General features: G+C 60.7%; 57 protein-coding genes and 3 pseudogenes (1 of these 60 cut by a window edge). 30 read left to right on the top strand and 30 right to left on the bottom strand.

Annotation, left to right across the window (positions count from 1 at the left end):
* Nucleotides 1–45 precede the first annotated feature (45 nt).
* The gene (locus tag R3175_RS08945; RefSeq protein ID WP_318943894.1) at nt 46–285 is read left to right on the top strand and encodes a TIGR02647 family protein; all 240 of its coding nucleotides are present in this window, start codon (nt 46–48) and stop codon (nt 283–285) included.
* A gap of 55 nt (nt 286–340) precedes the next feature.
* Here R3175_RS08945 and R3175_RS08940 read toward each other — a convergent pair whose 3' ends face one another.
* Nucleotides 341–2,986, bottom strand: a complete 2,646-nt coding sequence (locus R3175_RS08940) for a DUF6351 family protein (RefSeq protein ID WP_318943893.1) — start codon at nt 2,984–2,986, stop codon at nt 341–343.
* A 363-nt stretch (nt 2,987–3,349) separates the two neighbouring features.
* Between R3175_RS08940 and R3175_RS08935 the strand changes: the two genes are divergently transcribed.
* Both R3175_RS08935 and R3175_RS08930 read left to right on the top strand, forming a co-directional pair.
* On the top strand, nt 3,350–4,246 hold the full coding sequence (locus R3175_RS08935; protein ID WP_318943891.1) for a DUF4382 domain-containing protein: 897 nt from the start codon (nt 3,350–3,352) through the stop codon (nt 4,244–4,246).
* 228 nt (nt 4,247–4,474) lie between these two features.
* Entirely contained in the window at nt 4,475–5,635 is a 1,161-nt protein-coding gene (locus R3175_RS08930; RefSeq protein WP_318943889.1) for an ABC transporter substrate-binding protein, read from the top strand.
* Nucleotides 5,636–5,650: 15 nt separating this feature from the next.
* On the opposite strand, the gene R3175_RS08925 is transcribed toward R3175_RS08930, so the two are convergent.
* Nucleotides 5,651–6,412 carry an FCD domain-containing protein gene (locus R3175_RS08925; protein ID WP_318943887.1) on the bottom strand — a complete coding sequence of 254 codons (762 nt, stop codon included), beginning with the start codon at nt 6,410–6,412 and terminating at the stop codon, nt 5,651–5,653.
* Nucleotides 6,413–6,704: 292 nt separating this feature from the next.
* Here R3175_RS08925 and R3175_RS08920 point away from each other — a divergent pair, with 292 nt between their 5' ends.
* The 5 genes and pseudogenes from R3175_RS08920 (at nt 6,705) to R3175_RS08900 (ending at nt 10,311) form a co-directional block, all read left to right on the top strand.
* A complete protein-coding gene (locus tag R3175_RS08920) occupies nt 6,705–7,484 on the top strand; it encodes a (Fe-S)-binding protein (RefSeq protein WP_318943886.1) in 780 nt (259 codons plus the stop codon).
* Entirely contained in the window at nt 7,481–8,920 is a 1,440-nt protein-coding gene (locus R3175_RS08915; RefSeq protein ID WP_318943883.1) for a LutB/LldF family L-lactate oxidation iron-sulfur protein, read from the top strand. Before R3175_RS08920 ends, R3175_RS08915 begins: the two co-directional genes overlap by 4 nt.
* Nucleotides 8,917–9,579 carry a lactate utilization protein gene (locus R3175_RS08910; protein ID WP_318943881.1) on the top strand — a complete coding sequence of 221 codons (663 nt, stop codon included), beginning with the start codon at nt 8,917–8,919 and terminating at the stop codon, nt 9,577–9,579. Before R3175_RS08915 ends, R3175_RS08910 begins: the two co-directional genes overlap by 4 nt.
* Nucleotides 9,580–9,694: 115 nt before the next feature.
* Nucleotides 9,695–9,847, top strand: a pseudogene (locus R3175_RS18130) (glutathione S-transferase); the annotation flags it as partial.
* A gap of 212 nt (nt 9,848–10,059) precedes the next feature.
* Nucleotides 10,060–10,311, top strand: a complete 252-nt coding sequence (locus R3175_RS08900) for a glutathione S-transferase family protein (RefSeq protein WP_413231750.1) — start codon at nt 10,060–10,062, stop codon at nt 10,309–10,311.
* A gap of 19 nt (nt 10,312–10,330) precedes the next feature.
* Here the strand turns inward: R3175_RS08900 and R3175_RS08895 are convergent, their stop codons facing one another.
* Both R3175_RS08895 and R3175_RS08890 read right to left on the bottom strand, forming a co-directional pair.
* Nucleotides 10,331–11,548, bottom strand: coding sequence for an MFS transporter (locus R3175_RS08895; protein WP_318943878.1), 1,218 nt, complete (start codon nt 11,546–11,548; stop codon nt 10,331–10,333).
* 58 nt (nt 11,549–11,606) lie between these two features.
* On the bottom strand, nt 11,607–12,767 hold the full coding sequence (locus R3175_RS08890; RefSeq protein WP_318943877.1) for an aromatic ring-hydroxylating dioxygenase subunit alpha: 1,161 nt from the start codon (nt 12,765–12,767) through the stop codon (nt 11,607–11,609).
* 200 nt (nt 12,768–12,967) lie between these two features.
* Here R3175_RS08890 and R3175_RS08885 point away from each other — a divergent pair, with 200 nt between their 5' ends.
* A complete protein-coding gene (locus R3175_RS08885; protein ID WP_318943875.1) occupies nt 12,968–13,858 on the top strand; it encodes a LysR family transcriptional regulator in 891 nt (296 codons plus the stop codon).
* 33 nt (nt 13,859–13,891) lie between these two features.
* Here R3175_RS08885 and R3175_RS08880 read toward each other — a convergent pair whose 3' ends face one another.
* The 3 genes from R3175_RS08880 to R3175_RS08870 form a co-directional block, all read right to left on the bottom strand.
* The gene (locus R3175_RS08880; protein ID WP_318943874.1) at nt 13,892–14,665 is read right to left on the bottom strand and encodes an alanyl-tRNA editing protein; all 774 of its coding nucleotides are present in this window, start codon (nt 14,663–14,665) and stop codon (nt 13,892–13,894) included.
* A 386-nt stretch (nt 14,666–15,051) separates the two neighbouring features.
* Nucleotides 15,052–16,326 carry a diguanylate cyclase gene (locus R3175_RS08875; protein ID WP_318943872.1) on the bottom strand — a complete coding sequence of 425 codons (1,275 nt, stop codon included), beginning with the start codon at nt 16,324–16,326 and terminating at the stop codon, nt 15,052–15,054.
* 197 nt (nt 16,327–16,523) lie between these two features.
* The gene (locus R3175_RS08870; RefSeq protein WP_318943871.1) at nt 16,524–17,036 is read right to left on the bottom strand and encodes a DUF2244 domain-containing protein; all 513 of its coding nucleotides are present in this window, start codon (nt 17,034–17,036) and stop codon (nt 16,524–16,526) included.
* A gap of 232 nt (nt 17,037–17,268) precedes the next feature.
* Between R3175_RS08870 and R3175_RS08865 the strand changes: the two genes are divergently transcribed.
* Entirely contained in the window at nt 17,269–17,709 is a 441-nt protein-coding gene (locus tag R3175_RS08865; RefSeq protein ID WP_318943869.1) for a BLUF domain-containing protein, read from the top strand.
* Here the strand turns inward: R3175_RS08865 and R3175_RS08860 are convergent.
* The 6 genes from R3175_RS08860 to R3175_RS08835 form a co-directional block, all read right to left on the bottom strand.
* Nucleotides 17,698–19,077, bottom strand: a complete 1,380-nt coding sequence (locus R3175_RS08860) for a nicotinate phosphoribosyltransferase (RefSeq protein ID WP_318943867.1) — start codon at nt 19,075–19,077, stop codon at nt 17,698–17,700. The genes R3175_RS08865 and R3175_RS08860 overlap by 12 nt on opposite strands.
* On the bottom strand, nt 19,074–19,631 hold the full coding sequence (locus R3175_RS08855; RefSeq protein ID WP_318943866.1) for an isochorismatase family protein: 558 nt from the start codon (nt 19,629–19,631) through the stop codon (nt 19,074–19,076). Before R3175_RS08855 ends, R3175_RS08860 begins: the two co-directional genes overlap by 4 nt.
* A 385-nt stretch (nt 19,632–20,016) precedes the next feature.
* The gene (locus tag R3175_RS08850; RefSeq protein ID WP_318943865.1) at nt 20,017–20,739 is read right to left on the bottom strand and encodes a hypothetical protein; all 723 of its coding nucleotides are present in this window, start codon (nt 20,737–20,739) and stop codon (nt 20,017–20,019) included.
* Nucleotides 20,740–21,064: 325 nt separating this feature from the next.
* Nucleotides 21,065–22,426 (bottom strand): MBL fold metallo-hydrolase, encoded by a 1,362-nt coding sequence (locus R3175_RS08845; RefSeq protein WP_318943863.1) that lies wholly within the window; start codon nt 22,424–22,426, stop codon nt 21,065–21,067.
* Between the two features lie 97 nt (nt 22,427–22,523).
* Nucleotides 22,524–23,366, bottom strand: coding sequence for a hypothetical protein (locus tag R3175_RS08840; protein ID WP_318943861.1), 843 nt, complete (start codon nt 23,364–23,366; stop codon nt 22,524–22,526).
* 152 nt (nt 23,367–23,518) lie between these two features.
* Nucleotides 23,519–24,334, bottom strand: a complete 816-nt coding sequence (locus R3175_RS08835) for a DUF6160 family protein (RefSeq protein WP_318943859.1) — start codon at nt 24,332–24,334, stop codon at nt 23,519–23,521.
* Between R3175_RS08835 and R3175_RS08830 the strand changes: the two genes are divergently transcribed.
* The gene (locus R3175_RS08830; RefSeq protein WP_318943955.1) at nt 24,297–24,662 is read left to right on the top strand and encodes a hypothetical protein; all 366 of its coding nucleotides are present in this window, start codon (nt 24,297–24,299) and stop codon (nt 24,660–24,662) included. The two genes, R3175_RS08835 and R3175_RS08830, sit on opposite strands and share 38 nt — an antisense overlap.
* On the opposite strand, the gene R3175_RS08825 is transcribed toward R3175_RS08830, so the two are convergent.
* The 4 genes from R3175_RS08825 to R3175_RS08810 all read right to left on the bottom strand — a co-directional run bounded on the left by R3175_RS08825 (nt 24,625) and on the right by R3175_RS08810 (nt 26,825).
* Complete coding sequence (locus tag R3175_RS08825) at nt 24,625–25,266, bottom strand: hypothetical protein (RefSeq protein WP_318943857.1); 642 nt, start codon at nt 25,264–25,266, stop codon at nt 24,625–24,627. The two genes, R3175_RS08830 and R3175_RS08825, sit on opposite strands and share 38 nt — an antisense overlap.
* 57 nt (nt 25,267–25,323) lie before the next feature.
* Complete coding sequence (locus R3175_RS08820; protein ID WP_318943855.1) at nt 25,324–26,058, bottom strand: LrgB family protein; 735 nt, start codon at nt 26,056–26,058, stop codon at nt 25,324–25,326.
* Entirely contained in the window at nt 26,051–26,416 is a 366-nt protein-coding gene (locus R3175_RS08815; protein ID WP_318943854.1) for a CidA/LrgA family protein, read from the bottom strand. Before R3175_RS08815 ends, R3175_RS08820 begins: the two co-directional genes overlap by 8 nt.
* A 106-nt stretch (nt 26,417–26,522) precedes the next feature.
* Complete coding sequence (locus tag R3175_RS08810) at nt 26,523–26,825, bottom strand: antibiotic biosynthesis monooxygenase (protein ID WP_318943852.1); 303 nt, start codon at nt 26,823–26,825, stop codon at nt 26,523–26,525.
* A gap of 143 nt (nt 26,826–26,968) precedes the next feature.
* Between R3175_RS08810 and R3175_RS08805 the strand changes: the two genes are divergently transcribed.
* On the top strand, nt 26,969–27,847 hold the full coding sequence (locus R3175_RS08805; protein WP_318943851.1) for an alpha/beta hydrolase: 879 nt from the start codon (nt 26,969–26,971) through the stop codon (nt 27,845–27,847).
* A gap of 51 nt (nt 27,848–27,898) precedes the next feature.
* On the opposite strand, the gene R3175_RS08800 is transcribed toward R3175_RS08805, so the two are convergent.
* From R3175_RS08800 to R3175_RS08785, 4 genes are all read right to left on the bottom strand, one after another.
* Nucleotides 27,899–28,078, bottom strand: coding sequence for a hypothetical protein (locus R3175_RS08800; RefSeq protein ID WP_318943849.1), 180 nt, complete (start codon nt 28,076–28,078; stop codon nt 27,899–27,901).
* Nucleotides 28,079–28,109: 31 nt separating this feature from the next.
* Nucleotides 28,110–28,928 (bottom strand): hypothetical protein, encoded by an 819-nt coding sequence (locus R3175_RS08795; RefSeq protein ID WP_318943954.1) that lies wholly within the window; start codon nt 28,926–28,928, stop codon nt 28,110–28,112.
* Between the two features lie 215 nt (nt 28,929–29,143).
* The gene (locus tag R3175_RS08790) at nt 29,144–29,437 is read right to left on the bottom strand and encodes a YebG family protein (protein ID WP_318943847.1); all 294 of its coding nucleotides are present in this window, start codon (nt 29,435–29,437) and stop codon (nt 29,144–29,146) included.
* Between the two features lie 170 nt (nt 29,438–29,607).
* Nucleotides 29,608–30,615 carry an MBL fold metallo-hydrolase gene (locus R3175_RS08785; protein ID WP_318943845.1) on the bottom strand — a complete coding sequence of 336 codons (1,008 nt, stop codon included), beginning with the start codon at nt 30,613–30,615 and terminating at the stop codon, nt 29,608–29,610.
* Between the two features lie 191 nt (nt 30,616–30,806).
* On the opposite strand from R3175_RS08785, the gene R3175_RS08780 reads away from it, so the two are divergent.
* On the top strand, nt 30,807–31,505 hold the full coding sequence (locus R3175_RS08780) for a hypothetical protein (protein ID WP_318943843.1): 699 nt from the start codon (nt 30,807–30,809) through the stop codon (nt 31,503–31,505).
* Nucleotides 31,506–31,544: 39 nt separating this feature from the next.
* Here R3175_RS08780 and R3175_RS08775 read toward each other — a convergent pair whose 3' ends face one another.
* The 3 genes from R3175_RS08775 to R3175_RS08765 form a co-directional block, all read right to left on the bottom strand.
* Complete coding sequence (locus R3175_RS08775; protein ID WP_318943841.1) at nt 31,545–31,742, bottom strand: hypothetical protein; 198 nt, start codon at nt 31,740–31,742, stop codon at nt 31,545–31,547.
* A 32-nt stretch (nt 31,743–31,774) separates the two neighbouring features.
* Nucleotides 31,775–32,086, bottom strand: coding sequence for a hypothetical protein (locus R3175_RS08770; RefSeq protein ID WP_318943839.1), 312 nt, complete (start codon nt 32,084–32,086; stop codon nt 31,775–31,777).
* Nucleotides 32,087–32,213: 127 nt separating this feature from the next.
* Nucleotides 32,214–32,621 carry a VOC family protein gene (locus R3175_RS08765; RefSeq protein ID WP_318943836.1) on the bottom strand — a complete coding sequence of 136 codons (408 nt, stop codon included), beginning with the start codon at nt 32,619–32,621 and terminating at the stop codon, nt 32,214–32,216.
* A 243-nt stretch (nt 32,622–32,864) separates the two neighbouring features.
* Here R3175_RS08765 and R3175_RS08760 point away from each other — a divergent pair, with 243 nt between their 5' ends.
* Nucleotides 32,865–34,391: a hypothetical protein gene (locus tag R3175_RS08760; protein ID WP_318943834.1), complete on the top strand. Its 1,527-nt coding sequence runs from the start codon at nt 32,865–32,867 to the stop codon at nt 34,389–34,391.
* Nucleotides 34,392–34,535: 144 nt separating this feature from the next.
* Nucleotides 34,536–36,173, top strand: a complete 1,638-nt coding sequence (locus tag R3175_RS08755) for an FMN-binding glutamate synthase family protein (RefSeq protein ID WP_318943832.1) — start codon at nt 34,536–34,538, stop codon at nt 36,171–36,173.
* Between the two features lie 46 nt (nt 36,174–36,219).
* Here R3175_RS08755 and R3175_RS08750 read toward each other — a convergent pair whose 3' ends face one another.
* A complete protein-coding gene (locus R3175_RS08750) occupies nt 36,220–36,519 on the bottom strand; it encodes a hypothetical protein (protein WP_318943830.1) in 300 nt (99 codons plus the stop codon).
* A 671-nt stretch (nt 36,520–37,190) separates the two neighbouring features.
* Between R3175_RS08750 and R3175_RS08745 the strand changes: the two genes are divergently transcribed.
* Entirely contained in the window at nt 37,191–37,520 is a 330-nt protein-coding gene (locus R3175_RS08745) for a DUF2007 domain-containing protein (RefSeq protein ID WP_318943828.1), read from the top strand.
* Between the two features lie 33 nt (nt 37,521–37,553).
* On the top strand, nt 37,554–37,808 hold the full coding sequence (locus tag R3175_RS08740) for a hypothetical protein (protein WP_318943826.1): 255 nt from the start codon (nt 37,554–37,556) through the stop codon (nt 37,806–37,808).
* Here R3175_RS08740 and R3175_RS08735 read toward each other — a convergent pair.
* Nucleotides 37,770–38,228: a thioesterase family protein gene (locus tag R3175_RS08735; protein WP_318943824.1), complete on the bottom strand. Its 459-nt coding sequence runs from the start codon at nt 38,226–38,228 to the stop codon at nt 37,770–37,772. The two genes, R3175_RS08740 and R3175_RS08735, sit on opposite strands and share 39 nt — an antisense overlap.
* Nucleotides 38,228–39,367: an iron-containing alcohol dehydrogenase gene (locus R3175_RS08730; RefSeq protein WP_318943821.1), complete on the bottom strand. Its 1,140-nt coding sequence runs from the start codon at nt 39,365–39,367 to the stop codon at nt 38,228–38,230. The genes R3175_RS08735 and R3175_RS08730 overlap by 1 nt, the downstream gene beginning before the upstream one ends.
* 464 nt (nt 39,368–39,831) lie before the next feature.
* Between R3175_RS08730 and R3175_RS08725 the strand changes: the two genes are divergently transcribed.
* The 5 genes from R3175_RS08725 to R3175_RS08705 all read left to right on the top strand — a co-directional run bounded on the left by R3175_RS08725 (nt 39,832) and on the right by R3175_RS08705 (nt 43,032).
* Nucleotides 39,832–40,332: a CAP domain-containing protein gene (locus R3175_RS08725; RefSeq protein ID WP_318943819.1), complete on the top strand. Its 501-nt coding sequence runs from the start codon at nt 39,832–39,834 to the stop codon at nt 40,330–40,332.
* A 346-nt stretch (nt 40,333–40,678) separates the two neighbouring features.
* On the top strand, nt 40,679–41,038 hold the full coding sequence (locus tag R3175_RS08720) for a hypothetical protein (RefSeq protein ID WP_318943817.1): 360 nt from the start codon (nt 40,679–40,681) through the stop codon (nt 41,036–41,038).
* Nucleotides 41,039–41,155: 117 nt separating this feature from the next.
* Entirely contained in the window at nt 41,156–41,737 is a 582-nt protein-coding gene (locus R3175_RS08715) for a DJ-1/PfpI family protein (protein ID WP_318943815.1), read from the top strand.
* Nucleotides 41,738–41,828: 91 nt separating this feature from the next.
* Nucleotides 41,829–42,146 carry a ribbon-helix-helix domain-containing protein gene (locus R3175_RS08710; RefSeq protein ID WP_318943813.1) on the top strand — a complete coding sequence of 106 codons (318 nt, stop codon included), beginning with the start codon at nt 41,829–41,831 and terminating at the stop codon, nt 42,144–42,146.
* A gap of 85 nt (nt 42,147–42,231) precedes the next feature.
* The gene (locus tag R3175_RS08705; protein ID WP_318943811.1) at nt 42,232–43,032 is read left to right on the top strand and encodes a hypothetical protein; all 801 of its coding nucleotides are present in this window, start codon (nt 42,232–42,234) and stop codon (nt 43,030–43,032) included.
* A 31-nt stretch (nt 43,033–43,063) separates the two neighbouring features.
* On the opposite strand, the gene R3175_RS08700 is transcribed toward R3175_RS08705, so the two are convergent.
* Nucleotides 43,064–43,912: a hypothetical protein gene (locus tag R3175_RS08700; protein ID WP_318943809.1), complete on the bottom strand. Its 849-nt coding sequence runs from the start codon at nt 43,910–43,912 to the stop codon at nt 43,064–43,066.
* Between the two features lie 307 nt (nt 43,913–44,219).
* Between R3175_RS08700 and R3175_RS08695 the strand changes: the two genes are divergently transcribed.
* From R3175_RS08695 to R3175_RS08685, 3 genes are all read left to right on the top strand, one after another.
* Nucleotides 44,220–45,950: a chloride channel protein gene (locus tag R3175_RS08695; RefSeq protein ID WP_318943807.1), complete on the top strand. Its 1,731-nt coding sequence runs from the start codon at nt 44,220–44,222 to the stop codon at nt 45,948–45,950.
* Nucleotides 45,916–47,058: an ABC transporter substrate-binding protein gene (locus R3175_RS08690; RefSeq protein WP_318943805.1), complete on the top strand. Its 1,143-nt coding sequence runs from the start codon at nt 45,916–45,918 to the stop codon at nt 47,056–47,058. Before R3175_RS08695 ends, R3175_RS08690 begins: the two co-directional genes overlap by 35 nt.
* 219 nt (nt 47,059–47,277) lie before the next feature.
* A complete protein-coding gene (locus R3175_RS08685; protein WP_318943803.1) occupies nt 47,278–47,706 on the top strand; it encodes a PEP-CTERM sorting domain-containing protein in 429 nt (142 codons plus the stop codon).
* A 10-nt stretch (nt 47,707–47,716) separates the two neighbouring features.
* Here the strand turns inward: R3175_RS08685 and R3175_RS08680 are convergent, their stop codons facing one another.
* Nucleotides 47,717–47,980 carry a hypothetical protein gene (locus tag R3175_RS08680; RefSeq protein WP_318943801.1) on the bottom strand — a complete coding sequence of 88 codons (264 nt, stop codon included), beginning with the start codon at nt 47,978–47,980 and terminating at the stop codon, nt 47,717–47,719.
* Between the two features lie 48 nt (nt 47,981–48,028).
* Complete coding sequence (locus tag R3175_RS08675) at nt 48,029–48,958, bottom strand: glutathione S-transferase family protein (RefSeq protein ID WP_318943800.1); 930 nt, start codon at nt 48,956–48,958, stop codon at nt 48,029–48,031.
* 1,045 nt (nt 48,959–50,003) lie between these two features.
* Here R3175_RS08675 and R3175_RS18125 point away from each other — a divergent pair.
* The 5 genes and pseudogenes from R3175_RS18125 to R3175_RS18120 form a co-directional block, all read left to right on the top strand.
* Nucleotides 50,004–50,288, top strand: a pseudogene (locus R3175_RS18125) (methyl-accepting chemotaxis protein); the annotation flags it as partial.
* Between the two features lie 366 nt (nt 50,289–50,654).
* Nucleotides 50,655–51,020: a response regulator gene (locus R3175_RS08665; RefSeq protein WP_318943796.1), complete on the top strand. Its 366-nt coding sequence runs from the start codon at nt 50,655–50,657 to the stop codon at nt 51,018–51,020.
* Between the two features lie 22 nt (nt 51,021–51,042).
* Complete coding sequence (locus R3175_RS08660; RefSeq protein WP_318943793.1) at nt 51,043–52,893, top strand: chemotaxis protein CheA; 1,851 nt, start codon at nt 51,043–51,045, stop codon at nt 52,891–52,893.
* A 17-nt stretch (nt 52,894–52,910) separates the two neighbouring features.
* Nucleotides 52,911–53,417, top strand: a complete 507-nt coding sequence (locus tag R3175_RS08655) for a chemotaxis protein CheW (RefSeq protein ID WP_413231749.1) — start codon at nt 52,911–52,913, stop codon at nt 53,415–53,417.
* Nucleotides 53,404–54,689, top strand: a pseudogene (locus tag R3175_RS18120) (PAS domain-containing protein) (its annotated part continues 97 nt past the right edge of the window); the annotation flags it as partial. The gene R3175_RS08655 and the pseudogene R3175_RS18120, both read left to right, overlap by 14 nt.

Below are 54,689 nucleotides of genomic sequence, written 5' to 3'. Positions count from 1 at the left end.
GCTTGTACCACACTTCGGTATGTCCCCCCACTCTTAAGGATCCCCATGCCGTTTACGCCAGACCAGATTGCCGAACTCAACCTGTTGTCCCTGTTTGATTCGACTTCCTCCCAGGAAGGCATCAAGGTGCACCAGCATTCCGCCTCCCCCGAGGCCATAGCCGCCGCCGAGCGTCTCTACAGCAAGGGACTGATCACCCAGCACGATGGTGGCTACCTCACCAGCCTGGGGGTTGAGACTGTGGAACACACTCAAAAGCTGTTGTCGGTATTGTCCACCGCGTGATCACCTGGACGGCGGCCGGCAGGCGCCCGGACCGGGGCCGGCCCGGGCGTAAGGCTCAAAAGCTCAGGCCAAAGGCCGGCGAGGCCCACCCCTGCCGTGAGCTGGGCACGTCCTGCGGCAGCGGGCCACCGCCGTAGACCACCTCGTCTGCGGAGCCATAGTGCAGCCAGGTTTCAGTGGGCAAGGTGCCCGCCGGAGTCTGGCTGTAATCACACACCCCTTCAGGGAAGATGGCCGCCACTTCTTCGGCAAAGGCTTCAGGATCCGCAACCGTGGGGCTCTCGTAGTCGGCGGGATCCACCGGCCGCAGCCGGCACTTGTTGGTGAGCGTGCGGATATCGTCACCGGCCAGGGTGCGTGGCGTACCGAACCGGCTCTGCACAATCAGCGCTTGCTGATCCACCACCGCCGCTTCCAGGGGCGCCGTCAATTCAGTGGGTACGCCGGCTTCATTCAGGGCAGTCAGGTCGAGCCCGCACACCTGGCGCGAGACCGCGTCCACGATCAGGCCGGACTCCGCCGGTGGAGGCGGCAGCAGGGTGGGATCGAGCCCGGGGATGATCGGGTCCGGGTACAGCAGGTTGCCGGTCATCGGGATGATGGGTCCGTCGGGGTTGAACAGCGAGGACGTCTGCAGGCAACGATCCCGGGCCTGGGGCGGCTTGTGCGCCAGCACCTTGGCCTCCACGGGGCTGGCTGTCTCATCACCCTCGATGTTGGCCAGCCAGCGATCCATCACCACCAGGGCCTCGGTGCTGTAGACCGTGTCGCCGAACAGGGGCGCGGCGCCGTACCAGATCACGTGGTTGTCGACGTGGCCCTGGGTGGCCTCCAGCCGGGCCCGCATCTGCCAGGAATGGTAGGCATCGTGGGCGATGCCCGGGTCCGGTCCACGCAGGTCCATGATCGCCACGTTCCCCAGGTGCTCGGCGGTGTTGATGGCGCCGGTGCGGTAGGCGTTGCTCAGGGCTTGCGGGTCTGCCACCGTGCGGGTTTCCTGGAAATCGATGTCGACATTCAGCCCGCCGATTTCACGGTTGGCGGTCAGGAACTGATCGCCGGTAATCACTCCGTTCTGCAGTGACCGCAGGCCGTACTGAACGCCCACATTGTCCAGCGGAATACCGCCGAAACCCCGCGCCAGCAGCTGCTCGTTGGGAGACCAGTTCTCCACCGCGCGGGGGCCGAACTGGCTGATCATGTAGTCCAGCAGGCCACAGCGCAGGCCATCCGGCCGGGTGTCGGCGTCATAGACCTCGGCCCCGCCAGCCAGCCCCGGGCAGTCCGCCTGATCCGGATAGGCGGACGGGAAGAAGGCGGCGTCGGAGACCTGCGGATTCACCGGCAGATGGCCATAGAAGGCCGGCCATTGCACCGGCAGCAGTCCGGATTCGAACAGGCTGATCATGGGCTCGAAGAAGCCGTCCGCGGACTCCGGAGCTTCGGCGCCAAAGTGGTGGTTCAGCAGGTGGTAATCGGCGAACTGGGTGGCGGTGGTCCACACGTCCGGGTAGGAGCACTGCAGGATCAGCCCCTGGTAGATGCCCGGGTAGGCATTGGCAATGTGCTGCTGGGCAATGGCGCCGCCAGAGCAGCCGGTGCCGATGGTGTAGCGGATCTCGCCGTACTGTTCGACGATGCGCTCCTTGGCCATCATCAGCGATTCGGCCGCGGTCACCAGGTTGACGTTGTGGCCCAGGTTGGCCTGGGCGGTGGACAGGGTCATGAACCCCCGGCTCAGGGCCACAGTGATGCTGTCACCCAGCAGCAGCTCACCGCCGTCCGGGGCGGTGCCGGAGATGTCGCCGTTGGGCGGATGCCCCATGCCGTAGCTGACGCCCACGTTGCCGCCATGGTGAACGAGCACCTTGCCATTCCACTGCTCCTGGGGCGCGAGTGCGTTCCACTCCTGGCCGGGTTGGTACAGGGCCATGATCTGGTAGCGGTCGCGGTTCTGCACCCCGGTTTCCACCCGCACGATGAACGGCACCTCGTGGCCCTCATCGGTGGTCACCACGGCGATGTCTTCCTCCGCCGGCGGGTTTTCCGGGTCATAGGGGTAGAAGGCATCCGGCAGTCCGGGCTGGACGTTGTCCGGGTCATAGCTGGCCAGGTACGTCTGCAGCTTGTCCGCCGGCACGTACTTGAAGCGGTAATCCGGCGGCTGGTTGCACTGGTCGTCCACCGCCTGGGCATTGGTGCAGTTCCAGGGCTGTACCTGGGGGCCGGAGAACACCGGGCCGCCGTTGGGGTGGTTGGTGATCGTGGTCAGCAGGTACGAGTTGTCCGCCAGCCAGACCCGCAGTTCGTTGTCGCCCAGTGCCAGTCCACTCAGCAGTCCTTTCAACGTGTTTTGTCCGGTGGCCTGGAACTGCTGAGTCACCTCCCGGTCACCCAGCCAGACCGTGGCACCCTGAAGGTTGGCAGGATTGTCCGGCTCGATCTCTATCAGGGCATCGCCGCCACTGATCAGGTCTGCCCGGTTGGACAGAACCCGGATGACGCCTTCGCCTGCGAGGGGTTCCGGCTCGGGATCCGGCTTGGGCTGGCGGCCGGGCGGGGAAGCTGGGGGTGTCTGTTCGGGAGCGTTTTCGTTAACCCCGGCGACGACCGGGTCGGGAGAGGAGCTGGAGTCCGAGCCGCCACAGGCGGCCAGGCTTAGTGCCAGGCCCAAGGCTACCGCATTGCGCATTTGTAACATTTGATGTGTCCTTGTTTCATTTTGTTTTTGTTGTGGGCACTGATTAACACGATGGCAGGACGGGAAAGGTTCGCAATTAACGCAAAGGCCTGTTATGAAACCGATTAGCTTCCAAAAAGGCCAGAAGCATCAATGCCTTGTAGGGATGTTGGTGGGCGGGAGGGCAGCTGGAGGAGGGCGAGTTGGTACAAGCGTGTGGTTCGGTTACAGGAATGAACTCAATGCCAGGAATGGGCTTACATTGCTGTACGTTTATTAACCGTAAAAGTTGAACCCAAAGGTTAGCGTATTCGTCTGGTAGATAAGGCTGTCGTTTTCCGCGGCACTCCTGAAACCAAAGACAAATAGATTTGGAGTTGTACTATGAACCATTCCCTGAAGGCTTTCTCCGTAGCGGCTTTGGCAGCAGCACTTACCGCCTGTGGCGGCGGTAGTAGCAGCAGCGATGATGATTCCACCGGCAGCATGTCCCTGGATGTGACGGATGCCCCGACCGATCAGTTTGCCGAAGTCGTTATCGAGTTCACCGGTCTGACCCTGCAGCCCGCTGACGGCGAGGCCATCGAGTTCACCTTCGACGAGCCCAAGACCCTGGACCTGCTGACCCTGCAGGGCGGTGAGACCGCCCCGTTGCTGGAAAATGAGGAAGTGCCGGCCGGGGAATATTCCTGGATTCGCCTGACGCTCAATGTCGACAATTCTTATGTCACCGAAACCGGCGGCGCCGAGAAAACCCTGTTCATCCCATCCGGCGCAGAAACCGGCCTGAAACTGGTCAGCGGCTTCACCGTGGCCCAAGGCGGCTCGTCCAGCTTCACCATTGACTTCGATGCCCGTAAGTCCATCGTTGATCCCCAAGGGGCGGTGGCCGATTACTTCCTGAGGCCGGCCCTGCGCTTGGTGAACAACCTGGAGGTGGGTTCCATCGCCGGTACCGTGGATGAGTCCACGGTGATCCAGACCGAATGCGCGGACAGCTCCCAGTATACCGGCATGGTTTACGTCTACGAGGGTAGCGATGCCACGCCGGATGACCTGGGCAGTGCCAACGAACCCCTGGTAGCGGTGCCGGTTGCCTATGACGAGGAGTCGACCACCTACTCCTTCAAGGCAGCGTTCCTGCTGGAAGGTGACTACACCGCCAGTTACTCCTGCGATACCGACGACAACGAAGCCGACGAAGAGCTGACCTTTGTCGGCACCCAGAACGTCGCTGTCGTCGCCGACAGCGAAGCGACAGCCAACTTCCCGGCGGAATAAACCGCCTGCTGCCAGGACGGCCTGCCAGGCAGGCCGTCCTGGCGCCTCCTTCTCCTGTCTCAATAAACCCCAGGCTTGCCCTCCGTCGATACTGCCCCCGCAGCGCAAGTAATTCAGGAGCACTCTGGGACTATTCCCGTCAATCCGGTTATGCTTGAGTTGATCACCGGCCCAGTGATGGTTGCGCGTCGGTGGGAGAAGCGTTCCACGATTGATAAAGAGCACTGGATGCGAAAAGTCGCTGCACTGGTTTTGCTGGTTGTCTCCTGCTGGGGGCACGCCCAGGCCCTGTCCCCTGATGATTCCCGTCCTCCGCGCATCGGCGTGTTCCTGGTGGCGGACACACCCTTCTGGAACCGAGTTGCCCTATTTGCCCGGGCAGCGGGGGAGAGTCTCGGGGCGGAGATTGAGGTGTTCAATGCCGGTCTGGACCGGGTCCGGATGATGCGGCAGCTGGATTGGGCCGCAAGGGGCGTGCATGGCTCATTTGACGCCTTGGTGTTTCCCAACTTCTTGCAGACGGCGGTCTATATGCTTGAAGCCTGTGAGCGGGAACGCATCACTTGTGTACTGTTTAACAGCGATCTGGATGCCCAGGAAGGGGCCTTGCTGGGGCAGCCCGAGCGCCGGTTCCGCTATTGGACCGCCCACCTGGTGCCGGACGATGTCCAGGCCAGCGCCGCGATGACCCAGGCTCTGGTGGATCGCGCAGCGGCAACCCGCCCCGAGCGTCCGTTGTCGATGGTGGGGGTGAACGGATATCGGGCCGATGCCCCGGCTGTGGCCCGGGAGCAGGGCATGCGCCGGGTCATCGAGGCCCGCGATGACGTCCGGATACGTCAGGTGGTCTACACCGACTGGAGCGGCGAGGACGCCTACACCCGTACCCTCGGGCTGTATCACCGGTATCACGAGCTGGATTTCATCTGGTCCGCCAACTACCGCAGCACCACCGGTATTCTTCGGGCCCTGAAGATGGCCGGTGCCTCGCCCGGTTACGATGTCTTTGTCAATTCCTTTGGCCTCGGGGCGGAGATGTTCCGGCAATTGGCCGATGGCGAAATCGAGATCACCGCTGGTGGGCATTTTGTGGAGGGAGCCTGGGCCGTAATACTGGCGTTCGACGCACTGTTGACGCCGCAAAGCGAGGTGTCAGGGATCAAGCTGCATACGCCCCTGTTACTGGTGACCCAGGACAACCTCGATGACGTCCGGTTGGCGCTGGAGCGCCTGGAGAGTGAGCCAGAGCGGGTCTTTGATGTGGACTTTCGGCAGTTTTCCCGGCGTGGTCAGCCTGAACCCCGAGACTACCGGTTTTCGTTCGAGCCCATTCTCCGCGCGTTGATTGAGGGGGCAGGTGCGACCCTGGGCCCTGTCGGCACCCTTTGACCGCCTCCTGAGGTCTCAGGTCGCGCTCCGCGCCCGCCGCAATGCCCGTTCGGCTCGGGATTCCCGATCCGACAGTTCCCGTAGGCCCGCTTCCACGTAAACCAGGTGTTCATGGGACTTCAGCTGAGCCCCTTCGGCATCGCCGGCCAGGATGGCCTCCAGCAAGGCCTGGTGCTGCTGTAGCAGTTGGCGGCGCGACGTCTCTTTCTCGAACAGTTGGCTGAGGTTGCCAGCAATACTCTGTTGCAGCAGATTGAATAGCCCGCGAATGGTGTGTAGCAGCACCACGTTGTGGGCCGCCTCGGCAATGGCCAGGTGAAAGGCCGCGTCCGCTTTTGCCTCGGCCGCCGGGTCCGCCAGCTGGTGCGACGCTTTCAGGGCCCCGAAGGCGGATGTCAGCGACTCCCTGTCCGCCGGTGTCGCACGAAGGGCGGCGTAGTAGGCGGACTGGCCTTCCAGGGAGTGCCGGAATTCCAGCAGGTCGTGCTGGAACTCCGGATGGGAGTCGAGGAGACCCAGAAGTGGGTCGCTGAACGAGCTGCCCATGCGCTCGCTCACGAAGGTTCCCCCGCCCTGGCGACTGGAGAGTAGGCCCTTGGCCGCCAGTTTTTGGATGGCCTCCCTCAGGGAAGGGCGGGAGACGCCAAAGAGGTCGGCCAGCTCCCGCTCCGGGGGCAGTTTCTGGCCGGGCTTGAAGCTGCCCTCGAGAATCATGGCCTCCAGGCGCTGCATGATCACGTCGGACAGTCGTTGGGGGCTCACCCGATTGTTGCTCATGGTCGGTCCGTTCCTCTGGTAGTGGACGGTTGGCGGTGCGTTTCTTTGTTCACCATCTTAATTAAAACAAAGTGGTAATACCAATTATCTGGTGGTCGGAAGTGCTCCCCTGATGACAGGGATTCAGGCCGTTGATGAGTAATCTCCTGGCCGGTCAGTAATCAATTGGGGGTGTTAGACCATGGTCTTGGTGTTGAGGTTGGCCATTGACAGCCAATGCATCCGCTCATTAGGATTGATGGGTTCTTATGGTAAATTGGTAATACCAATTAATGTTGCCAGGTGGATCCCTATGAGCGATGTCGTCAAGCTTTACCCCGCCAAGCCCAGCAAGGTGTATTTCTACGCCACCTGTCTGGTTGACCTGTTCTACCCGGAAGCCGGCATGGCCGGTATCCAGTTGTTGGAACGGGAAGGCATCGAAGTCCTGTTCCCCGACGACCAGACCTGTTGCGGCCAGCCCGCCTTCAGTAACGGCTTCAACGACCAGGCCAGGGATGTGATCGTCTCTCAGCTGGACCTGTTTCCGGAGGATTACCCGATAGTGGTGCCGGCCGGCTCCTGCGGCGGCATGATCCGCAAGCACTATCCCGAGCTGTTTGCCGGTACCGCCTGGGAGGCACAGGCCCGGGCGCTGGCATCGCGGACCTGGGAACTGACCGACTTTTTGCTCAATGTCTGCCACATCCGCCTGCAGGACACCGGCGAGCCGGTGCGGGTCGCCATGCACACCTCCTGCTCGGCCCGTCGCGAGATGGGCGTGGCTGAGGTGGGGCCCAAACTGTTGGGGCAGCTACAGCAGGTGGAGCTGGTGGCGCAGGCCCGGCCGGCGGAATGCTGTGGCTTCGGGGGCACCTTCGCAGTGAAGCATCCCGAGGTGTCGGCGGCCATGGTGGCGGACAAGACCGACGCCCTGGAGGCGGCTGGCGCGGACACCTTTGTCACCACCGATTGCGGCTGCCTGATGAACATCGCCGGGTATGCCGAAAAACAGCAGCGGCCAATCCGTGGCCAGCACATCCTCAGCTTCCTGTGGCAACGCTCCCAACAGGCCGGGGAGGGCGAGGCATGACCGTGGGTGGCCATCAATCCGACGTTCGCCAGTTCCATCCCCGGGCCCGGGCCGCTCTGGACAACCCCCAGATCCGGGCCAACTTCCGTTCCGCCATGGACGGGTTGATGGGCAAGCGTCAGGCCGCGTTCGAGGGTTGGGACCTGGAGACCCTGCGGGACCTGGGGGCGTCGATTCGGTTGCGGGCACTGGCGAAGCTGCCGGAGCTGCTGGAAACACTGGAGGCGAACTGCACCCGCCAGGGTATTCAGGTGCACTGGGCGGAAACCGGCGATGAGGCCTGTGGCATCATCCGGGATCTGTGCAGGGCCCGGGGAGCCAGGCGCGTGATCAAGGGTAAGTCCATGGTCTCGGAGGAAATGGAACTCAATCAGTTCCTGGAGGCTGAAGGCATCGAGGCCCTGGAATCGGACCTGGGCGAATACCTTGTGCAGCTGGCACAGGAGACCCCATCCCACATCATCATGCCGGCGATCCACAAGAACACCGATGAGATTTCCGAGTTGATGCATGAGAAAACTGGCACTGACCGGTCGGGGGATGTGGCCTATCTTACCGCCAGTGCCCGTCGGCAACTGCGGGAAAAGTTCCAGCAGGCAGAGGTGGGAATCTCCGGGGTGAACTTTGCCGTTGCCGAGACCGGCACCCTGTGCCTGGTGGAGAACGAGGGCAATGGTCGCATGACCACCACGGTGCCGCCCTGTCACATTGCCGTCACTGGAATCGAGAAGGTGGTCGAACATCTGGAGGATGTGGCGCCCTTGCTCTCGCTGTTGACCCGGTCGGCCACCGGGCAACACATCACCACCTATGTGAACCTGATTTCCGGCCCGCGCCAGGCCGATGAGCTGGACGGCCCGGAGGAAGTGCACCTGGTACTAGTGGACGGCGGCCGGTCGGCCATTTACCAGGACCCGGAGCTGCTGGATACCCTGCGCTGCATCCGTTGCGGCGCCTGCATGAATCACTGCCCGGTGTACACCCGGGTGGGGGGGCACAGCTATGGCACCACCTATCCCGGGCCCATCGGCAAGATCCTGATGCCCCACCTGCTGGGGCTTGAGGCCACCCGCGATCTGCCGTCGGCCTCGTCCCTGTGCGGAGCCTGTGGTGAGGTGTGCCCGGTGCGCATCCCCATCCCCACGCTGTTGCAGCGATTGCGGAAGGAATCCGTCGATGGGGATCGACTGCGCCCGTCGGTGGTCAAGGGTCGCGGGGTCAAGCGAACCTGGTCGGAAGCGTTGGCGTGGCACGGCTTCCGGTGGTTTGCGGCGCATCCCGGCCGCTACCGGCTGCTGGGTTGGATGATGAGCCGCTTCCGGGGCCTGGCACCACGACGCCTGGGGGCCTGGACGCGTTACCGGAGCGCCCCCAAACCCGCGCCGCAAACCCTGCACGAACTGATGCGCCAACGAAGTCGGGAGGGCCGGTCATGAGCAGCGCACGAAGCACAATCCTGGCACGGCTGCGACAGGGACGGGCGGGACAGGACTGGTCGGCGCCAGACAGTGATTTCTCCGTCGTGGCCGAGCGGCGCTGGACCGCCGCCGAAAAGCTGGACCGGTTCGAAGCGCGGATGACGTCCGTCAACACCGAGGTGGTCCGGGTGCCGGAGTCCGACTGGGTGGAGTGCCTGAAAGGACGGCTGCAGGAAAAGTCCCTGGCCAACCTGCTGGTGGCCAGTGAACTCGCTCACGGGCGGGCGCTGGCTCGATCCTGGGAGGGCGGTGATCCGCAGCTGGTGGCCTACAACCGGCCCTTCGAGCAGTGGCCGGCCGGGCTGTTCAATCACGTCGAGGCTTCCCTGACGGGATGTCGCGGCGCAATAGCGGAGACCGGAACGCTGATTCTCTGGCCGACGCCCCAGGAACCCCGGCTGATGAGCCTGGTGCCTCCAGTCCACTTTGTCCTGCTCCATGCCAGCGAGCTCTACGCCACACTCTCCGAGGCGATGGCCGATCAGGACTGGGCCGGGCGGGGTATGCCCTCCAATGCGGTGCTGGTGTCCGGCCCGTCCAAGACAGCGGACATCGAACAGACACTGGCCTACGGTGTCCATGGACCGCGAGAGCTGGTGGTACTGGTGCTTCAGTGACGAAGTGTGGGTGCTTATTGGTCGGGACGGTTTATTCCTGCCCGGGCCCCCTCTATGCTGAGGGTGTGAGTCGTCATGCCGGCTCATCCCCGGCTCACAGCCCAAGGAGCGCCCCATGTACACTCTCTATGTTCTTCCCGGCGCCTGTTCTTTGGCGGTCCATGTGGTGTTGCGGGAACTGGCGCAGGATGTGACGCTGATCCATCGCGATTCCGTCCGCGACTATCGGGCCCTGAACCCCGTGGGGACGGTGCCCACCCTGGTCAGCGACAACCTGGTGCTGCGTGAGAGCGTGTCGATGATCCTTTACCTGCTGGAGAAACACCGGAGCGACCTGCTGCCCACGAACCAGGTCAAGCGGCGCCAGGCCCTGGAAGACCTGCTGTTCGCCAACGCCACCCTGCAACCGGCCTATGGCCGCCTGTACTTCCTCAACCGGCACGCCTTCGAGCCGTCCGCCCGGCAGGCCTTTGTGAGTGCCTGCAAACGGAGGTCAATGCCCTGTGGCAGGTGCTCGATGATCGCCTGGTCCGACAGCCCTTCCTGGCGGGGAACCAGTACGGCGTGGCGGATATCCTGCTGGCGGTCTACGCCCGCTGGGGCGATGAACTCGGGTTGGATATCCAGCTTGGGCCCCGGGTGGTGCGTCTGGTGGAGCGGGTCACCGCCCTGCCGTCGTTCCAGCAGGCTTTGCAGGCAGAGGCCCGGTTCCGGACGCCCGATGCGCGATAGCGTTGTCAGCAAAGGTCCGCTAACGCCGCGCGTTGGCTCGTAACCATGTCAGGGCGTGGCCGTGGGCCGATTCCTGTAACTTCATCGCCGCTGCCAGTCCCATCAGGCTGATGCCCAACGGAAGTAGCAGTGCCAGCCGGTAGTGGGGGAGTTCCAGCTGTCCATCACCGGCTATCTGAGCCGCCGCTTCCAGCAGGGCGCCAAAGCCGGCCTGCACCAGGGCGGCGAACAGAAACGCCCCCATATTGACCAGCGCGGTGGCGACGCCGACATGGCTCAGCGCGACCGATTCCCGGGTCGCCGAGAAAATGACCGCCACCTGGGCACCAGAGAGGCCAAGCAGCACGAATAAGGTCAGCGCACCCCAGCCCGGTCGCCAGTTGGCGCAGGCCATCGCGCCCCAGGCCACCACGGACAGCGCGGCCGCCGCCACGATGAGCGGTTTGCGGGCCTGCAGGCGGTCCGCCAGCCAGCCGGAACACAGCGAGCCCACGCCATAGATCGCCAGCGTGACGGTGGGATACCAGGCGGCCTGGGTGTGGGGGATGGCGAAACCGTCGGTCATCATCGGCACCGCCCAGAGGCCAACAAACGCATAGAGGGTACCGTTGGTGCCCCCGACGCACAGCAACAGTAGCCAGACCTGACGTTCTCCCATCACCTTGCCCATTCCCGGAAGACCGCTATTGGCGCTGTGATTGCGGCCTGGCAATTGGGTGGGCGGATGACGGCAGAACTGCACCAGCAGCAGGACCGCAATCAGGGCGACACCGGCGGTGGCCAGTATCAGCGTCCGCCAGGGGAGAGCGGTCAGCAGAAGGGCGGTAGGACCCTCGGCCGCTATGCTGCCCGCGGCGGCGAGCAACATGGTGACCCCCACCACCCGGGCATGCTGGTTGGCTGGAAAGCACACCGCGTTGTATCGCATCAACCCCGAGAATACCGCGGCCAGGCCCAATCCCATCAGTCCACAGCCGACGAGAAGGGCGGTCAGGTCCGTGGCCAGCGCAAACAGCACAGCGCCGACAATCGTGACCGTGCCGCCCAGCAGGGCGGTGCTTCGCACCCCCAGTCCATCTGCCAGGACACCGGCGGGAACCTGGGCCAGGGTGTACGCCCAGAAGTGCATGGACGCAACGAGCCCCAGCATCACCACCGACAGCCCGAGCTCCTGCTGGATGCTGCTGGCCATGGTGGCGGGGGCAAAGCGGAAGAAGAACCCGCAGACAAACAACATGACCAGGGGCAGCCATCCAGCCCACCGCAGCATCGGGGAGGCTATCGAACACGCCGGCTTAGGGCTCATAGCAGCCGATCCATTGTCCCATGCGCTGTTGCATCAGCTCAGCAAAATGGGCAACCACCGGCTCCACCGGCGTATAGTGGCCCCGCACCCCGTTATGCAGGCCCAGCAACTGGTACTCGGTGATCCGGTCGTCCTCCTCGATCACCTGGTCCAGGCGCTGGAAGTACAGCGGTGCAATCCGGTCAAAATCGTCCCGTTCCAGGGTCTCCTCGTGGAAGGCATATCCCACGTCCACCTGGGTCTGGGTGGCGGAAATGGGCGTTTTCTGGATCCACCACATCACTTCGGGCGCGGTGACGATGAAAAAGCCCGGTAACAGTACGCAGAAATGGGTGCCCGAACAGGCAGGCCCGCTCAGATCCTCCGGTGCCGGAAAGGCCAGGTGACGTTTCTCCGGTAACAGCCCGGGAGAGGCGCTGTGGCGGTGGAACACCCCGAACCAGTTGGCACTGTGCTCCACTGGGGTCACCGGCTGGCTGCCGATGGAGTGCTGGTGGACGAAGTTGGTGTGGAGGGTTTCCATGTCCACCTCCACATAGAGCTTCCAATTGGTGTTCAGCGAGTAGCTTTTCTCCTGCACGGTGACCATGCGCTCGGTCCGGTAGTGGCGGGCTACGTTGCTGGTGTAATTTCCCAGGAAGTCGGACAGTGACCCGGTGTGGTCCGGATCCAGGTGAATGAACACCAGACCATGACTGACTTCACACGGGAGCTGTTGCAGGTTCAGGGACTGCCGGGGGATGTCGTTCCGGGACAGCAGGCCACCCAGCCCGGGTGCCCGCTCCAGCTCACCCTGAGTGTTATAGGTCCATTGGTGAAAGGGGCAGGTCAGCTTATCCAGGGTGCCGCAGGCGGCCAGCGTCAGGGGCGCGCCCCGGTGCCGGCAGCTGTTCAGGAAGGCGCGAATCACGCCGTCCTGCCCTTTTATCACGATAACGTGCCGGTTCAGCAGGCGGCGGGTGATGAACCGTCCGGACTCTGGCAGGGTGGAGGCCAGGCAGGCAAAGTGCCATGCTGGGTAGTGGACTTCGCGCAGTTCGGCCTGAAACCACGCCTCGCTGGTGTAGGTCTCCGGCGCCAGCATTCTGGCCAGTTTGAGGGGGCGGGGGGTGGAGGTATCAATCGGAGTCGGTGATGTGAGCGCCGTCATTGCTGGGTCTCCTGCGCAAGGGGCGGCTCATTGGAGCCGCGGAATCGCTACTGAGAGACTACCGAGGGGTAAGCGCTGGAGTGAAACGAAGTTTTTTGCTGGCGGCTATCAAGCTTTTTGATGCCTCCGGCTTCAGGTGCAATACTTTGTCAGATAACATCCACGCAGTTTTCAGGATTGTCGAGGCATGGGAGGGGGCAGTGAAGTGGAGCTTGGAACAACTGCGCACATTTATTTGTGTGGCAGACGCGGGCGGTTTTTCCAAGGCTGGTGAGCGGCTTTTTCTGGCCCAGTCGACCATCAGTTGGCAAATCAAACAGCTGGAAAATCAGATCGGCACGCCGTTGCTGCGACGTGAACCCCGCGGGGTTTCCCTGACCGATAAAGGGATGGCGTTCTACCAGCGTGCCCGGGCCGTCATCGAGGCCAATGAGGCGGCGGAGTCCTGGCTGGCCTCCGGGGCCGGCGAACCAACGGTGATTCGGGTAGCCACCACCGAATGCTATGCCGACTGCTGGTTGCCGGACCTGATGCGCAAATGGAAGCAGCGATGCCCGGCGGTGCAGGTGGTCGTGGAGTGCGGGTTCAGCACCGACATCTGGGAGCGATTCCGTCTTGGCGAGATCGATATCGCCCTGGCGCAGCATTGCCCCCAGGATATTGAGGGAGAACGGGTTCGGCTGGAACCCCTGGACTGGGTGTGTTCCCGCAACACGGCACTCTGGGAGCGGGAGGTGCTGCCGCTGGCGCTGTTCGAGCAGGGGTGCCCGGACCGGGAGATCATGCAGCGGGCGCTGACCAGTGCCGGCCGCTGTTTCCAGCTGGAATTCGAGACCCACAGTTTCTCCGGCATGCTGGCGGCGGTACAGAGCGGCCTGGCGGTGGCCGCGTTACCCCGCAGTACGATTCCCGAATCGCTGGAGCGGCTGGGATCAGGCTGCGGATTGCCCCAGTTGCCGGCGCTCAATGTGATGGCGGCCGTTCGCAGCGGTCCCAATGGGGTACTGGCCACCCAGTTTCGGGACGAGATCAAGGCGTACCTGCGTGGCACCCTGCAGCGGTGGCCGGAACCAAGGGAGCTGGCAGGCTGACCTTTTACACCGGCTGGCAGCACCGTCGTACAGTCAGGTTGCCCTGGCCGTTGTGGGTTGCCCGGTCGGCGAGTGTGCCACATCCAGACTGCAGCTGATTCGTTCTTTGCCCCGGCCAGCGTTCTGGCGCTGGACCTGAAGTTGGCCAATCGAACCGGTGCGTTTGAGATGGGTGCCGCCGCAGGGGATGACAAAACCCTCGCATTCCCAGTAGCGAGCGTCCGGGTGCATGTCGCCGGAAAACACGCGGATGGACGCGTCTTGCCTGATGATGTCGTTAGCGACCCGTTCGATGGCGGCCAGCTCCTGCCGGCTCACTTTTTCATTGGTCAAGAAATCGAACTGGGCATAGCCGTCGCGAACATGGCAACTGGCGGAGTGTTCAATCAGGTCTGGGCGTATTTCGGCAATGCCCATGTACAGCACGTGTGAGGCGCTGTGGGCGGTGGATAAGCGCTGACGCCGGGCGGCGTCGATGTCGATCCGGACCTCGTCCCCCACCTCCAGGCCCGACATGACGGTGTAATCGTCGGCATGCACCCGATGCAGTATGATGCCGCCCGCCTGAACCCGGACGGACTCCGACAGCTGAAGGGGAGTGCTGCGGACCTTGCGACAGTGGACGAAGCGGACAATGCGACCGGAGCGCAGACTGGTGATGGTGCCGGTATCGGATTCCTGACCGCCGCCCGCCGGATAGGCGATGGTTCTGTCCAGCTCAATGGTATCCCTGTCCAGGTTAACAATGGTTGCCCGGGCGGTACTGAGTGAGGGATCGAGGTAATACTGCTTGATGGTTCTTCGCATTGGCCTTCCTGCTTCATAGCCAGACTCCAGCTCGAAAGGTTCTGCCATGGCAGGCGCCTGTGGCGTCTGCACCATGCCGGCTGGGACGCTTCCAGATTACAAATACGCTGAGGTTGGTGGAAACGAAATTACTTGATAGCCGCGATCAGTCTGGTTGATAGGGGCAGTTTTACTCGGCCCAATGGGGGGCAGGTAGCCAAAGGGATTAGGGGGGCTCTGATTAACTCCTCGACCGCCTCTGAAGGGTGCATCCGCAGTGTTGCGGTCTTTGCCCAGGGCTCTTCGGCCATTGGCTGCGAACCGCTGGGTCTGCCGCCGTCAGACGTCACAGAGCCGATTCAGGCGTTAATCAGAGGCTCCTTAGTCTTCTTCCTGGTGTTCGGTGCTTATAACTGCAGCGGGTTAGTCTGGAACGACGGGATTTCGGGTTGGCAGATACGCTGCCGCCCGGCGGATTTGGCCTGGTATAGGGCGTCGTCTGCCGCCTTCAGCAGTTGCTGGGGAGTGCTGTGGGGGCTTGGGATCATGGTGGCCACCCCGATGCTCACGGTGACCCAGTCGCAAATGGGGGACGATTCGTGGCGGATGCGCAGGTTATCGACGCTGGTCAGGATCCGTTGGGCGACATCCCCGGCGCCACTTGGCTCTGTGCCAGGCAGGAGGACGACAAACTCTTCGCCACCGAGCCTGGCCGCCAGGTCTGCAGGCCTGCGCAGGCAGTTCCTCAGCTGCGTGGCAATCAGGACCAAACTGTCATCGCCGGCTCCGTGACCATAGGCATCGTTGTACAGTTTGAAGTGGTCGATATCGACAAACAACAGTGACAATGGGGTCTGTTCCCGCTGCAGCCGCTCCCACTCGACATTCAGGGCCCGGTCGAAGGCCCGGCGATTGGCAATGCCCGTGAGGGCATCGTTATTGGCCTGGTCACTGAGTTTTTGCCGGAGTTCTTCGTTGACCTGGAGGTTGTGGTCGATCAGCACCGCCTGCAGGAACTCGGTTTTTTCCCGCTCATCCAGCTGCCAGGCTATGAACAGGGAAACAGCCGCCACGAACACGTAGTAGTACAGCAGGTTGCTCCAGTTCAGGGTGTAGGCATCGATCAGCAAGTCCGATGCGATTGTTAACAGGCTGGCGGCCAGCAAGGTAGACACGATAGCCCGGAACGACAGTCGCAGGGCCAACACCACCACAATCACTGCCAGAGAGCAGAAATAGCTTTCCGTCACACCGAGTGCCGGGTTGGCGAACACACTGGGGAAGGTGGCCAGCTTGGCCAGGACCAGGGTGGAGGGCATCGATACAATCAGCGAAAAGTAGGGCAGGGCCCGCTGGGGCAATACCGCCAAAATACCCCCGGCAACGCACAGGGTGACGAAGGCAGAGCCGATAATCCACAGCAGCAAGCCATCCTGTTGGAGTTCGTGCCAGCAAAACAGGGTGTTCAGGCCCACGATGCCGATGACCAGCAGCATGAGCAGAGGGGAGCCCAGGGTGATGTAGCGGCGCAGGTCGCGGTGCCGGAAATGGCCGTAGGCCGTTTTCAGGGATGGCGGTAAGCTAAGAAACAGGGCCCCGCTGTTGAGCCTTTCCTGCAGATCGCTGGCCAGAGTCTGGTCGATGACCGCCTCCGGCAACGGAGGAAGAATACGCTGTTCCATAATGTTGATTGCCCTGGCCGTCCAGCCTCCGATGGCTTTTACCCATCAATTCGGTGAGTCTGTCCTGTCCGTGTGAGGGTGAATTGACATTATCACCAAATTCTAAACATTTGTACCACTCGACAGGATTGGCCAAAAAGCGCGCATCCAAAGCGGAGCCGGGCCAAAGGCAACATGGGTCTTAGGGGAGGCTCTATTTAATACCAAAACCAGAACGTGGGCTGAGGAGCCCGTCGCTCGGTACGGATTCCCTGCCGTTCCAGGATGGCGATCAGCGTCTCGGTATCGGCACGGTTGAGAAAGTCGCCTAGGGCCAGGGTGGTGTCTCGGTGCTCCAGATAAAGCTTGGGCGGCGATTCGGGGTGGCTTCCAGGGCTCAACACCAGTCGGGTGTACAGTCGGGGCAGGGACCATTCCGCCTGTTTATCGCGGTGGCCCTTTTCCAGGCGGAGGTCGTCGCCGGAAATGGTCAGCACTTCCTGTCGCTGACAGGCATGGGCGGTGGCATAGATGGCTGCGGCCAGCGCCAACAATTCCAATCCCGCGAGGGGCAGAACCACCCAGGCCCCTATCAAGGCCATGCCGGTGGCGACAATCAGCGAGAGCAGGGCCAGAGCGCACCAGGTGCGGACGTTGCCACGCCAACTGAGGGAATGGTTCGGCGCCAGTAACAGGCGTGTTTCCTGGCGTCCCGGTAGTTGTTGCACCATGGCGGCCTTCCCGAACGGGGCCGATTGCCCTCTGCGTTCTCGGAGTCCAGGAATGAGCGGGAATCCGGTTGGTTAAAAAATGTTCGGCGTGTTTCCTACGATAGGACGTCCCGGTTCGAAATGCTACAGGCCGGAACGCCTTGTCCGATTCGTGGTGTTGTGTCAGTGCTTGCCTTGTTTGTACCTGCTACCTGATCTTGAATGAGACATGGACAGCGACATGGAGGCTGACATGGGAGACTCTGTCTATCAACTGATCTACATCAGCACGGCATCGGTACTGCTCGATGAGCCCACGCTGCTGAAGATGCTCCAGCACTTCCGGCAGAATAATGCAGTCCGGGAAGTAACCGGCCTGATGCTGTACTGCGATGGCAACATACTGCAGTTGCTGGAAGGCGACGAAGCCGAGGTGGAGTCCCTTTTCTGTGTTATCGCATCCGATCCCCGCCACGAGTCGGTGACGCGCCTGTATGCCGGACGCTGTGGCCAGCGGGATTTTCCCGAATGGCGCATGGGGTTCCAACGATGGGCCCCGGCCCAGTTGCCATTGGACCCGGACGGGTTCAGCCGGATAGCGGAAAATCCGGACATTGCGAACGCGCAAGTCGACGAGCTGTCGCCGGAGGTGCAGACCATCCTGCAGGCGTTCCGTCAGGCCTCACGGATCTGAGTGTGACGATCCGGTCAGGCTCATCAGGGTGGCCTGCTGGAGTTCCTGAAGGTGGTCACTGATGGTGACCGGATAATCACCGCCGTCCTTCAGGCTCAATAACGCCTCGGGCAGTCGGTGTAGTGCTTCGTGACAGTAACGCCGGCTGTCGTCCAGACTGGCGATGGCGCCGGGGACCAGCTTGCCCGCTCGGAGTGTCGGGATAAGCAGTGGGGTACCGTCACAGGCTTCCTCGCGCCCGGCGATGGTATCCCCGGCGTACTGGCCGCTGCCATCCTGTTGTCGAAACACCTGCTTGGCGCCCGGGAACGATTGCTTGCCCGGCGAGTTCTTCATTCTCGGCTGGCCATCGTATTCGGTCAGTTTGTAGGCCAGGTCCAGGGTTGGGGAATCGCTGGCGGCGCCCAGGGCGGTGCCGACGCCAAAGCCGTCTATGGGAGCACCGGATTCATTCATGGCGTGAATGGCGTATTCGTCAAGACCGCCACTGGCAAGGATGCGGATATGCTCGAATCCGGCGTCATCCAGTCGCTGCCTGCAATAGCGGGCCTGCTCGGCCATATCGCCGGAATCCAGTCGAATGCCGCTGATGTGGGCCTCCGGGTCGGTGGACAGCCACTGGATAATCCGGTCCACCGCTTCGCGGGTGTTGTAAGTGTCCACCAGCAATGTGGTGCCGGGGTATAGTCGGACGTAGGTCTGGAACGCCGCCAGCTCGTCGTCATGGGACTGAATGAAACTATGAGCCATGGTGCCACGCACCGGCAGACCGAAATCCTGCCCCGCCAGGATATGGCTGGTGCCTGCCAGTCCGGCTATCTTGTAGGCCCGGACACCGCGGTAGGCCGCGTCCAGGCCATGCATGCGACGCATGCCGAAATCGATCACCGGGCGTTCGCCGGCCGCCTGCACGATGCGGGCCGCCTTGGAGGCGAGCAGGGTTTCCAGGTGGACATAGTTCATGACCAGGCTTTCCAGCAATTGCGCCTCGATCACCGGCGCCTCTACCTCGAGGAAGGGCTCCTGGGCAAAGACGGGAGTGCCTTCCGGCAGGCAGCGAACGTCGCCGCTGAAGCGGAATTCCGCCAGCCAGGCGAGGAAGTCCGGTTTGAACATCTCCAGCTGCCGCAGTCGTTCGATCTGGGCCGGGGTGAAGTGCAGGTCACGGATCACCCTGCATACGCTCTGTTGGCCGCAGGCCAGCATGTAATTTCGATGTGGGGGCTGCTTCCGGTAGAACAGGCTGAACACGGCAACCTGATCATGCTGCGCCGCCCAGTACGCTTGCGCCATGGCCAGTTCGTACAGATCCACCATCAATGGCCACTCGGCTGTTGGCAGCAGATCGTGGCCGTTGTCGGTACTCATGCTGGAATGACCTTGGCTCCGAGTGCAGCCAGTTCGCTGAACACTGCTTCGGAGTCCTCCTCTTTCACTGCGCGGGTTCCTTCGCGGGGCAAGACGACGGCGAAACCGTGCTTGAGAGCGTCCCGTACCGTTGCTGCAACGCAGACGTCCAGGGCAAGCCCCAGCACCCGCAGTTGGGTGATACCGCGTCGCTCCAGGAAGCCCGCCAGGCCGGTACCGTCAAAGGCGGAATAATTGTCCTCATCGAACGCTGTGCCCTTGCTGACCCGGACGGCGTCGTCCGGTAGCGGCATGGAGGCGTGAAAGGCTGCTCCCGGGGTGTCTTGAACGCAGTGCACCGGCCAGGGGCCGCCCTGATCCTGGAAACTGCAGTGGTCAACCGGGTGCCAGTCCCGCGAGGCGATGATCAGCTCGCCGTTCTGGCGGGCCCGGGCAATTTCGGCGTTCACCGTGGGGAAAATACGGTCACTGCCGGGCACTGCCAGCGAGCCGCCTTCACAGAAATCATTCTGAATATCCACTAACAGCAATGCTTCGGTTGTCGCTGTGGCCATGTTGTCCTCCTGTTCTCAAGCATAAAGCGGGCAGACCCATATCGGTCGCCGATGAAAACAAGCGGCACCAGGACATCTCCTTAAGTAAACTCTGGGCGCAAATCGGGCGTTTAACAAGTCCCTGTCTCTGTGACCGGAGATTGGCTGAAAGGTTGGATCGGTGTTGTGGGCGGCGCGCCGAGATCCGACAGAGGCTGCCGCGGCCAGCATGGCCACCAGGTCGTGGTCTTTAGTAAAGGGAGTAACAGGTCCAATGATGCCGGTGGGAATGCCGGCATCGCTGAGTGCGTGGATCATGTTCGGGGGAGTGGCCGGTACCCGGACGCTGTTTATAGGCACAGTAGTCAAAGATTACGCCAACTCCGCCCCCTATGAAATCGATGGGTCAGTTGGCCGAACCGAAGGGGGGGTCGTATATCTGCCAGTCCTGATAGGGCTGATGGACCTTGCGATGCAGCTGTCGGAGCCGCCCTTGGGCTTCCAGCGTCTCAAGTGCCTGCTGTAGAATGGCTTCAGTCCGGCGACCGCGCTCACCCTTGGGCAGAATAATGACGTCGTCATAGCATTCGAACAGGCTGCGATGAATGCTCTTTAGCTGAAGCTCCCGCAACACCTGGTCAGCCTCTTCCTGGGCACCAAGAAACCCGTGAACCCGTTTCAGGGATGTCTGCCGGAGGCCTTGTTCTATCCGGTTGACCTCTTCCACCGGCAGGTCGATAAACTGAGCGCTGCCTCGCATGATTGATAGGCGGTAGGGGTAAGGCTGGGCATGCTTGTGCCGGTATAGTTGTTGCGGGGTCAGCCGGTCGTCTACATGGGAGTACAGCACCAGGCAAACCTGCCCCATCGGTTTGTTCATCAGGCGAAAGGGCCGCCCCTCATCCGAGTAGTGAGGACTCCGGAGCATAGGCAGGTGAAAATCCGCGACATCGCTGGTAACGTTCTGGATGGAGCGGGCGAACGGATATACGCCAATGGATATGCTGCCCTCGCTGTAAACCTCGTCCATGGCTTTGACCAGTTCAATGAACGGGCCCTGGGAGGGGGGTTCGGCCAAGGTGGGAATATAGGCAACACTGGCCCGAAGGTCTGTGGCCCAGGCAGGCAAGGTTAGCAACCACAAGGCCATTAGCTGGAGGGGTAGCGCGAAAGCTGCGGATCGGGGCCGTTGCATGGCGACTAATGCGGCTTGGTGCGTCGAGTGGACGAGCATAATGAGTCTTGATGAACCTCAGGCCGGTGTTAATGGATTGCTGGTTTGGTAGCGCCCCTCTATTTTTCTTTCATCGTGTGCATGAAAGAGTATATGTAATGGTTTAACACCGCTCCAACTTAATGATGCTTAGCTTTCGCGCTTCTGCTCCCGTGATGGGGGACTGGCTCAACTTCAGTGAATTCATGGACCACCATTAGGTCAGTTATAACGTCTTTGGTCAGAGAGTGACCTGGGCAAACAGCTCCGGCACCTCCGCATCCCACCCGAATTGCTCCTGTAGGTGCCTGCGCATCATGTCACTGGCCAGCGGCTCCCCATGGGTCACGTACACCCGTTCCGGCGCCAGTTGGCCCTGGCTGAGCCAAGCCAGGATTTCCTCGTAATCGCCATGGGCCGACAGCATGTCCAGGTTGTGGATCTCAGCCTTGACCGGCCAGTACTCGCCATGGATCTTCACCGACTCGGCACCGTTGACCAGGGCATCGCCCCGGGTGCCCGGGGCCTGGAAACCCGCGAAGACGATGCTGTTGCGGGCGTTGGGGAGCAGTGTCTTGAGGTGGTGAAGGACCCGTCCGCCGGAGGCCATGCCGCTGGCGGACACAATAATGCAGGGGAAGCGTTTGCTGTTCAGCTCGATGGAATCCTCCACGGTGCGAACAAACTCCGTGTTCTCGTCAATCAGGCTGCATTCGCTCCTGCTTAATCGGTGCTCCTTGTCATGACGGCAGAAAATTTCGGTGGCCTTGATGGCCATGGGGCTGTTCAGGTACACCGGCAAGCGCGGTATCCGGCCCTTGCTCATCAGTTTATGGATCAGGTACAGCAGCATCTGGGCCCGACCGACGGCGAAGGCGGGGATCAGCACAATGCCGCCGCGGCTGGATGTACGAGTGACAATCTCCTCGAGTGCCCGTTCCGGATCGACCTGCTGATGCAGGCGATCACCGTAGGTGGACTCGCATACCAGAATGTCCGCCCGATCAATGGGCTCGGGAGGTCGCATGATCAGATCCCGCTGTCGACCGACATCGCCACTGAACACCACCGTGCGGTCGCTTTCTTGGTGCCGGACGTGAACACAGGCCGAGCCAAGGATGTGGCCAGCCGGGGTAAACTTCACGGAGACGCCCCGCACCGGTTCGATGTCCTCGTGGAAATGCGCCGGTTCGAAATGCTTGAGAGCCTCCCAGGCGTCCTTTTCCGTGAAAAGCGGTTCAGGGTGGGCGTGGCGGGAGAAACCCTTGCGCCAAGCGTACTTGGCATCTTCTTCCTGCAAGTAGCCGGCGTCGGGCAGTAATACCTTGCATAACTCGTGGGTCCCCCGGGTGCAATAGATCCGTCCCTTGAAGCCCTGTTTGACCAGGGCAGGCAGGTAGCCGGAGTGGTCTATGTGCGCGTGGGTCAGCACTACTGCATTGATGGACTCCGGAGAAACCGGGGAGGGCGACCAGTTACGCCGCCGCAAGGTCTTGACGCCCTGATAGAGGCCACAGTCGACCAACAGCCGATGTCGGCTGTCCGACAACAGGTAGCGGGAGCCGGTCACCGTGCCGGCGCCTCCAAGAAACCTGAGATCCATAGTCTGCTTCTCCTGATCTGGCGGGTTATTTGTACTATGGATCAATTCAGCCAGTTGCGCCTTGATCTGAGACAGCTTGGCTTGTGCTGCTGGCGCCCTAGTCTTGCTGGGGTCTGACGGTCAGGCCCAGCCACAGTGCGCCGTGATCCGCCGGATCCTGGCGTACGGTGCGGCCGTCGCTGAGCCGGTAGCGCCACCGTTCCTGAAAGTAATAGCTGCCGCCCAGGCTGACCCGGAGCTGCTTGAGGACTTGCCATTCCAGGGTAAGGCTGGTGTGCCAGCGCCGTTGTTCAAGCCGGCCGGCGTGTTCGAGCTCCTGGTCCCTGACCCGCCAGTTTCCGCCGTCGGGGCCCAGGCGCAGGCGCACCAGGCTGCGAGTGTGCCAGTGCCACTCCGCGACCGAATCCGGCACTCCCAGGGCCAGTTGCAGGTGTTCGCCGGGTGCCCGTTGCCATTGGATGGTGGGGTAGGGTAGGTAATCGCCCAGGCGGCTGTCTGCACGAATGCCCAGGTATCCCATTCCCCGGTCGCCGTATTCGTAGGTTCGCACCACTGCTCCATGGATCCGCCAGTCTCTCGCGGTCAGGGTATCGAGGTTGCGCAGCACGTTAGAGGAAACCGCCAGCACCGGTGCGAGCTCCAGCTGCCACGGGCCGAAGCCGCGTTGCCAGCCCATGGCGAGGGTATGCACATGACCATTGGTCGCCGGTGCGCGTCCGTCCACCTCCGGCAACTGGAAGATCCGATAGTTGTGGCTAGCCAGCCAATGGCCGGTCCGGTGGTTCCCAGACAGGCGTTTCAGGGTCAGCCGGGTTTCCCGGTAGCCGCTCTCGGCGTCGCGATTGACCGCGCTGGCACTGACCTGCCACTCGGCAAAGGCTTCGGGGGCGCCGGCCAGGACGATCAACAAGATGGCAATGTGAAAGGGGGAGGCAGCCATGGCAAGCCTCGTATGAGGTCACTGCTACTAGGCTGGAATACGGCGCGGAAAAGCGCAAGCGGCGCAGGATTTTTGGGGGTTGAGGCAATCCGGATGGTCAACAAAGGCGGGGAGCGAATGCCCCCGCCTTTCACGCAGCATTGTGGGGACGATCAGGGGCGTCCGTAGACGGCAATTTCGCTGCCGGCCATGGTCAGGCCCTGCACGGCCACCGAGCCTATGCTGCCACCACCGACCTGGACGTCGCCCATCCATACGTCGAGGTTGGAGTCGCCGATGGACAGCCGCATGGCGTTGGGCTGAACACCGCCTGGGTCACTCAGGCGGCTGCCCGAACCGATGGTGATGGTGTTGGAGGCCATCATCGCGCTGGTGATGGTGCCGCCACTCATCAGGGTGTCGAGGTTGCCGCCGGCCGCTATCCGAACATCACGCAGCTTGAGGCCAATGATGTCCAGGTCTGCTTCCAGATTGTCCACGGCGAACGACGATGATACCACCAGGGAGCCGGTGTCTCCGCCGCCGACGAAGGGGTTGGAGTTGGTGGCGGTAATGGTGGTCTCACCCACCAGGGCCTGAATTTCCAGGTTGGAAATCAGGGTGGTGGTCGGGGCGTCGGTCATGGTGGTGCCCAGGCCGATGCTGTCGACACCGATGCCCACCTGGAAGGGATCCGTGGTGCCACGGTTGGCGAGCTTGATGACGGCGTCCCCGTCAGCCTCAATGTCGACGTCAATCTGGAGTTCCAGGTTGTCGTAGATCGGGTTGCCGGATCCGTCGGTGCCGGATTGCCAGCCAGACAGGCGGATGTTGTCCACCAGCAGGGCCCCCATACCAACGCCACCGTCGTTCTGGGAGTAAGCTACACGGTCAATGTTGATGTTGGCATCCACTTCCACGGTAATACCGGCCTGGCCGGTAACATTTCCCATGGCGGTGTCGTCCATTGGAACCAGACCCTGCGCCATAACAGGTAAGGCTGTGGTGGCTGTCATCACAGCGCACGCAAGTTTTTTAATTGAAGGCATTATTATTGTCCTCGGGCAGAATTCAGGATGTTTTCTTGGTTGGCCATCCCTTGCCGGCGTTGATCAGCGCCTCGAGAACTTTTTAGGTCGTTCGTTATTTTTGTTGGTTATTTTTTTGTTTGTCTGCTTTCTTGGTCCCCGCCAATCCCCAGCGGAGAGTCTGACCCAGACAGCTCACAACATAGCGTGTCTTGCGACAGTTGGGGATAGGGTGGTGACCGGTTTCACAATTATTTACCTGGGTTTTGTGATCCAGTTCCGCTTTTGAGCGTCGTTTCAATCAAATCATGCAACCTGGGCTCGATGACCTGCTGGATGGCGTTGCCTACCTGCCATTGCCCCTCTTCCTGCCAGTAGGGCACCACATGCAGGACGCCCAGGCCCGCCAGATGCTGCATTTCGATCAGCAGGTAGCGGACATTCTTGACGTCCCTGCCTTCGGCAGCCAGCTCCGCCTCAAATTTTGCCAGCAGTTCATCGGTCAGGGGGCCTGTGCCCTCGGTGGTGATGTACAGCAGGCTGGCGATCAGCGCGCCATCCAGCGCCCCCTGAACCACCGTTTGCTGGATGGCGTGGGCGGCCACATCCGGCGGCACCTGTTGTTCGGCGGAGAGACGAATGAACCGACCGCTGCCTTCGTAATCGCCGATGTAGGCGAAGGGGCGGATTCCGCCCCGGTCCCGAATCTGTCCGAGGGCTTCGTCAATGGACGATTCCAGCAGGTGTTGGAGATTGCCCAGCACCACCTCGCGGTCGGACTCGCTCAGGGAGCGAAACACCGTGGTGCGAACCTGATCTTCGTCGGAGTTGGCGGTTGCCAGGCCGGGAGCGGCCAGCAACGCCATCACCAAGAGTAACCGAAGGCTTTTCATAGAGGATCTCCTTATTGTTATTGAGGGAAAACAGTCACGGGGAAAACAGTTTGCCAGCTAGAGGATATCGAGTAACGCCAGGGCAAACGGTAGCACCAGGGCCGTGAATATGCCGGTCAGGCCCATTCCCAGAGAAGAGAACGCCCCGGCCTGTGCACTGATCTCGAAGGCCCGAACGGTTCCGATGGCGTGGCCGTTGATGCCCAGCGTCAAACCGATCAGCCGGTCGTCGCTAATTCCCAGCCACGACACCAGCCAGTCCACGAACAGTGAGGCTACCACACCGGTGACCAGCAGGCCGCCCATCATCAGGGACACCGATCCACCAATCTGCTGGTTGATGCCGATGGCGATGGGCGCGGTCACGGATTTCGGGGCCAGTGAGGCCAGCACTTCCCCTGATGCCCCAAGCGCCCAGGCGATCCCCAGCGCATAGATCACCGCCATGGTGGCGGCCAGCGGAACGGTGACCAGGATGGGTTTCCAGAGCGCCCGGATATGGTGAATCTGTTGGTGCAGGGGCACCCCCAGGGCGACCGTGGCGGGTGCCAGCAGAAAGGTCAGCCAGGCGGCGCCTGCCTGGTACTGCGGATAGCTGATGGAGCACAGTGATAACGCGGCGGCGAGCAGCAAACCGGCGAGCAAGACCGGTGGGCACCAGACCGGCTGACGAAGTTTGCGGAAGATGGCAACCGCCACAAAGTAGGCAATCAGCGTGAGCAGAATGGCCAGCGCCGGTGTTCCCAGTAAGTGGGATTGGGTCTTGGACAGCTGGAGGCTGAGCTCAGTCATGACTGTTCTCTGACGACCGTTTGGACACCAGGCCCCGAAGCAGCAACAGGGTGGTCAAGACACTGAGAAAGGTGCCGGTGACCAAGGCCACCACCACGGCGGTCCACTGGCCGTCGAAGCGGCCGCCCAAAAAGAACACGCCCACCACGCCGGGCATGATCAGCAGAATGAGAATGGAGATCAATTGCTGGCTGGCCCCGGCAAGGGCCTCGCCGGCCCCGCCGCTGAGCATGAGCCAGCCGGTCAACAGCAGCATGCCGATAACGCCGCCACTGACCGGCCAGCCAAATACGAATCGCAGACTCTCCCCCATCACCAGGAACAGCAGGAGCGTCAGAAAGCCTCTCAATACGGGCATGGTACTGCCTTGATTCTTGCTGTGAACGTTGCGGGGCGCAGTATGCTGGGTCTGCGAAGATGATGCCAGTGCCCCCAGGGCAATCCGCAGCGGCGCTAACTCGGCGTCAGAGTACGGCGCTGAATCCCTCAAACTGGGGCGGGCCGAGGTATATCTCCCTGGCCGTCCGGGCATTGGCGTGGGCCATGCGGAAGGCTTCTGATTGGGTCCAGTTCACGAAGGCCTCTTCAGACTCCCAGACGCTGTGGGAGGCAAACAGGGTGTGGTCGTCGTAACTGGGGCCTTGCAGCAAGTGAAAACTCTTGAAGCCTGGGACATTATCCAGATAGGTCTCCCGGTTCTTCCAGATCTCGATGAACTCGGCCTCTTTGCCCGGGACAATGCGGAATCGGTTCATGGCTATATACATTAGGCTTTCCTCCCAGCAGCACTCGGACAGTAGTCTATCCCATGGCCGGTACAAGGTCAGCAAAGGTTCGTATGCTGGCTATACTGAGGTGCGAAGTTTTGCGCTGCCGGTAATGTATCGGGTTGGCAAGGGGCGATCAAAGGATGAAACGACACAACCGACTGAAAGCGCTGTTTATTTTCCTGGTGGCATGGAACCTTGCGGGTTGCAGTGACCCGGGGATTCCGTTCATCGCCCATGATGATCTCGAGTTCCGTCGAGTAGGCGATCAGGTACTGCGGCTGGATTTACGGGTGCCTGACAATGGGCTAGACGCCAATCCCGCTATTGTCTTCATTCATGGTGGTGGCTGGGTCGGTGGTGACCGTGCGGGGGTCAATCGGCAGGTGATCGAGGAACTGGCCCGCCATGGCTTTGTGACTGCTTCGGTCAGCTACCGATTGGCACCCGAGACCCGCTACCCTGGCCAGCTCAACGATGTGCAGGCGGCCATCCGCTGGTTGCGGGAACACGCCCGCGATTACCGTGTTGATCCGCAGCGTATTGGTGCGGCCGGGTTTTCGGCAGGGGCTTACCTGGCGGCCATGCTGGGGGTGACCGGCGGCGGGGCGATTGCCGGCTGCGCTGGCGACGCTGCTGATCAGCAGGCTCCGGTAAAGGCGGTAGTGAGTTGGGCTGGAGGCATGAACCTGCTTGACGGCAGTGCCAGCTCAGAATTTATTGAGCATGCCGAGGCGTTTCTTGGCGGAACGGCCGACGAACTGCCGGATCTTTATCGTCATGCCTCTCCGCTGACTCACGTTTCGGCATGTGCCCCACCGTTCCTACTCATCCACGGCGAAGATGATACCTATTTGGCGAGCGAGCAAGCCCTGACGATGGCTGCCGCATTGAGAAAGGGGGGCGTGATGGCGACCGTCGAGGTCCTGCCGAATGCCCCCCACTATCTGTTGGCGGAGGACCACCTGGCGGATGCCCTGTCGCTTTCAGCCGAATTTTTACAACAGGTCCTGAAAGATTGAAGATGTCGTAGCAGGGCAGGGGGGCCTAATGGCAGGTCTATTAACGCGGCGTTAGTGGGTCTTCACTTTCTGCTTGCCGCACCGTTGGCAGCGGTAGACGGTGACCAGCTTGCCCTGCTTGACGTCGAACTGCTTTTCCTTGCACACCTCCCATTTGTGGAAGTCGTGCTGGCACAGGCCCTTGCGCGGAGCCTTTCGGTCCGGTTTTTTGAACGGGAGAATGGTCGCCATGGTGAAACCTCCTTAACAAGGTTGCCCCATTCTACACCGCTACGGGCCAGGGTGGCTGAGGATCTGCCGGACCGTCCGGATCTTCGGGGGCGCAGTGTGCTGTCAGATAGCCGAGGATGGCTTGCTGTAGCTCGTTCCCCTTGCCGAGCCCCTGGTTGCCAAAGAGGCGATTGAACTCCAGCACATACGGGTGCCCGCCAACCATGGCAATGTCAAAGCCTGCGTGGTTCACATCCAGATCCTGCGCCAGCTGCAGGGCCAGCTGCTCGGCGGCCTCGGGCACCGGTGAGGTGTCAATGTGACCGCCCCTGGCGACATTATTATAGAACCCCTGGTCGGCCTGATGGCGCCAGTAGGCGGTGACCACCTGTTCTCCAACCACGACCACCCGGATATCCCGATCAATAGGCAAGTACTCCTGAACGTACAACACGTCTGCTGCCTGGCAGTACCGTTGCCAGTCTGAACGACTCTGGATCAGCCAAACCCCTTCGCCCATGCTGGCCTTGGGTCGCTTGGCGACAAAGGGCAGCGGCATGGTATCCCAGATCATCTCCCGTTCCCGGGGCCCGTTGGACTCGATCAGGGTCCAGGGGGTGTGCGTCGGGGCCACTGTCTGGAAGGCGCGGGTCATTTCCACCTTGTCATGGCCAATCCGGTAGCTGGCAACGCTGGGGAAGACTCGGCAGTTCAGGCCATGCACCAGGGCATTGAGTTGCCAGTACTCCGGAAACAGCACCCAATCCGCCCGGCGCAGCTCCTCCTTGTGGCGAAGGAAATGCTCCGGTTTGACGTAGTGGGTGTCGGGAAAACTCAGGGTTCTGAAAACATTGAAGGAAATCAAGTGCATGGCGGTCAGTGGCACGGTGGTTTAGGTGGTCGCATTTTAACCAGTGGTGCGGCCTTGGCAAGTTTTTTATTGCAGCCAGGACGAGCCCCATCGGCCTTGGCCGGACCGGCGCCTTATACCGGTATGGGCCCTTATGCTCCCAGCCCATCCGGCTCCGTGTGTATGCCCCGGTTCACCCCGGGCCCGCATCACGGACGGACCCGGGACGGATGTGGTCATTGACCGGCTTGGTCGCCCGGTTCGAGGCTCTGGTTGAGCACGGACGGCTTCTTCAGCGCCTTGGCAAACAGGTCTTTTTCTTCGGCAATGGCGAGGGCGGCCTTCTCGGCCAGTTCCTCGGTCATGCCGGGAACCCGGTTCTGCAGGAACTGGGTGATTTCTTCGGCCAGCTCCAGGATCTTGTCCCGGGCATCGGCCTCGGCCTTGGATGAAAACAGCATGGTTTCCGGGTGTTTCAGCGCCATGTCGAGTCCATCCCTCTCCGAGTAATACAGTGCTTTTACAGCCATTGATGCGTCTCCATTGGATTGCCGGAACACTCAGCCGGCAACGGCGGTTCGATTCGTGGCGCAGTGTAACTCAAAAAGCTGTATATAAAAACAGTGTTTGAGGCTGTGTGGCCTTAACGACCTTGACCGGCGGCATGGCGGGGGCTTTGTCGTGGTTGCCGGGAATCGCCTCAGTTGTCGTAATTGGCGGGGAACACCAGGGTTTCGCCGTGGTGCATCACCCGGAAGCAGTTTTCGCCCACCCCCTGTTCCGCCAGCGCCTGGCGTAATCGGCGAGGTGGCTCATCCATCGGTTCGTCGGTGAGTACGAAGGTCCCCCAGTGCATCGCCACGGATTGCCGGGTGCCTAGGTCCCGGTGGATATGAACCGCCTCCTCTGGGGCAACGTGCACCGGCGCCATGAACCATCGGGGGTCATAGGCGCCAATGGGGAGCAGCGCCAGGTGAATGGGAGCAAAGAGTTCGCCAATCTGGCGGAACAGCTCGCCGTAGCCGGTATCACCGGCAAAGTAGAACCGATAACCGTCGACTTGCAGCAGCCAACTGCACCACAGGGTGGTATTGCCGTCCAGGGCGGTGCGCCCGCTGAAGTGCTGGGCAGGAAGGCAGAAGGCTTCGCAGTGGTCGGTCAGCTGTTTCGATTGCCACCAGCCCAATTCCACCAGGTTGTGAATGCCTCGACGTTCAAACCATCGTCTCAGACCTTGCGGGACACAGAACTGCAGCTCGTCTCCAAACCGGCGGTGCAGCTGTCGAACGGTTCTCTCATCCAGGTGATCGTAGTGATTGTGGGAGATCAGGACCCGGTCGATCCGGGGCAGGTCCGGAACCTTCAGGGCAGCGGGGGTATACCGTCTGGGCCCCACGAACTGAAACGGACTGGCTCGCTCAGACAGCACCGGGTCCGTCAGCACATTGAGGCCCCGGTACTGGAACAGGAATGAGGAATGGCCCAGCCAGGTCAGTTGGGCGTCGTCCGGCGGCTGTGCCAGCAAGTGGGCATCGGGACGTATCAGGTGATACTGCCGTCCCTTCGGAAACCGGCGACCCGGAGCCAGCTGCCAACGGAGAAAATCACCCAGGCCATGGGCCGGTGTCCGCTCCCGGTTGTGATAACGACCTTTGTGGTAATGGTTCTCCGCGGCCAGTTCGGCCAGGCGCTGGCGGTCAATGGTCATGGTCGGCGAATGGTCCTGAGCAGGGAGCAGTCCTGCGCGAGGCAGGGCGTTAGTGGCAGTCTATTTACTATTGGCTTCATTGACCATAGCACCCCAGGCGCGGCCAATGTTTGGCCACTTATTGCGCGAAATACTTTTGTCATAGTCATTTCAGCGTTTTTTCCACCTATCCAACAGCGAGGGCAAGAACAATGACGACAGACAAGGCGCTCTGGGGATTTCCCATTGATGAGGATTTGCACACCAGTGCCCAGGAGACCGCACAGCGAATTCAGAGTGACAATGGCCAGGGCACCAAAGCCCTGAGCCAGGAAGCGGCCCAGGTCGTGGTCAGCCTGACCCAGCACGGACTGCAGAGTTACTACCATCGTCCGACCGAGATCGTGCCCCTGACGCCGGGATTGAAAAGAACCGCGGATACGGGGATCAAGGCGATCATGGGGGCCATCCAGATGGTGGTGAAACAGTTCTTCAACAAGCGAAACGAAGACGAGTTGAAGGAACTCAGCGCTTATCTGGAGCAGATGCTCTGGGTGCACCCGGAGCGCTCCGAGCCGCACCTGGTGTTCAGTGTGCATGCCGAGCTGCACCAGCGGGCGTTGGCGCTGATCGATCAGGTACGTTCGGAGCGGGATACCTCCAGGTATATTGATGGTGTGATCGACGCGTTGTGTGAGATTGTCGATCTGAGCATCGTCAACTATTACCACCAGCCGGTGAGTAAGGTCAGTATGGGGCGGGTGAGTAAAAAAACGGCCGATATGGGCATCAATACGGCGGAAAAGGGCATTCGCAAGCTGATTGACAAGCTGTTGCGGGACCTCAAGCACGAACAGCTGGTGGAGCTGTCGTATCACCTGGAAAGCCTGATTCATACCCGGCGGGAGTAATCGCCTCCGCTGCCTTCCCATGGCTGCGGAGTCGCGGTACTAGGGGGTCTTCTTGATGGCCCCCGATGAGGTTTCGGTTTCCGCCTTGACCTTGGCGGGCCAGAAGATGGCCGAGGGGGAGCCCGGTTGAAACGCGGGGGTGTGCTCGGGATTCCTGATTTCGACGACCGTCAGATAGGCCCATAGACCGGCCAGAAAAATGATCGCCGACAGAATCACCCGCCATCGCCGTCTCATCTGAATGGGAACTGCTACCGAAACCGCTTGTGTCACTGGTTTTGCGCCCTGGGCATGGAATAGTTCTGGAGCAGGCTGAGTTCGTCACACAGGGCGCAGTTCGGTGTGTCGCAGCCGTCGATACGGTGAATGGTGGCGGTATGGGCGGAGTCCACGAAGCTGGGGCGTGGCCGGTGGCCAAACCTCGCGACATGCTCATACAGGCCTGCTACGGCTTCATCCCGATTGCCGTATGGACCCAATTTGGGAGTCTCGCGAGTGCGGGCATACCATCGATCACCTTCGACCAGCAACCGCTTGTCCACTTCGTAAAGATCGCCTGAGAACGCTACTTGGCTCGTCATGTTGTGCTTCCCCTGTACATTCGCTGTTTTTATTGAGATTTATTATGTGCGACACGCATTACACGCTCGTCACTTTTCACACGAATAAGGGGCGACGAGCGTTCCATTGTTTTTATGTCATAAGGGGTCATCCGGAAGGCATTTGGTCAATGTCGAGCCAAAACAGTTCCCAAATATGGCCATCGAGGTCCTCAAAGGTTCGTCCGAACATGAAACCGTGATCCTCTGGCTCCCGGTATTCCCTGGCTCCCGCGGCCAGGGCCTGGTCCATCAGGGTATTCACCCGGTCTTTACTCTCCAGTTGCAGTGCTATGAGTACCTCGGTGGTATTCCGACTGTCGGCGATCTGTTTGTGGGTGAATCTCCGGAAGCTATCCGGGGTGTGCAGCATGGCGAAGATGGTGTCGGCAATTTCCAGACCTGCTGCCTGATCGTTGGTGAACTTGGGGTTGAACGAGAAGCCCAGGGCCTGGAAGAAGGTCATGGAACGGACCAGGTCAGTGACTGGCAGGTTGACGTAGATTGCTTGTGGCATGGCAAGACTCTCCAAACAGTTGAGTGAGCGGGAACGCCGAAGGGCGTCGTCACTCATTGGTCGAACCGGAGGTCGCCCGTTCGACACCTGGCCCCGGCAATGGCTGTATTGGCCGCAGTGCCAGAGATCTTTGGCTGCCTGCCAACGGATACTCCGAGTACAGTCCCTATACTGCTCCGGAACGGATCGGATTCGTCCGTATCCAATAAAACAAAGACAACAATGACAACCTCCGGAATCCCCATGAACAAGATCCGTTGTGCGTGGCTGCTGGCCGCGAGTCTGTTTTTCCCAACGCTTTGCTACGCGATTTCCCCCGACGTCATCGAACGGGCCTGGCGACCGCCGGTAGAACTGGCGGGGCAGGGCGATACCGACTTGGCGGTGACGCGACTGCGGGATTATGTCTCGCTGCAGCGGTTGATGATGGATCACACGGAATACCACCAGCAGACTCAGGCCTTCGTGAACGAGCTTTGGGCTTCCCTGGAAAGCTTCGATCTGGACGGTTTTTACCGGCTGTTGCCTGAGGAGAAGGCGAATTGGCGGCAATTGAGGGTTTATGGCGCTGCGGAAAATGGCGTTTACCGCATTGGGCCGGAGCCATTGGTAGCCGGCCGCGTTGCTTCCAGCCCTGGGCTGGGGGATTTCGAGGCCAGGATCCGGGCCAGGGAGATCGATACCTCCAGTGATACCCATTACCTGCTGAACGGCAACATTGATCTGGGGCTTGGAGAGATTACCTGGCCGTCCATGGTGGAGGCCACTCGGGAAGCCCTGCGCCTGATGGCGGAGGATGATCCCAACTTTACCGGCAACCGCTCCCAGTCCGCCGAGCGCTACCGCTCAATGGTCCGATCCATGAACCCCCAACTCAGCCCGCAGGAGGTCGATGTGCTGGCGCCATTGTGGGCTGCCTATCCGGATATGTGGAACCTGATGGCCGGCCTGGGCCAGGTGGAAGGGTTGCTGGTCTCCGGGGATGGCCGGGAAGACTATCGGAAGGTTGCGGCGGTGTTCGTATTGGATCCTGAGCGCTTGCGCCACGGTTATCCGGCCCTGGCCCGATATCTGGCTCAGTTGGACAACCTGTTGAAGCTCCAGTTGCGGGTGTACGACGACCATGGTCAGCTCATGGCCATGGAGTTCGATACCCGTACCCTGCGCGGCCATCTGTCAATGGCCGTGGACAATGGGCAGGTATTGCCCACCCGGCACGGCAGGCCGGTGGCCGACCCCGAGCCTTTTGATCCGATGCAGCCGAAGCGGTTGACGGTTCGGGTCAACAGTCAGATGAATATCCTCGGGATCATTGCCAGTGTGCAGGGCATGACCGCCAACATCGATTATACACCGACGGCCACCGGTGCCCGCTTCGAATCACGAATCCAGACCGTGCCCGGTGTTCGCGTCGGTGGGCGGGCGCTGGGCATGGTGCCGCCGGACCTGATTGATGTATTCATCCCCCAGCGCATCGATGAGCTGATCGTGGATTTCCTGACGGTGGCTTGCCAGGGCAATGAGGGCAAGGGCATTACCGGAACGATCGAGTTCCGGGATGCCCCCGGCGGCGGGGCGACGCGCCTGACCGCTGACGGCGCCTTCGAGGGGCTGGATAACTTCCTGGTACGGATCGGTATGCGGATCATCAACAACCGCATCATTCCCGATGCCGACGTCTCGGAGGAACTCCGAAAACTGGTGTATGACGCCCATGAGGCTTTCTCGCGGGACCTGGACCAGTTTGAGCGAATCAGCCGGGTGCCATAGATCCTGAATTGCGCCCCGGGACGTGGTTTCGGGGCCTCCCTCCCGGGGCTGTGAGCCCAACGCGATTGACCCGATGGTCGGTGCTGACGTGGCGGTCGTCCTCCGTTACCCTGTGGCGTTCATTGTCGCTTTCAAGGGAAATTCATGGTCAAGTTGATCCCGTCACGTTACCTGGCCTACGTGCTCAGTATTGTTGGACTGCTGGTTTCCTTGCCGTTGGCTATTTATTTTGGTGCGGGCTACTGGGTGGTGGTCATCTTTGCCGCCTTGACGGCTCTGGGCACCCACGATGTCCTGCAGCGCAGGCGAACGGTCAGCCGTCTCTACCCCATCCTTGCCAACATCCGCTATTTTTTGGAGTCCTTCGGACCGGAAATCCGACAGTACTTCATCCAGTCCGATACCGAGGAGCGCCCGTTTTCCCGCGAACAGCGGTCCATTGTCTACCAGCGGGCGAAGAACACCCTCGACAAGCGTCCCTTTGGGTCCCAGTTGGAGATGTATCAGGAAGGCTTTGAATGGATGAGCCATTCGCTGACGCCAGTGGAAATAAAAGACCGGGATTTCCGGGTGCTGATTGGGGCCAATTGCAAGCAGCCCTACCGGGCCAGTGTCTTCAACATCTCCGCCATGAGCTTCGGGTCCTTGTCGGCCAACGCGATCCTGGCGCTCAACGCCGGGGCACGGATGGGCGGTTTCTATCATGACACCGGAGAGGGCTCGATTTCCCGTTACCACCGTGAACCTGGTGGAGACCTGGTGTGGGAGATTGGTTCAGGGTATTTCGGTTGTCGCAATCCCGAGGGTACCTTCAGTGAAGAACGCTTCGCGGAGAACGCGACCCTGGAACAGGTAAAGATGATCGAGGTGAAACTGTCCCAGGGCGCCAAGCCGGGGCACGGCGGCATCCTGCCCGGGGCGAAGGTGACTGAAGAGATTGCCGAGGCCAGGGGCGTGCCGGCGGGAGAGGACGTGGTCTCGCCCCCCAGCCACTCGGCCTTCTCCACGCCAGTGGAGCTGCTTGAGTTTATCGATCGTCTGCGTGACCTGTCCGGCGGCAAACCAGTGGGTTTCAAACTGGCCATCGGTCATCCCTGGGAATGGTTCGCCATCGTCAAGGCAATGCTCGATACCGGTCGCCACCCGGACTTTATCGTGGTCGACGGTGGCGAGGGAGGAACCGGAGCGGCGCCACTGGAATTCATCAACCGCTTGGGCATGCCGCTGACCGAAGCCCTGATTCTGGTGCACAACACCCTGGTGGGTACCAACCTGCGAGAACAGATCGCCATTGGCGCAGCGGGAAAGATCACCTCGGCCTTCAATATCGCTCGCACCCTGGCGCTGGGCGCAGACTGGTGTAATGCCGCACGGGGTTACATGTTCGCCCTGGGCTGTATTCAGTCGTTGAATTGCCATACCGGCCGGTGCCCGAGTGGGGTAGCCACCCAGGATCCCCGCCGCGGGGGGAAGCTGGACGTGGCTGACAAGAGCCAACGGGTGTACCACTTTCACCGCAATACGGTGACCGCCCTGGCGAACCTGCTGGGGGCGGCGGGTCTTAGCAATACCGCTGAATTGGGGCCGGAGCACATCATTCGCCGGGTATCCCGCAGCGAAGTCCAGACCTATCTCGACATGTACCACTTCCTGGAGCCCGGAGCACTGCTGCATGGGCCAACGGACCATCCGGTATTCGACAAGTACTGGCCTATTGCGGATGGCAGTACCTTCAATCCACCGGACCTGATTCTCAAGTTGCGGGAATCCAAACTGCATTAAGTAGACGGTCCCCAGCCGTTGCGGGCTGGGGACCGTGCTTCATCAATCAGAATTCTCCGGTTTCGAACAGATACCGCTTACGTTCGTGGGCGGTTTCCACATGATCCGGAAAATCGATGCCCCAGGATTGTTCCAGGGCGGTCCTTTCTCCCCGCATATCCTCATCCATGGAAGACGGGCCGGCTGCAGTTGCGCCATAAGTCTCGTGGATCTGCTCGATTGGATCGGCCTGTTGGGTAACGGGCACTTCATTGCGTCGGTCTGCCTGGCCCTCGGCAACGGCAAGGGCCGAGACAAGAGCGAATGCAGTGGCTGATACAAAGAGCAGAATACGCTGAATGACCATGGTTGAACCTCCGTTTGCGTTTGCCCTTTCATGGTTACGAATCCACGGTAGAAACAGTTTCGTTCCTGAATTCGTAAACATTAGACAGCGAATAGCCCGTGAGTTCGGACGGTGAGGGCTAAAAAAGTTTACAAAAGACGGGTAATTGGAACTGTGGTGCGATTATGAATTTTGCTTGTTACGACAAGGGATAATGTGGGGGGGGTCAATATATGAACGATTTCGGGAATTACAAATCGAAACACGTGCTCGTTCTTTTTGGAAGGAAGTGCACATTTTGCCCGGGAGCGATTCGATAGGCTTTAACTCGAGTCCGGTCATTCACCGGTATTAGAGCCGCTTGTCCAGGAGAGGGCAGGGCAGCACCTCAACGCGATTGAGCTGCGAACAGAAAAACGGGAAGAACCATCAACCACTGTCGCAACGGGAAAGCCCATGGTGTATCGAACTAACACGCTTCTGATTCTCAATGCCGTTTCACTCACCCTCCTGGTGCTCGCGTTCTGCCTGGCGTCGAACCACCTAGACTTTGAGGTGGGGGGATTGCTCGATTCCCTGGCCAACCTCGAAACTAACGCCAGCTACAGTATTTCTGATAAATACCTGGCGCTTGTGCAGAGCTCGATACTCTAGACTGGCAGTGTCGCCGGTCATTATTGCGGGAGCCCACAGTGCTGATTGCCTACCGAGCCAAAGACCTTGCTGAAGCGCATATCGTTGCCGGTCTGTTGCGCGCCCAGGGCATCGAGTCGCACGTGGGCGGCCACTTCCTCCAGGGCGCGTTGGGGGAGATCGGTGCAGCCGGCTTCACCAACGTGCATGTCGAGGATGAGGATTACCCGCGGGCACGAGCGATAGTGACCGACTATGAGCAAAACCAGCCCGACGACGCCGTGGGCAAGGGGCCCTTGAATCACGCAGTGGACCGCTATGCTCGCGGGTTTCTCGCCGTTTTGCTGATGGTTGTGGTGGCTTGGCTGTTGGCGGGATGGCTCTGGTAGTCCTGATGGACTTGCCATCGAGCATGAGGGCGCTTGGGCATTGACCGCGAGTCCCTGTTTAATGGCATCGGCGATGGTGATTCCTCGCTCAACAATCTCGATGCCTTCCTGACAATCGCGCAGGCGATCACCAGTCTCAACAATACCCAGATACTGGCGACCGATGAACGGTTGTCGTTCCAGTTCTGTCAGCCACTGGATTTTTCGGGCCACAGCCTGGTCCATGTGGCTCCTTCCATCGGGTCTTTTTTAGTCAGCCGAGCCAGCGCCTTTGCAGATGTCCTGTAGCATGCCTCTGAGGTTTTCCGGGATAGCCATGGAGTGCCGGGTGTTCCGGTCCACGAAGACGTGCACAAAATGCCCCTGGGCAACCGCCACCGTTTCGCCCTTGCGGAAGATGGCGAGCCCGTATTCCACCGAGCTGCGCCCCAGGCGGTTCACCCGCAGACCACCCTCCAGTTCCTCCGGAAAGGCGAGCGGCGCAAAATAGCTGCACCCGGAATTTACCACCAAGCCGATGCACGGGCCCTGATGAATGTCCAGGCCGCCCCGCTCGATCAGATAACGGTTGGCCACCGTATCAAAGAAGGCGTAGTAAGTGACATTGTTGACGTGACCATAGAGGTCGTTGTCGTGCCAGCGGGTAGTGATGGGGGTAAACCAGTGGTACTCGTCCCGTGATTCCGGCGTCGTTCGGCTGTCGCTCATTACCAGGCGGCCTCATAGATGGCGCGGGCGTCCGCTTCGGTGACTTCCCGGGGATTGTTGACCAGCAGGCGCTGTTGCTGCATGGCATCCTGGGCCAGCCGGCTGATGGCGTCCCGGGGAATGTCCGCATCCCGCAACCGGTCTGGCAGGCCGAGTTCGGCGGTCTGGTCGGCCAGGAATTCGATCAGGTCGTCGGTGGAAGTGCTTTGGTCGGGCAGCACAAGGGGGGCCAGCTCCCGGTAGAGATGGTCCGCCTCCGGCTGGTTGAATCGCATGACGTGGGGCAGTACCAGTGCATTGCTGAGACCGTGGGGCAGGTGATAGATGCCGCCCAGGGGGTAGGCCAGGGCATGGACGGCGGCCACCGGAGCGTTGGCAAAGGCCTGACCAGCGAGCATCGCGCCGAGCAGCATGTCGTTACGGGCGGCGATGTTCTGGCCCTGCTTCACCGCCGTCTCGATAGCACCGGACAGCAGCCGCAGGGCTTCCCGGGCCAGCATGTCCGAATAGGGGTTCTTGCGGTGGCGACTGGTGTAGGCCTCAATGGCGTGCACCATGGCGTCGATACCCGTCGCGGCGGTCACTGCCGGTGGCAGCCCCACGGTCAGTTCCGCGTCCAAAACCGCCAGATCCGGCAGCAGCTGGGGCGCAACCACACCGGCCTTGGTGGTTTCCCCGGTGGTGACAATGGCAATGGGCGTGACCTCGGAGCCGGTGCCGGCGGTGGTCGGGACCTGGATCAACGGTAGCCGATCCCCTTTGGCATTGCCGACTCCGTAGGCATTGGATAGTGATTGCGGGCTACGGATTAACAGGGCCACCAGTTTGGCGGTATCCATGGCACTGCCACCACCAAGGCCAATCACGCCGTCGCACTGGTGGGTCCGAGCCGCGCTGAGAGCATCCCCAATAATGTGATCCGGTGGGTCAGCGACCACATCACTGTATACCGCAACGGTCTGTCCGGCAGAACGCAGGCTTTCCAGCGCAGCTTCAAGGATGCCGGCGGCCAGGACGCCTGCATCGGTTACCAGCAAGGGACGGGCCATGCCCAGGGCGAGGGCCCGCTCACCGATTTGGCGGCTGGCCCCAGGTTCGCAGAGTAGGCTCCGGGTGGTGGAAAACTGAAATGCGGTCATGCTGACCTCCTGTTTCGTCGGGGTTTTGTTGTTTTGGTGGTCCGTCGCTCTGGCTTTTACAGCGTTTGAATTTCCGGTAACAGGTCGCAACAAAAGGCCGCCTGTGTGGGTTTTTTCTGTTTTACCAAACGTTACCCCTGGATCGCCAGGCTTGTTGGATCTTATTGCTTAATGCATTGATATTAAGGGATTTTTAAAGTTGGCCGTTGAGTGGCTGGGATGCTGAAGAAAGTATCCGGGCACGGCTTTTGGCTCTCAGTCTGTAGCGGATTGTAGTGAGATGTAAGCTGGGAGATCCATCACAATTTTTTGACGTACATCTGTGCAAACTGGCGCCAAGTTTTGGTCAACAACGTTTGGAGGTCCAGATGCACTTCAAGAGCTTTCTCCTGATTTCGGTAACTGCACTACTGACCGCTTGTGGAGGCGGGGGCGGCGGCAGCGACTCGCCCAGTAAGTCCGCAGTGTCCGATAGTACCGAGGAAGCCCCGGCCTCCTCCAGCCATCAGGCGTCCACTGCCAGCAATGAGCCTGGCTGCACGCTGACGGCTTATGAAAAGCAGATGCTGGCCGAGCTGAACAAGGTACGCGCAGCCGGGCGCAGTTGTGGTGATGAGTCTTTCGGTCCGGCACCTGCGCTGACATACAGCTGCGCGATCCTGCCGGCGGCCCGCTCCCATAGCATTGACATGGCCACCAACAACTTCTTCAGCCACACCGGCTCCGACGGTCGGCGGGTCTCCCATCGGGTGGATGATACCGGTTATGAGTGGAGCGTGGTCGGCGAAAACATTGCTGCCGGTTTTGACAGCGTGGGTGAGGTGATGGAAGGCTGGCTGGACAGCCCGGGTCACTGCGAAAACATCATGGATCCCCGTTTCGACGTAGTGGCCGTGAGCCGGGTGGACACCTCCAGCGCCGATTACGACAACTACTGGACCCAGGTGTTCGCCACACCGCGATAACGGCCCATGACCCACACTGGCACCTCAAAAGCGGCCTCTGTGTCTTCCTGATGCAGAGGCCGCCGGCCTTCAGGCTTTCTTGAGTTTCTTCTCCAATTTTTTCAGCTTGCCCTCCTGCTTGGCGATCTTCGCCTTTCTGGTCTTGATTTCTTTTTTAAGCTGCTTGCGGGACGCGGCCATTTGTTCCTCCTGTCACTGATGCCATGGTCGACGTCTACTTATTAGTCGCAGGTCGGGCAATGGTCAATTTTCAGCCTCCCCCTAGTCGGTTCGGCGAATGGACATTGAGGGTGCTCTTGAGTAACCTTGCCAGCTCAAAATTTCACCAGCTTGTACATTCACTGCCATGAAACCCGCAACCCTGAAACTGTCCATTACCGCTGCCTGTCTGGCATTCATGCTGTTTGGCGCACTGATCCTGGTTCGATCCATGAGTGCAGGGGCCGGTTCCTTTGCCATGACCCTGGGGGCCATGCTGATTCTGGTTCCGGCCTCGGTGATGGTGACCCGCCTGCCAAGACTCTGGAAATTGCAGTCGATGACCCTGAACTGGTACCAGGCCACCTACCCACAAGCGATACAGGGTGGTCAGGTGGCCTGCTATGAATGCGGCAGTGACCGCATTCAGGCCCGCAAACTGGACATCCAGACCGGCCATCACGGCCACTTTTGTGGCGAGTGCGACACCACGCTGTACTATTCATGAGCTAACTGCCAAGCCTGGGTAAAATCCGCCACTGTAGTAGCCGGTTGTTACCACCCACCCCCGTTTGAGGCGCATGATAGGTGTCGACACCAACAGCGTCCGAAAGGAGGTGGCGCGATGACAACCAAGAAGCTGCTTTTACTGGCCGGCGACTTTGCCGAAGACTATGAAACCATGGTGCCATTCCAGGCGCTGACCCTGCTTGGCTACGAGGTGCATGCGGTCTGCCCGGACAAGAAAGCCGGCGATACCGTGAAGACCGCCATCCATGATTTTGAGGGTGACCAGACCTACACGGAAAAGCCGGGACACAACTTCACCCTGACTCACGACTTCGACGCCATAGCCGTGTCGGATTATGCCGGGCTGGTCATTCCCGGGGGGCGTGCGCCGGAGTATTTGCGCCTGAACCAGCGGGTGATCGAGATTGTCCAGGCCTTCAATCAGGCCGACAAACCCATTGCCGCGGTCTGTCACGGTGCCCAGTTACTGGCAGCCGCCGGTGTGCTGGATGGTCGGGAGTGCAGTGCCTACCCCGCCTGTGGCCCGGATGTGCGCATGGCAGGCGGTACCTACATGGAGATCCCGATAGACCAGGCTCATGTTCAGGGGAACCTGGTCACGGCACCCGCCTGGCCCGCCCATCCGGCCTGGCTGGCGGCGTTTGCTAAACTGCTGGGTGCTCAGATCAGTGTATGACCGGTCCTGTCTGGTGATTCGATCAACCAGACGGGACGCTAACCCCCCCGGTCCGCCTGTTCCGGCGGAGCCAGTTTCGGGAGAACGGACCATGTGCGAACTCTACGTCAAGGCTGACCCCATCCTGTACGAATCCCGTTCGCGTTCACTGCGAATACGGGGCGTGGTCACCACCCTGCGCCTGGAAAACCAGTTTTGGGACATCCTTCAGGAAATTGCCGAGGTGGACTGCATGACCACCAGCCAGTTGATCAGCAAACTGTACGACGAAGTGACCCAACTGCGTGGAGAGGTGGACAACTTCGCCTCTTTCCTGCGGGTGAGTTGCACCCGTTACCTGGCGCAACGGGATGCGCGAGCCGTGCCGTTGATGACCGTGGCAGACAAGCCTGTGGCACAACGGGCATAAAAGTCAGGGAACCGACATTCGGCGAGCCACGGGCAAACAGACGTGGTACCGTACACGGGCCTATAGTGCCAACGGACTGAAAATAATGGCTTTATTGACTCGTGCCTGCCGCTTGCTGTGGTTGCTGGCTCTCGGGCCCTCAGCGGTATTTGCCGATTCGCTGGAGCTGGGCGCCAATTGGCTGTACTTCGATTTCCAGGAAGAAAGCCCCTCGGGACAAACCCTGAATCAGGAGCAGGGCGACCTGCCCGGAGTTTACCTGGCCTGGCAGCAGGGGGTCGGACATCGGTTCTGGCTGGGGCTGGAGGCCGGGTATAACCGGGGCAAGGTGGAATACGATGGCCAGACCCAGGCTGGCGTGCCGCTTGCGACCACCACGCACCAGCGCCTGGTCCATTACGACGGCCGCGCTGGTATGCGCGTCGAGGGCGGAACGCTGACCTGGTCACCCTACCTTATGGCCCGATACCAGCGTTGGGACCGATCCATTCAGGCGTCGGGATTGTCCCTGGGATTGGACGAATTCTACCGTTGGTGGGAGACGGGGGCTGGCCTTCGGACCTGCGCGCCGGCCCGGGCCTGGTCCTCAAACCTGTGTCTGGATCTGGCGGTGTTCCGCACCCATTCTGCGGCGGTGACGGTGGTTGCGCAGGCCCTGCCGGGAGGGGAGCCGGAATTGTCGGTGGGGGATGGTGAAGGCTATCGAGTGCGGATTCACTGGTCGCCGCCACCCTGGCCGGAAGTGACGGTGTCTGTCTTTCGGGAGGCGTGGGACTTTGGCGCAGGCGATGAGGAGCGGGCCCGGCTGGGGCGTTTCCTCGTACGGATCCGGGAGCCGGCCAGTACGAGTGTTCGCCAGGGTATTCGTGTCGGGATGACGTTCTGACGCCGGGGCCAAGGCCCCGGCGTGCCAGGGGTCAGTTCTGGGGCAGTACCGTTGCGCTGCCCTTGAAGGTCACGGTGTACTCGGCACAGCCGCCAAAGGTCAGTGTGGCGACGGTTCCCGACGCGTCGCTGACATCAATGGTGCCAGCGGAGAAGCCACCGCCAGAGCACAGCATCAGACCGCTGCCGTTGAAGTCGACATACCCCAGTTCCTGATCGTACACCCGGGCACTCAACTGGTAGCCGGAGTACTCGTCGCCGGAAACCGAAACGTTGGTCACCCGGTAGAGCTTGCCGTTGGTTCCGGTGAATTCCGAGGTGTAGCTGCAGTTGTCCAGGTTGTCGCCGGAGCAGGACAGTGAGCCCTTCTCGATGTAGGTCTCGCCGTCGGTCTGGATATTAAGGTCGAAATCCGCGGCGTAGGCGGTCACGGTCTCATTCTCGACGGTCAGCTCCAGGTCGACGATGCCGTTGATGAGCATCTCCGAGCCGTTGTCCAGGGGCTCGCAGAAGTCGTCGTAGGTAACCACGAAGTCTGTTTCACTGGTGGCTTTGCCCGTGGCCGATCCGCCGCAGGTGCCTTCAACGGTCTCAGTAGTGAACCCCGTAGCGGTGGCGCTGGCCAAGGCCAGGTCCGCGGCGTGATCGGTGACCAGGATGGCGAGGGAGTCGCTATCCACATCCGCAGCTAGTGGCAGGGCCAGGGCGGTATTGGCATAGATCGCCTGGCTTGATGCCTGGCGGGTTGCCTCGGCGGCAGTTTCCGCTTCGGCGGCGGTGGTGAGGGTGGCCGCGCTCGTTTTAAAGGTGGCCTCACCCTCATCGGAACTTCCGCCGCCGCCACCGCCACAGGCCGCCAATCCAAGGCTTCCTGCCAACATCAGCAGGCAACCGAATTTTGTCCATACTCCGGATGATTGTTGGTCGTATCCCATTAACCGTCTCTCCCATTTTCCTTCTCGCCCGCTGGGGGGCGAACTCCTTTCCTGCCCGCGATTGGTGAATCCGTGGGCGCGCGGTTACAGATTATAGGCAGGGCACAGGCGTCCTGTCCTGCGTCGATAACAAAAAACACAAGACAGTGTCATGGGTTATCAGCTGCCTGCGTCCTGTGGGCTATGCTGAGAGCAGGGACGCGGGCTCATATTCCGTGGCAGCTGGGACAAGGTCACGCAGGGTGGGAATCTCATGGCAAGGCTGGACGTGCAGCAAGCGGCCTATAGGATTCTGGTGGTGTCGGCGGTTGCCGTGGTGGTGGGTACCGTGGCGTCGCTGGCAGCCATAGCTTTTGTTGAAGCGCTGCATTTTCTGAACGATCGTCTGCTGATCTCGCCCTACGCCCGCATCCAGATGGATCACCGGCCGCTTTGGCTCATGGCGGCGACGGTCCTGGTGCCTACCCTGGGTGGTCTGCTGGTGGGGATCATCGTACGCTGGGGTGTGGATGAGCGCCGTGGACTGACCCCCGCCGATGCGATTTTGGCGGTACAGACCCGTAGACCACCTCCCCGGCTGCGCAGTGGGCTCGTTTCCTCATTGGCGGCCTTGCTGTCACTGGGTAGTGGCGCCTCGGTGGGCCAGTATGGCCCGTTGGCCTTTCTTGGAGCCCACCTCGGAGGGCTCGCCGGCCGCCTGAGATTACGCCTGAAGAACCTGCAGGCCATCGCCATTGCCTGTGGCGTGGCGGCCGCCATCTCCACCGCTTTCAACGCTCCCATCGCCGGACTGGTGTTTGCCCATGAGGTGATTCTTCGGCATTACTCCCTGAGGGCCTTTGCACCGGTGACGGTGGCCGCGGCGATTGGCTATGTGGTCGATAACGTGCTCTTTGACCGGCCGCCCCTGTTCCGAGTGAACTTCCTGGGCGTAGAGCACAGCTATGAGTTTGTGCTCTTTGCCGTGGAGGGGGTTCTGTGTGCCGGCCTGGCGGTTGCTTTCATCCTGCTGCTGCAAAGCAGCGGCCGGCTGGCGCAGTGCCTTCCGCTGCCAGACTGGGGGCGGCCTGCGGCGGCCGGCCTGGTGCTTGGCCTGGTGGCGCTGTGGCTTCCAGAGGTACTGGGCATCGGTCAGGAAACACTGCGCTTTGCCACCATCGAGTCGGCCTTCGCGGTTCATGAACTCGCGCTGATCGTGGTGGCCAAGTTGGCGTTGACCGCCTTGTGCATCGGATTCGGTTTTGTTGGCGGTGTGTTCAGCCCGGCCCTGCTGATCGGCATACTCTTCGGAGCCCTCTACGGGGTTATCCTGCCGCTGGTGCTGCCAGTGCCACTCTCGGGGCAGGTGGTTTACGCGGTATGCGGCATGATGGCCATGGCCAGTGCGGTTATCGGAGCGCCGTTGACCACCATCCTGATTGTGTTTGAGCTCACCCGCAGCTACGACCTGACCATTGCGGCCATGGTGGCGGTGGTGTTCTCCAACCTGGTGTCGTATCGGGTCATGGGGCGATCCATCTTCGACATTCAGTTGCGGGAGCGGGGCTTCGATCTTTCGCTGGGGCGGGACAAGGCCATCCTGGGGACCCATCCGGTACGGGACTTCATCAGCGAGCGATTTACCACGGCCACCGAAGGCGAGGAGGTGGCGGCAGTGAGGGACAGGCTGGTGAAGGACCGGAGGTCGGAGGCCATGTTGTTGGATGCCCGGGGACTCTATTTGGGCACCTTGCATTTGCAGGACCTGGATAGCGTGCCTGTGGACCAGGCCATTCGGACCCTGGCCAGCTCCCCGGAGGTACTGTTCCATGAAGACACCACCGTCTGGCAGTCGATGGAATTGTTACAGGGATTTCTGGGCGAAGCGGTGCCCATGGTAGCAACCGATGGCCGGTTGCTTGGTGTGGTGCCGGAGGAAGCGGTGATACGGGCCTACCTGGAGATCATTCATGATTTACGGCAGGAAGAAAACGAAGCCGCCTGAAGGTCGGGTTCCCCTGCTTCAGGCAGGGCTCCTGGTGCTGGTCCTGGTCACGGGGATGCAGGCCGGGGCGACCGAAGCCGGGCCGGTACTGACCGTGCTCACCTGGGGAGGCGCCTATGAAGCCAGCCAGCGTGGAGCCTATTTTGACCCCTTCACCCAAGCTACTGGTATTGCCATTGAAACGGTCCGCTATAATGGCGGCCTTGCCCCGTTACGGCAGCACCTGAACGGCGGTGCGGTCAGTTGGGATGTGGTGGACATGGTGCAGGCGGACGCCATGGCAGCCTGTGAGGTTGGCTTGCTGGAACCGTTCAATCCCGGCATTCTGGCGCCGGCACCGGATGGTACCCCCGCGAGGGAGGATTTTTTCGAGGGGGCGATTCTGCCCTGCGCCATTACCCACCTGGTGTTCTCTACGGTGCTGGCCTATGACGACCGGGCATTTGCGGGCGTCAAGCCCCGCAGTGTCGCTGACTTCTTTGATACCGAGCGGTTTCCGGGCAAGCGGGCATTGCGCAAGGTGCCTGTGGGCCTGCTGGAATGGGCGTTACTGTCCCATCGGGTACCCCGTCAGCAGCTATACAACCTGTTGAGCACCCAGCGTGGCTTTGATCTGGCCTTCCGGCGGCTCGATCAGATCGGTGACCAGATCATCTGGTGGGAGTCCGGGGACCAGCCCGCGAAGTGGCTGGCCGAAGGCCGGGTGGTCATGGCCTCCGGCTTCAACGGGCGTTTCTTCCACGCGCAGACGGAGGGCAAGGCGCCGATCTCCATTATCTGGGACGGGCAACTGCTGGACTACAACGGCTGGGCGATTCTAAAGGGAACGGATCAGAAATTGCTCGCCGAACAGTTTATTGCGTTCGCCACCCGCACCGAAGCCATGGCGGCCCTGGCCAATCGAATCAGCTACGGACCGACACGGGAGTCGGCACAGCGTCATGTCGGTTTACACCTTTTATCCCGCATTCCCATGCGCCCACACCTGCCTACCACCGACGAGCACATGGCCAGTGCCATCCAACGTGATCATGACTGGTACGCCCGCACCACCTCGTTGAGAGAGCGGCTGTTCCGCGACTGGTTGCGGGAAAATTTCCCGGAGTAGGGCGAATGATCTTGTCAAATATCTTTACACCTCGTTTGTTCGCGCATCTACAGTCGGTTTAATGCGTTGATACTTTTTTGATTCTCGGCCTGGTTTGGTTATTGCAGTAACCTGGGCATGCCCACGATGGCTCCGGCTCGCGACCAGGTCGTTTCGCCGGCCACGGGCAAGGGGACACGTGGGCAACCATACTAAAAGCGGTGCAGAGAGTCTGTGTCTATGATGGGAATCAGCAGGCTAATGGTGGGGGGCATGCTCTTCCTGGCAGCGGCCGTGCAGGCGATTCCGGTTTCCAGTGGAGCCGCATGGGCACCTGCACCGTTTTCTCCCGCCGAAGATCGTTTGATCAATATGGCCATCCAGGTAAATTCCGTCACGTCTGTTTACAGTCACCGCGCCGTTGAAGATCTGGCCGAATGGCACCCTGAAGGCGTCGCGACGGAGGTGGCCTTCTCCACGGGGTCAACACTGATCTACCGGTTTAACAAAACGGTGTCTCATCGCAACAGGCCTTTGCTGGGCCGAATCGTCCGGATTCCCGAGCCAGGGACGCTGGTATTGATTGGGAGCGGGCTGATGTTGTTGGGCATCGTCCGTTATCGCAGGCCGCCTGGGTCGCCAGGCCGGGTGACCAGCCTGGCGCAGTGAACGGTACCCACTAATCCGCACCAGCCTGCTTTATCATTTCCAGGGCCTGGTTCAGGGTTTTTGCTGATTCCCCGTGCTTGCCCTGTTGATGAAGGCTTTCTCCCTGGTTGCGCAGCATCACTACCTGTTCCCTGGTATTGGCATCCAGTTGTGCGGTCTCAAGCTGAGTGTCGATCTGCCGGACGAGTGTCGGGCACTGGCTGGCCATGGCAGGCACGGCCAGCAGCAGGGTTAATCCCAGAGCAAAGATCATTCTCATGGCGAGTCCTCCCATTGAGCGCGACTCCCTTGCAGTTTAGCCCAGTTGCGCCGTCCTGCCTGCTCAATCCCCGCTATTCTGTGTTGGCGGCGTCGGTTGGACTTGAAAGCCGCTACGGGGGAAGTGCAGATGTACCCGCCCGACCCGGCGGTGATCGTGAGCCAGGATCAGGCACTTCTCGCCTGCGTGGCACAGGGACCCCGTGACCGGATCACGGCCGTAGTCGGTTGGCGCAACTGATACTCGCCGGGGGATGGCGTCCGCATCTGGCAGGGGACGGGGTTCCGAGCAGTAGGCAAGTTCGAGCGCCTCGTCGCTTTGCAGCGCCGTAACCTTGCCATGACCAAACGACCGCATCCTGTTCATCCAGGCCTGCACAGCCGGGAACGGCGTGAGGACCGGTTTGTTTGCCACCTCTGCGACGAACCAGAGGCTGGGGTATGCCGAGAAATCCGCAACACAGGGGGTATCCCCAAACAGGAAGTCCCGCACCAGCAACGATTCCAGCCGCTTCAGATGTGCCTGCACCCGTTGCTTGGCCAATGCTGGCGTTATGGCCTTCACCTTGGCCTTGCGACCCATGTCGATTCGGTCCTTGAGGAAGCGCAAGGCATCCCATAGCGACGTGTTACGGATCAGCTTGGCCAGCATCCCACCGCCACTGGCGAAGATCACGCAGGCCAGGAAAACCTCCAGATCCACCTCCTCAACAAACTGTTGAACCTCCTTCGGCTGTTGGGACAAGTCCAGCTCGGGCTTGCCCGCCAGGCGTGCGATCTCGGTGGCGATGGTTCGGGTGTCGCAGAATACGTCGGCGCCATTCTGGGCGACGGGAATCTTGCGGTACCCGCCAGCCAGCGCTTCAAGCTCCGGTCGGGGTGGCATTTCCTTGACGGTTACAGACTGCCAGCTCAGGCCGGCATAGCCCAGCATGGTGCGGATTTTCTCGGAGAAAGGGGAAAGAGCGTAGTGATACAGAATCAGGTCGGACACGGCGCTTACTCAGAATGGTTTTGGTATGACGGACGATAGAGGTCAATGAGCGGATAAACATTGGCCAGGGAGGCTCATACGGACTCGCAAGGTCCATGGATCACGCCGTTGGTGATACGTCGGGGACTCCCCGGCCTGTATTGGCCTGAAGCATTGGCGGTGGTTTGCGTAACGGTTCTCTTTTCGCGGTCATGGGAGCGGGAGTCTGCTAACTGCGTCGCGCCAATAATGTGACCTGCGTCAAGGTTTGTGTGTTTGGCGGGATAACTTTGGCGCAGGCCCTGGCGGCGCCGGGATTCCTGAGCTAGGGATGAAAAGGAAAAGGGCCTGGATACGTCGTTAGGGGCGACGCCAAAGCTCTGAATCTTTTTTCAATATTTTATGATTTCAAATAAAAAAGTCACAGAACAGTACCGATTTATAACGGTCAAATGACACCTTTGCGGGTCACAATGCCGGAAAATCAATCGTAATTAGTTGAGGGAATAACGATATGCCTAACAGTCGCCGTGGCGCGATCTGGCTTGGGGCATCTGCCGCAGCTGTGTTGCCGGGGCTTTTTGTCTCCTGGTTGCTTCCTGCCTGGGTTGCGGTGACCACTACGGCACTTTGGGGTGTCACGGTAGTCTGGTTGTTGCAGCGGCATCAGGCGGCGTCACGGGAGGAGAACGACGCCCTTGAAAGCGAGGCCGAGCTGGCAGACCTTTCTGTGCTTCGGGAACTGGGGGCCCTCGAGGCGAGCGAACTTGACCTTCACGCCGAGCAGATTGGCAGTCTGAAGGGCGTGCTTCAGGACGGGGTTCAGTTGCTTCGAACGGCCTTCGACGACATTCACACCTTGTTAAATGAACAGAAGGAAGCCATTGCCAAAATTCTCTCCGGCAGTGACGGCGGGGAAAGCGGCGTCAATTTCGAGAATTTTGCCAGCAAAACGTCCAGAACACTGGATTTTCTCATCAACAACACCGTCAAGATCAGTGATGACCTCAAGGGGCTGGTAGACAAGGTGGCTTCGGTGGACCAGCAGATGCCCGCGGTGATGAAGGCGCTGGAGGAGATTGATCAACTGGCGGACCAGACCAATCTGTTGGCGCTCAACGCGGCCATCGAGGCTGCCAGGGCCGGCGAACACGGTCGCGGCTTTGCCGTTGTGGCGGACGAAGTGCGCTCGCTGTCCAAGCGCTCGGCGGAGTTCAGCAGCGAAATCCGCACCCAGCTTCAGGGTATCAACCGGTCGGTAGCGCACCTCAGTACCCACATCAGCGCCATAGCGGCTCAGGATCTGGATACCCTGACCGAATCCAAGCGCGAAGCTGAGGCCTCCATCCAGTCGTTGCAGGCCCTGTCGGAGCGAGACCGGGAACTGACCGAGCAGATTGACCGCGTCGCCGAGCAGCTGGTCGACGCCTCGGGTCGGGCGACCCGCGGTCTGCAGTTCGAAGACATTTCCACCCAGACATCCGATTACTTGCTGCAACGGCTTGAGCTGTTGCGAAACCTGGCGGTGCGCCTGTCCTCCGCCGAACTCAATAACAACGACGAAATCCATCAGGCAATCGCGGCAACCCGGGACACCCTGGGGCAGTTCCGCAACAGCCCTGTCAGCCAACAATCCATGGAATCGGGAGAAGTTGAACTTTTTTAGGGGGTCGTGGTTTGACTCCGCAACACAAGGCGATGACGCCATGGGGGGAACATGGGGAAACACGTACTAATCGTCGATGATTCGGCGTCCATCCGACAGATGGTAGAGCATACCTTAAAGACCGGGGGTTACCAGGTGACCACCGCTGTTGATGGTCAGGAGGCTCTGAATCTGTGTCAGCGCCAGAAATACGACTGCGTATTGACGGACCAGAACATGCCGAGGATGGACGGGCTCACGCTGATCAAGAGCCTTCGCGCCATGCCGACCTATGGACGCACGCCGATCCTGGTGCTGACCACCGAAGCCAGCGATGACATGAAGGCGAGAGGCCGGTCCGCCGGGGCCACTGGCTGGATGGTCAAGCCGTTCAATCCGGATAACCTGCTGCAGGTTGCTGCCAAGGTCATGCCATAACCAGCGTTGGGGAGACCCCGGAATGAGCATTGACCTCAACCAGTTCCATACGGTGTTCTTTGAGGAAAGTCAGGAGCACATCGATACCATGGAACAGCTGTTGATGGCCATGGACCTTGATGCACCGGACCCGGAAGACCTCAACAGCGTGTTCCGGGCCGCCCATTCGATCAAGGGGGGCAGCGGTATTTTTGGATTCACCGCCCTGGGCCAGATTACCCATGTGATGGAGAACCTGCTGGATCAGCTGCGCAATGGCCAGCGCCAGCTCAGCAATCAACTGGTGGATCACTTCCTGTCGGTCATCGATTGTCTGCGGCGAATCCTGGATCAGTACCGCTCTGGAGAAGAGGTGGATTGGGCTGAGGTGGAGTCTGTGGCCCAGGGCCTGGAAGCGGTTCTTAACGACGGCACGGTGATTGCGGGCAAGGGGGCCGAAGCATCAGGTGGCGTAGCCGAGGACGACGCCTTTGGTTTCTTCGAACCGGAAGCAACCCAGGGCGATTCGTCCGCGGACAACTCGTGGGGGCTGTTTGACGAACACGCCTCGCCGGAGCCGACCAGTGACTCCCCCGACCAGAACGAAGCCTTTGGTTTCTTTGATGAGCCTGCGGAGCCGGACCGTCCCGCTGCTTCACCTGCGCCCGCCGCATCGATGCAGAAAGCCAAGCCGAAGCCCAAGCCGTCCAGTTCCGAATCCTCCACCATCCGGGTGGGCATCGACAAAGTGGATTCGTTGATCAACCTGGTGGGAGAGCTGGTGATCACCCAGTCCATGCTGAAGGTGTTGGGTGAGGACCCGGACAACATTGACACCCTCAAGATGACCACCGTGTTGGGAGAGCTGGAACGGAACACCCGTGAGATCCAGGAGTCGGTGATGTCGATTCGGATGATCCCGGTGTCATTCGTGTTCAATCGCTTTCCACGGGTGGTCCGGGACTTGGCCAGCAAAATGAACAAACAGGTCGAGCTGCAACTGGAAGGTAGCCAGACCGAACTGGACAAGGGCCTGATCGAGAAGCTGGTCGATCCCCTGACCCACCTGGTACGCAACAGCATCGACCACGGCATCGAATCCCCAGAACAGCGCCTGGCGGCCGGAAAGCCGGAGAAGGGCGCCATCACCATCAGTGCCTCCCAGCGCGGCGGCAGCATCATCATTGCCATCAGTGATGACGGCGCCGGGCTGAACAGGGAGAAGATACTGGCCAAGGCCCGGCAAAATGGCCTGCCAGTGGCGGATGACCTGCCAGACGCCGAAGTCTGGGACCTGATCTTTCAGCCGGGCTTCTCCACTGCTGAGCAGGTGACGGATGTATCCGGCCGTGGCGTGGGGATGGATGTGGTTCGCCGAAATATCCAGCAACTGGGGGGGCGGATCGAAATCACCAGTACCGCATCGGTGGGGTCAACCTTCACCATCCAGCTGCCGCTGACCCTGGCCATCGTCGATGGCATGGGCGTGGCGGTGGGCGGACAGACCTTCATCATTCCCCTGGTCAGCATCATCGAATCCATGCAGCCGTCGCGGGCCAACTTGAAGCAGCTTGGCGGCTCGGACCTGCTGCATGTCCGCGAGGAATACTGGCCATTGCTGCCGCTGTACCAGGTGATGGAAACCGAGCCCCGGCACCGGGATCCGGCGGAAGCCATTGTGGTGCTGATTGAAACCAGCAAGCGCCGCTACGGACTGGTGGTGGATGAGCTGGTGGGCCAGCAGCAGGTGGTGATCAAGAGTCTTGAACAGCATTACAGACGGGTTCCCGGGGCGGCCGGGGCCACCATTATGGGGGATGGCAGTGTGGCACTGATCCTGGATGTGGAATCACTCGCCGACATCGTTCAGGAACCCGCCGAGGAGACAGCATGAGTGACAACCAAGCGTCCATAGAGACGGCAGAAAACCAGGTCGCCCGCACCGATGTGCGGGAGTACCTCACCTTCTCCCTGGGGGAGGAGCATTACGCCCTCGACATCATGGCGGTGAAGGAGATTCGTGGCTACGAGGCAGTTACCCGCATTGCCAACGCCCCGGATTTCATCAAGGGCGTGATCAACCTGCGTGGTGACATCGTGCCCATTGTCGATCTGCGTTTGAAATTCAATGTCGGCGAAGCCACCTACGACGAGTTCACCATTGTCATCGTGATCCAGATCCACGACCGCATGGTGGGCATCGTGGTGGATGGGGTGTCCGATGTGATCTCCCTGTCCCGGGAGGAGCGGCGGCCGCCGCCGGAGTTTGGTGTCGCCTTCGACAGCCGTTTCCTGGTGGGACTGGCCAAGGTGCAGGATCACATGGTGATCCTGGTCAACATCGAGGCGTTGATCACCAGCCAGGAACTGGGGCTGGTCGAGGTCGGCGCCCAGGAGTCTCCCGATGTCGATTCATGAAGTCTCCAGTGCGAGCAAATCAATGCAATTTCAAACAACAACAGTAAACCGGGCCGAGCACCCGGGGCGGCCTTCTTCAGCCCCGGTTGCGGCACCAGGAGGAAATGTCATGCCTCAGTCGAAACAACTTTACCTGTCCGCGCTGGTTCCCTTGGGCGTGGTTCTTCTTATCAGTGTGGTGACGCTGTTCGGCGCGGCGTCGACGGAGCTGGCGCAAACCCTGATGGGCCTGAACGCCCTGGTGGCGGTAGTTGGACTGTTCCTGGCCACCACGGTGATTCGCAATGTTTTCGCAACCTTGGGCGCTGAACCGGTGGAACTGCGGGGAACCGCAGAGGCCCTGGCCAATGACCAGCTCGATCGCATCGAAGCCAGCGGTGCCGAGCCCGGCACGCTCATGGCGTTCCTGCTCGGTTTGCGGGACCGACTGGTGCAGAGCGAGGAGCAGTCTGACTTCAATACCCGAATCCGTCAGGCCATCGACTGTGCCGACACCAACATCATGATTGCCGACGCCGACCGTAATGTGGTGTACATGAACGATTCGGTCACCCAGATGCTGCGGGACGCGGAAGGGGAGATCCGCAAGGACCTGCCGTCGTTCTCCGTGCAGACCGTCCTCAATGGCAGTATCGACCGCTTCCACAAGAATCCGGCCCACCAGATGCACATGCTGGATCAGTTGACCGACACCCACCGTACCCAGATTAACCTGGGCCAGAACACCTTTGGGCTGATTGCCAATCCCATCTTCGCCGAGGACGGCAAACGCCTGGGCACCGTGGTGGAATGGAAGGATCTGACCGCGGAGAACCTGGCCCGGGATCTGGCGGTCTTCAACACCCGCATCCGTCAGGCCATCGATTGTGCCGAAACCAACATCATGATCGCCGATACCGATCGCAATGTGGTGTACATGAACGAGTCGGTGACGGACATGCTGCGCGAGTCCCAGTCGGAGATCCGCCGCGACCTGCCGGACTTCGACGTGGATCGGGTACTCAACGGCAGCATCGACCGGTTCCACAAGAATCCGGCCCACCAGATGAAGATGCTGGACCAGCTCAACGACACCCACAAGACCGAGATCAAACTGGGCGACAGTACCTTTGGATTGATTGCCAACCCGATCTTCTCCGAGGACGGAGAACGCCTCGGTACCGTGGTGGAATGGAAGGACCGCACCAAGGAAATCGAGGCGGAGCAGGCGGCGGTGGCGAATGCCCGAATCCGCCAGGCCATCAACTGCGCCAAGACCAACATCATGATCGC

Source organism: Marinobacter sp. (assembly GCF_033722735.1).
Taxonomy (GTDB): Bacteria; Pseudomonadota; Gammaproteobacteria; order Pseudomonadales; family Oleiphilaceae; genus Marinobacter.
The sequence above is the reverse complement of the archived record's forward strand: the minus strand, read 5'-3'. Positions and strand labels throughout refer to the sequence as shown.

Excerpts from the sequence above, each read along its gene's own strand:
- R3175_RS08680 (WP_318943801.1), bottom strand. The coding sequence starts at position 47,980 with ATGGGAGGACTCGCCATGAGAATGATCTTTGCTCTGGGATTAACCCTG.
- R3175_RS08935 (WP_318943891.1), top strand. The coding sequence starts at position 3,350 with ATGAACCATTCCCTGAAGGCTTTCTCCGTAGCGGCTTTGGCAGCAGCA.
- R3175_RS08825 (WP_318943857.1), bottom strand. The coding sequence starts at position 25,266 with ATGAAAAGCCTTCGGTTACTCTTGGTGATGGCGTTGCTGGCCGCTCCC.
- R3175_RS08665 (WP_318943796.1), top strand. The coding sequence starts at position 50,655 with ATGGGGAAACACGTACTAATCGTCGATGATTCGGCGTCCATCCGACAG.
- R3175_RS08700 (WP_318943809.1), bottom strand. The coding sequence starts at position 43,912 with ATGTTGGCAGGAAGCCTTGGATTGGCGGCCTGTGGCGGTGGCGGCGGC.
- R3175_RS08750 (WP_318943830.1), bottom strand. The coding sequence starts at position 36,519 with ATGGTCATTCAGCGTATTCTGCTCTTTGTATCAGCCACTGCATTCGCT.
- R3175_RS08810 (WP_318943852.1), bottom strand. The coding sequence starts at position 26,825 with ATGTATATAGCCATGAACCGATTCCGCATTGTCCCGGGCAAAGAGGCC.
- R3175_RS08775 (WP_318943841.1), bottom strand. The coding sequence starts at position 31,742 with ATGAGACGGCGATGGCGGGTGATTCTGTCGGCGATCATTTTTCTGGCC.
- R3175_RS08875 (WP_318943872.1), bottom strand. The coding sequence starts at position 16,326 with ATGGAACAGCGTATTCTTCCTCCGTTGCCGGAGGCGGTCATCGACCAG.
- R3175_RS08930 (WP_318943889.1), top strand. The coding sequence starts at position 4,475 with ATGCGAAAAGTCGCTGCACTGGTTTTGCTGGTTGTCTCCTGCTGGGGG.
- R3175_RS08855 (WP_318943866.1), bottom strand. The coding sequence starts at position 19,631 with ATGGCCACAGCGACAACCGAAGCATTGCTGTTAGTGGATATTCAGAAT.
- R3175_RS08715 (WP_318943815.1), top strand. The coding sequence starts at position 41,156 with ATGACAACCAAGAAGCTGCTTTTACTGGCCGGCGACTTTGCCGAAGAC.
- R3175_RS08785 (WP_318943845.1), bottom strand. The coding sequence starts at position 30,615 with ATGACCATTGACCGCCAGCGCCTGGCCGAACTGGCCGCGGAGAACCAT.
- R3175_RS08695 (WP_318943807.1), top strand. The coding sequence starts at position 44,220 with ATGGCAAGGCTGGACGTGCAGCAAGCGGCCTATAGGATTCTGGTGGTG.
- R3175_RS08660 (WP_318943793.1), top strand. The coding sequence starts at position 51,043 with ATGAGCATTGACCTCAACCAGTTCCATACGGTGTTCTTTGAGGAAAGT.
- R3175_RS08860 (WP_318943867.1), bottom strand. The coding sequence starts at position 19,077 with ATGAGTACCGACAACGGCCACGATCTGCTGCCAACAGCCGAGTGGCCA.
- R3175_RS08945 (WP_318943894.1), top strand. The coding sequence starts at position 46 with ATGCCGTTTACGCCAGACCAGATTGCCGAACTCAACCTGTTGTCCCTG.
- R3175_RS08770 (WP_318943839.1), bottom strand. The coding sequence starts at position 32,086 with ATGACGAGCCAAGTAGCGTTCTCAGGCGATCTTTACGAAGTGGACAAG.
- R3175_RS08755 (WP_318943832.1), top strand. The coding sequence starts at position 34,536 with ATGGTCAAGTTGATCCCGTCACGTTACCTGGCCTACGTGCTCAGTATT.
- R3175_RS08720 (WP_318943817.1), top strand. The coding sequence starts at position 40,679 with ATGAAACCCGCAACCCTGAAACTGTCCATTACCGCTGCCTGTCTGGCA.
- R3175_RS08795 (WP_318943954.1), bottom strand. The coding sequence starts at position 28,928 with ATGCACTTGATTTCCTTCAATGTTTTCAGAACCCTGAGTTTTCCCGAC.
- R3175_RS08835 (WP_318943859.1), bottom strand. The coding sequence starts at position 24,334 with ATGGCGCAGGGTCTGGTTCCAATGGACGACACCGCCATGGGAAATGTT.
- R3175_RS08870 (WP_318943871.1), bottom strand. The coding sequence starts at position 17,036 with ATGGTGCAACAACTACCGGGACGCCAGGAAACACGCCTGTTACTGGCG.
- R3175_RS08880 (WP_318943874.1), bottom strand. The coding sequence starts at position 14,665 with ATGCGAAGAACCATCAAGCAGTATTACCTCGATCCCTCACTCAGTACC.
- R3175_RS08895 (WP_318943878.1), bottom strand. The coding sequence starts at position 11,548 with ATGTTGTTTGTCTGCGGGTTCTTCTTCCGCTTTGCCCCCGCCACCATG.
- R3175_RS08765 (WP_318943836.1), bottom strand. The coding sequence starts at position 32,621 with ATGCCACAAGCAATCTACGTCAACCTGCCAGTCACTGACCTGGTCCGT.
- R3175_RS08815 (WP_318943854.1), bottom strand. The coding sequence starts at position 26,416 with ATGCCCGTATTGAGAGGCTTTCTGACGCTCCTGCTGTTCCTGGTGATG.
- R3175_RS08840 (WP_318943861.1), bottom strand. The coding sequence starts at position 23,366 with ATGGCTGCCTCCCCCTTTCACATTGCCATCTTGTTGATCGTCCTGGCC.
- R3175_RS08910 (WP_318943881.1), top strand. The coding sequence starts at position 8,917 with ATGAGCAGCGCACGAAGCACAATCCTGGCACGGCTGCGACAGGGACGG.
- R3175_RS08915 (WP_318943883.1), top strand. The coding sequence starts at position 7,481 with ATGACCGTGGGTGGCCATCAATCCGACGTTCGCCAGTTCCATCCCCGG.
- R3175_RS08710 (WP_318943813.1), top strand. The coding sequence starts at position 41,829 with ATGTGCGAACTCTACGTCAAGGCTGACCCCATCCTGTACGAATCCCGT.
- R3175_RS08865 (WP_318943869.1), top strand. The coding sequence starts at position 17,269 with ATGGGAGACTCTGTCTATCAACTGATCTACATCAGCACGGCATCGGTA.
- R3175_RS08830 (WP_318943955.1), top strand. The coding sequence starts at position 24,297 with ATGGCGGTGTCGTCCATTGGAACCAGACCCTGCGCCATAACAGGTAAG.
- R3175_RS08790 (WP_318943847.1), bottom strand. The coding sequence starts at position 29,437 with ATGGCTGTAAAAGCACTGTATTACTCGGAGAGGGATGGACTCGACATG.
- R3175_RS08760 (WP_318943834.1), top strand. The coding sequence starts at position 32,865 with ATGAACAAGATCCGTTGTGCGTGGCTGCTGGCCGCGAGTCTGTTTTTC.
- R3175_RS08685 (WP_318943803.1), top strand. The coding sequence starts at position 47,278 with ATGATGGGAATCAGCAGGCTAATGGTGGGGGGCATGCTCTTCCTGGCA.
- R3175_RS08780 (WP_318943843.1), top strand. The coding sequence starts at position 30,807 with ATGACGACAGACAAGGCGCTCTGGGGATTTCCCATTGATGAGGATTTG.
- R3175_RS08920 (WP_318943886.1), top strand. The coding sequence starts at position 6,705 with ATGAGCGATGTCGTCAAGCTTTACCCCGCCAAGCCCAGCAAGGTGTAT.
- R3175_RS08845 (WP_318943863.1), bottom strand. The coding sequence starts at position 22,426 with ATGGATCTCAGGTTTCTTGGAGGCGCCGGCACGGTGACCGGCTCCCGC.
- R3175_RS08735 (WP_318943824.1), bottom strand. The coding sequence starts at position 38,228 with ATGAGCGACAGCCGAACGACGCCGGAATCACGGGACGAGTACCACTGG.
- R3175_RS08730 (WP_318943821.1), bottom strand. The coding sequence starts at position 39,367 with ATGACCGCATTTCAGTTTTCCACCACCCGGAGCCTACTCTGCGAACCT.
- R3175_RS08705 (WP_318943811.1), top strand. The coding sequence starts at position 42,232 with ATGGCTTTATTGACTCGTGCCTGCCGCTTGCTGTGGTTGCTGGCTCTC.
- R3175_RS08925 (WP_318943887.1), bottom strand. The coding sequence starts at position 6,412 with ATGAGCAACAATCGGGTGAGCCCCCAACGACTGTCCGACGTGATCATG.
- R3175_RS08820 (WP_318943855.1), bottom strand. The coding sequence starts at position 26,058 with ATGACTGAGCTCAGCCTCCAGCTGTCCAAGACCCAATCCCACTTACTG.
- R3175_RS08690 (WP_318943805.1), top strand. The coding sequence starts at position 45,916 with ATGATTTACGGCAGGAAGAAAACGAAGCCGCCTGAAGGTCGGGTTCCC.
- R3175_RS08805 (WP_318943851.1), top strand. The coding sequence starts at position 26,969 with ATGAAACGACACAACCGACTGAAAGCGCTGTTTATTTTCCTGGTGGCA.
- R3175_RS08940 (WP_318943893.1), bottom strand. The coding sequence starts at position 2,986 with ATGTTACAAATGCGCAATGCGGTAGCCTTGGGCCTGGCACTAAGCCTG.
- R3175_RS08890 (WP_318943877.1), bottom strand. The coding sequence starts at position 12,767 with ATGACGGCGCTCACATCACCGACTCCGATTGATACCTCCACCCCCCGC.
- R3175_RS08800 (WP_318943849.1), bottom strand. The coding sequence starts at position 28,078 with ATGGCGACCATTCTCCCGTTCAAAAAACCGGACCGAAAGGCTCCGCGC.